This is a genomic window from Streptococcus sp. 27098_8_22 (genome assembly GCF_041432415.1).
GTDB classification, from domain to species: Bacteria; Bacillota; Bacilli; order Lactobacillales; family Streptococcaceae; genus Streptococcus; species Streptococcus pseudopneumoniae_M.
This window is the reverse complement of record NZ_JAPVZP010000005.1, coordinates 1-57,671: the sequence shown is the minus strand read 5'-3', so window position 1 is coordinate 57,671 and position 57,671 is coordinate 1. Positions and strand designations below refer to the sequence as shown.

Here is a 57,671-nt window from a genome sequence, read left to right as displayed (position 1 = left end):
AGGCTTACAAGTTCGTAATCTAACTGTTTACGATCGTGCCTTGAGTCCAGAAGAGGTTCAAAATCGTAGCTACCTCTTTGAAAGATCCGAATTAGAGAAAAAGCTTCCAGAAGGAGCTGAGATAACAGATAAAAAGGATGTCTTTGAAGCTGGTAAAAATGGACAGTCAAATCCAGATGGTATTAATAGTTATCGCATTCCAGCCCTCCTTAAGACTGACAAGGGAACTTTGATTGCTGGAGCTGACGAACGCCGCTTGCACCACTATGACTGGGGCGATATCGGTATGGTCGTCAAACGAAGTGAGGATCAGGGTCAAACATGGGGCGATCGTATCACACTTACGAATCTACGCGACAATCCAAAAGCTACTGATCCATCTGTTGGTTCACCAGTAAATATCGATATGGTTTTAGCCCAAGATACTGAAACCAAACGCATCTTTTCAGTCTATGATATGTTCCCAGAAGGAAAAGGTATCTTTGGGATGTCAGCTGAAAAAGAGGAAGCTTATAAAGAAATTGATGGGAAAACCTACCAAATTCTCTATCGTGAAGGAGAAAATGGGGCCTATACTATTCGTGAAAATGGCCTTGTCTACACACCAGATGGTCAGGCAACGGATTACCGTGTTGTTGTAAATCCAGTCAAGCCGGCTTATAGCGATAAAGGTGATATTTATCAGGGTGAGCAGTTACTAGGAAATATCTATTTTACAAGCAATAAAACTTCTCCATTTAGAATTGCTAAAGACAGCTACCTATGGATGTCTTACAGTGATGATGATGGTAAGACTTGGTCTGCACCACAAGATATTACCCCGATGGTCAAAGCTGATTGGATGAAATTCTTAGGTGTGGGACCTGGAGTGGGAATTACCCTCCAGAATGGACCTCATAAAGGTCGGATTGTCGTTCCTGTCTATACGACGAATAGAACAAACCACCTCAATGGTTCTCAATCATCTCGTATCATCTACTCAGATGACCATGGTAAGACTTGGCATATGGGGGGCGGTGTCAATGATAACCGTACACTTTATGATGGTACAGTAGTTGATTCAAGCAACATGAACAATTACTATGCTCAAAATACGGAGGCTTCAGTTGTTCAGCTGAACAATGGTCAGTTGAAACTCTTTATGCGTGGTTTGACAGGTGATTTGCAGGTTGCGACAAGTTATGATGGTGGTATTACATGGGACAACTATGTAGCGCGCTATGATGTACCTGATGTTTATGTTCAAATGGCAGCGACTCATACGGTTCAAGATGGTAAGGAGTATATCCTTCTAGCAAATGCCAATGGCCCAGGTCGTAAGAATGGTTACATTCGAGTGGCTCGCGTAGAAGAAGATGGCGAGTTGACTTGGTTGCATCATCATTTGATTCAAGAAGGGGAGTATGCCTATAACTCACTTCAACAGATCGGACCAAAAGAATTTGGTCTCTTGTACGAACATCATGAAGCTGGTGGCAATCCTTATACTCTATCCTTCAAGAAATTCAACTGGGATTATCTAACTAAAGAGAGACTTGCTTCAAAAGAAGTGAAAGTTACAACGGCTATGGAAAAATGGCCAGGCATTATTGCTATGGAATTTGATTCAGAAGTCTTGGTAAATCAAGCTCCAACTCTCAAACTAGCTAATGGTAAGACTGCAACCTTCATGACTCAGTATGATACTAAAACTCTCCTATTTACAATAGCTCCTGAAGATATCGGTCAAAAAGTTACAGCTATTGAAGCGGGTGCAATTGAAAGTATGCATAACTTGCCAGTATCAGTGGTAGGTACTAAACTTACGAATGGTTTTAATGGTGACGAACCGGCAATCCATGAAATCCCAGAATTTACAGGTGGTGTCAATGGTGACGAAGCAGCTGTAGCAGAACTTCCTGAGTACATTGAAGCTATTGGAACAGTAGGTGACGAAGCAGCACCAACAGTAGAAGTTCCAGAATTCGAAGGTGGCGTCAATGGTGACGAAGCAGCTGTGGCTGAGCTCCCTGAGTACACTGAACCTAGTGCAACAGTAGGTGATGAAGCACCACCAACAGTAGAAGTCCCTGAGTTTGAAGGTGACGTAAATGGTGAAGCAGCATCTGAATCTGAGCTTCCTGAATACTCTGTTCCTAGCGCAACAGTAGGTGATGAAGTAGCACCAACAGTAGAAGTCCCAGAATTCGAAGGTGGTGTCAATGCGGTCGAAGCAGCAGTTCATGAGCTTCCAGAATTCACAGGCAGTGTGAAGAATGACGTCGCGTCAACAGAAAAACCAGGATTTGTAGGAGACGTCAAGGGTTCAGAAGTAGCGAGTCCTAAAAATCCAGATCACAAAGGTCAACAGTCTATTGTATCTCAAGCTATGGCACAAGATAAGACCTATCAAGCACCTGCAGTTCGTCAAGATGTTCTTCCTAAGACAGGAAGTAAAGATGCCACTACCCTTGCATCAGTAGGGCTTGTGGGGATGCTCCTTGGTATGTTTGCCATGGGCAAGAGAAAAGAAGATTAGTCAAATCGTTGAAAGTGAAGGTTTCTTTAGTGAAACTAGATCTTAGCTAGAAAGGGTCGTAACGGGAATTTGTTACGGCCTTTTTCTTTCATGTTTGCGAGAAAAAAGGGCTGGTTTCAAGATTTAAGAGGTGTTGGGATAGATTTTAGGTCCCTGAAACTACTTTCAGAAGAAGCTGTTGCATAAAATTGTTTTGAAACTCCAATCTATTCTAGCACAAGATATTGAAAGCGCTTTAATAATAAGCTATAATAGTCACATAAACACAAAGGAAAAGAAAAGGAGGAAAGTAGATGCCACAAATTAGTAAAGAAGCCTTGATTGAACAAATCAAAGATGGAATCATCGTTTCTTGTCAGGCACTTCCTCATGAACCGCTCTACACAGAAGCGGGAGGAGTTATCCCCTTGTTGGTGAAAGCAGCTGAACAAGGTGGTGCAGTCGGTATCCGAGCAAACAGTGTTCGAGATATCAAGGAAATTAAAGAGGTCACTAAACTTCCGATTATCGGAATTATTAAACGTGATTATCCACCACAGGAACCATTCATCACAGCGACTATGAGAGAGGTAGATGAACTAGCAGCTCTTGACATCGAAGTCATTGCTCTTGACTGTACCAAGCGTGAACGTCATGATGGCTTGGAGATCCAAGAATTTATCCGTCAGATCAAAGAAAAATATCCAAATCAACTCTTGATGGCTGACACAAGTACCTTTGAGGAAGGTCTAACAGCAGTTGAAGCAGGAATTGACTTTGTCGGAACTACCTTATCAGGTTACACTTCTTACAGTCCAAAAGTGGATGGCCCAGACTTTGAACTGATTAAGAAACTTTGTGATGCAGGAGTCGACGTCATCGCTGAAGGAAAAATTCACACACCAGAACAAGCTAAGCAAATCCTAGGTTACGGAGTGCGAGGTATCGTAGTTGGTGGCGCTATTACTAGACCAAAAGAGATTACGGAACGATTTGTTGCGGGTCTTAAATAACACAATATAAAAAACGAGGAGAGTGGTTGATTAGTAGGAAAAAATGAAAACGTATACAAAGTTGACATTACTCATTATCCGATTCGGATACGCTTATCATCATTTAGGAGAATACAAATGAAATTTAAAAAACTAGCTTGTACAGTACTTGCGGGTGCTGCGGTTCTATCTCTTGCTGCTTGTGGCAAATCAGATGCTAACAAAGATGCTGCTAGCTCTGGTAGTGACAGTGGAAAAACTGAAATCACTTGGTGGGCATTCCCAGTCTTTACTCAAGAAAAAACTGGCGATGGTGTAGGAACTTATGAAAAATCTATCATCGAAGCTTTTGAAAAAGCAAATCCAGATGTTAAAGTTAAACTAGAAACAATTGACTTCAAATCTGGTCCTGAAAAAATCACTACAGCTATCGAAGCTGGAACTGCCCCAGATGTACTTTTCGATGCACCGGGTCGTATCATCAATTACGGTAAAAATGGTAAATTAGCTGAGTTGAACGATCTCTTCACAGACGAATTTGTGAAAGATGTTAACAACGAAAACATCATTCAAGCAAGTAAAGCTGGTGATAAAGCGTACATGTATCCAATCAGTTCAGCACCATTCTACATGGCTATGAACAAGAAAATGTTGGAAGACGCTGGTGTAGCTAACCTTGTTAAAGAAGGTTGGACAACAGATGATTTCGAAAAAGTCTTGAAAGCACTTAAAGATAAAGGATACACTCCAGGTTCATTGTTCAGCTCTGGTCAAGGGGGAGACCAAGGAACACGTGCCTTCATCTCTAACCTTTACGGTGGTTCTGTAACAGACAAAGAAGTTACTAAATACACAACTGACGATCCTAAATTTGTCAAAGGTCTTGAAAAAGCAGCTAGCTGGATCAAAGATGGTTTGTTGAACAATGGTTCACAATTTGACGGTGGAGCAGACATCCAAAACTTTGCAAACGGTCAAACTTCTTACACTATCCTTTGGGCTCCAGCTCAAAACGGTATCCAAGCTAAATTGTTGGAAGCAAGTAAAGTTGAAGTGGTTGAAGTACCATTCCCATCTGACTCAGGCAAACCAGCTCTTGAATACCTTGTAAACGGATTTGCAGTATTTAACAACAAAGATGAAAAGAAAGTTGCTGCAGCTAAGAAATTCATCCAATTCATCGCTGATGATAAAGAGTGGGGTCCTAAAGACGTAGTTCGTACAGGAGCATTCCCAGTTCGTACTTCATTTGGAAAACTTTATGATGATAAACGTATGGAAACTATCAGTGGTTGGACTCAATACTACTCTCCATACTACAACACAATCGACGGATTTGCTGAAATGAGAACTCTATGGTTCCCAATGTTGCAAGCTGTGTCTAATGGTGACCAAGAACCTGCTGCAGCTTTGAAAGCATTCACTGAAAAAGCGAACGAAACAATCAAAAAAGCAGCTAAATAATAAGTCCTAAATAAAAACTGAAATCCCCCCCTTTTCCCTGTGCATATCTGTGTACGAAAAGGGGGGCATTTGTTTAAAAATATAAGCAACTGACAGGTCAAAATTAAAATGAAGTTCTTACATTAGCTAATCTTTAAAAGAATTTCATTTTGATTTTAGATCAATGTCAGATGATAGTCAAAAAACAAAACTATTTGAAAGTGAGGTGCCAATTGTGAAAGTCAATAAAATTCGCATGAGGGAAACAATTATTTCATACGCGTTCCTAGCACCAGTATTAATCTTCTTTACCGTCTTCGTTTTAGCTCCAATGATCATGGGCTTCATCACTAGTTTCTTTAACTACTCGATGACTAGCTTTGAGTTTGTGGGCTTGGACAACTACATTCGTATGTTTAAAGACCCTGTCTTTACAAAATCTTTGATTAATACCGTAATCTTGGTAATCGGATCTGTACCAGTCGTAGTACTCTTCTCACTATTTGTGGCATCGCAAACTTACCAACAAAATGCCGTTGCTAGATCTTTCTACCGTTTCGTTTTCTTCCTTCCTGTAGTCACAGGTAGTGTTGCCGTAACGGTTGTATGGAAATGGATTTATGATCCTCTATCAGGTATTTTGAACTTCGTGCTTAAGTCAAGCCATATCATTAGCCAAAACATTTCTTGGTTGGGTGATAAAAACTGGGCTTTGATGGCGATTATGATTATTCTTTTGACAACATCAGTTGGTCAACCAATCATCCTTTACATCGCTGCAATGGGTAATATTGATAACTCTCTTGTTGAAGCAGCGCGTGTCGACGGAGCAACTGAGTTACAAGTTTTCTGGAAGATTAAATGGCCAAGCCTTCTTCCAACAACTCTTTATATCGCAATTATCACAACCATCAACTCATTCCAATGTTTCGCCTTGATTCAATTGTTGACATCTGGTGGTCCAAACTACTCTACAAGTACTCTTATGTACTACCTATACGAAAAAGCCTTCCAATTGACTGAATACGGCTATGCCAATACTATTGGTGTATTCTTGGCAGTTATGATTGCCATCGTCAGCTTTGTTCAATTTAAAGTACTTGGAAACGACGTAGAATATTAATAGAAAGGAGACAGCTATGCAATCTACACAAAAGAAACCTTTAACAGCCTTCACTGTTATTTCAACCATCTTCTTGCTTTTATTGACTGTACTGTTTATCTTTCCATTCTACTGGATCTTGACAGGTGCATTCAAATCACAACCAGATACCATTATGATTCCACCACAATGGTTCCCTAAAGCTCCAACTATGGAGAACTTCCAACAATTGATGGTGCAAAACCCAGCCTTGCAATGGATGTGGAACTCAGTCTTCATTTCATTGGTAACTATGTTCTTGGTTTGTGCAACCTCTTCACTAGCAGGTTATGTTTTGGCTAAGAAACGTTTCTATGGTCAACGCATTCTCTTTGCAATCTTTATCGCTGCCATGGCTCTTCCAAAACAAGTTGTCCTTGTACCATTGGTACGTATCGTCAACTTCATGGGAATCCATGACACTCTTTGGGCAGTTATCTTGCCTTTAATAGGATGGCCATTCGGGGTCTTCCTTATGAAACAGTTCAGTGAAAACATTCCGACAGAATTGCTCGAATCTGCTAAAATCGATGGATGCGGTGAGATTCGTACCTTCTGGAGCGTAGCCTTCCCTATTGTGAAACCAGGATTTGCAGCTCTTGCAATCTTTACCTTCATCAATACATGGAATGACTACTTCATGCAATTGGTAATGTTGACTTCACGTCAAAACTTGACCATCTCACTCGGGGTTGCGACTATGCAGGCCGAGATGGCAACTAACTATGGTTTGATCATGGCAGGGGCTGCCCTTGCTGCTGTGCCAATCGTAACAGTCTTCCTTGTCTTCCAAAAATCCTTCACTCAAGGGATTACTATGGGAGCTGTCAAAGGATAGTACTCTGCGAAAATTGAATATCGTACAAATTGTTTATCAGTATGCAGCAGTATAGTTGATAGACTAAGAGAATACAGGATATATAAGTGTCTACAAAATGGAGAGGAGTTGGTTACTTCAGGAAGTTTTGTTAGACACTTATAAACTTAATTTTTGACTTTTTAGATACTATTTAGAATAGTTGTTTCCCATCTTAGTGGTATCCAAGATAAGTATGTTGTACTTATCTTGGACGGAATTTTTGAGAGTAAAATAGTTCGGGGAACTATTTTAGCCTGAGCCTAGAAATGAATGAGCGAGGAGCTCAAAAATTAGGTCTTTCATTTCATGGTTTTCTAAAATCATCCACTGGATAATTTTACCTTCCGTCCGCACTATTTAAGGGAAATTATAAAAAGATGAATCAAATTGAAAATAAGTATCAGAAGCGAAGGAAATTACTATGATTTTTGATGATTTAAAAAACATTAGTTTTTACAAAGGAATTCATCCAAATCTCGATAAGGCTATTGATTATCTCTATGAGCATCGTAAAGATAGTTTTGAATTAGGTAAATATGAGATTGATGAGGATAAGGTCTTTCTAGTTGTGCAAGAAAATGTTCTCAACCAAGAAGAAAATGATCGCTATGAGCATCATAAAAAATATGCAGATTTGCATTTGTTGGTTGAAGGACATGAGTACTCTAGCTATGGTTCTCGTGTCAAAGATGAGGCTGTAGCCTTTGATGAAGCTAGTGATATCGGCTTTGTCCATTGTCATAAGCAATACCCACTCTTGTTAGGTTATCACAATTTTGCAGTTTTCTTCCCAGGGGAGCCTCATCAACCTAATGGTTATGCAGGTATGGAAGATAAAGTTCGTAAATATTTATTTAAAATTTTAATCGATTAGTCAGTTAGGAGGAGCAAACAATGGCACATAAAGGATCTGGATTGATAAAAGCGGCATTTGATACGGATAACTTCCTGATGCGTTTTTGCGAGAAAGTTTTAGATATTGTGACGGTTAATCTACTCTTTGTTGTGTCTTGTTTGCCTATTGTGACGATCGGAGTAGCGAAAATCAGTCTCTATCAGACAATCTTTGAAGTTAAGAGTAGTCGACGTGTTCCTGTTTTTAAAACTTATATGAGAGCCTTTAAGCAAAATTTGAAATTAGGTCTCCAGTTAGGTTTGTTGGAACTAGGAATTTTTCTGATTAGCGTTGTTGACTTATCATTATTCTGGGGGCAAACCAGCCTAGGCTTCCAGCTCATTAAAGCCATTTGCTTGGGAATTCTGATATTTTTAACCTTAGTCATGTTGGCTAGCTATCCAATTGCAGCACGCTATGACTTGACTTGGAAAGAAGTTCTTCAAAAGGGCTTGCTTTTGGTCAGCTTTAACTTCGTGTGGTTCTTCTTGATGTTTGCAATTATTTTATTAATCATGATGCTTCTCTATCTATCAGGCTTCACTCTAGTGCTTGGTGGTTCAGCATTTCTACTTTTTGGCTTTGGCCTTCTTGCCTTTTGCCAAGCTGGATTAATGGAAAAATTGTTTGCTAAATATCAAGCAGATTGAAAATGATATGAAACTACTTTCAAACATAAAAAGCTATGGGAGATGAATAGAAATTAAAATCTAAGTGGCTGAGATGTATTGAAAGCGCTTTTCACAAGGTGTATACTAAAATAGTAAAAAATCATCTGCCAAGAGCAGAAAATAAGAAATCTTAGGAGAAATCTATGTCAGATTTAAAAAAATATGAAGGTGTCATTCCTGCCTTCTACGCATGTTATGATGATGCGGGTGAAGTAAGCCCAGAACGTACTCGTGCCTTGGTACAATACTTTATTGATAAAGGTGTTCAAGGGCTTTATGTCAACGGTTCTTCAGGTGAATGTATCTACCAAAGCGTAGAAGACCGCAAATTGATCTTGGAAGAAGTCATGGCTGTTGCTAAAGGCAAATTGACCATCATTGCTCACGTGGCTTGCAACAATACTAAAGACAGTATCGAACTTGCTCGCCATGCTGAAAGCTTGGGAGTAGATGCTATCGCAACAATCCCACCAATTTACTTCCGTTTGCCTGAGTACTCAGTTGCTAAATACTGGAACGATATCAGTGCTGCTGCACCAAACACAGACTATGTCATCTATAACATTCCTCAATTGGCAGGTGTTGCCTTGACTCCAAGTCTTTACACAGAAATGTTGAAAAACCCACGTGTCATTGGTGTTAAAAATTCTTCAATGCCAGTTCAAGATATCCAAACTTTTGTCAGCCTTGGTGGTGATGATCATATCGTCTTTAATGGTCCAGACGAACAATTCCTAGGTGGACGTCTCATGGGAGCAAAAGCTGGTATCGGTGGTACTTATGGTGCTATGCCAGAACTCTTCTTGAAACTCAACCAATTGATTGCAGATAAAGACCTAGAAACAGCGCGTGAATTGCAATACGCTATCAACGCTATCATTGGTAAATTAACTGCAGCTCATGGAAATATGTACGGTGTTATCAAAGAAGTCTTGAAAATCAATGAAGGACTTAATATCGGATCAGTTCGTTCTCCACTTACACCAGTGACCGAAGAAGATCGTCCAGTTGTAGAAGCAGCTGCGGCATTGATTCGTGAAACTAAGGAGCGTTTCCTCTAATCAATAGGAGGCTTTATGACTAATTACGTTGCAATTGATATTGGTGGAACTAATATCAAATATGGTTTAATTGATCAGGATGGACAACTTGTAGAGTCTCACGAAGTAGCGACTGAGGCGCATAAGGGTGGTCCACACATCTTACAAAAGACAAAAGATATCGTCGCTAGCTATCTAGAAAAAGGACCAGTGTCAGGTGTAGCCATTTCCTCTGCGGGAATGGTTGATCCTGATAAGGGTGAGATTTTCTATGCTGGTCCACAAATTCCAAACTATGCAGGAACTCAATTTAAAAAAGAAATTGAAGGAAGCTTTGGAATTCCTTGTGAAATTGAAAATGATGTCAACTGCGCAGGGCTAGCAGAAGCTGTTTCTGGATCTGGAAAAGGTGCAGGAATAACGCTTTGTTTGACCATCGGAACGGGCATCGGCGGTTGTTTAATCATTGATGGCCAGATTTTCCATGGATTTAGTAATTCTGCCTGTGAAGTTGGCTATATGCATATGCAGGATGGGGCTTTCCAAGATCTAGCTTCTACAACTGCCTTGGTTGAGTATGTAGCCAAGGCTCATGATGAGGAAGTGGCTCATTGGAATGGTCGTAGAATTTTCAAAGAAGCTACAGAAGGCAATAAACTCTGTATGGAGGGCATTGACCGTATGGTAGACTATCTTGGGAAAGGTCTTGCTAACATCTGTTATGTTGCCAATCCAGAGGTTGTTATACTAGGTGGTGGTATTATGGGGCAAGAAGCGATTTTGAAACCGAAAATTCGTACAGCTCTGAAAGATGCGCTTGTTCCGAGCTTAGCGGAAAAAACAAGATTAGAATTTGCGCGTCATCAAAATACTGCAGGTATGCTTGGAGCCTACTATCACTTCAAAACAAAACAATCCTAAGTTGGCCTTGCCAATTTAGGATTTTTTAGTCATAAATAGTAAAATAATCATTTAGTAAAAATCTAGTTAAAACTTTGAAAACCCTTGCATTTTTTAATATAACATAGTATATTTATAATAATGCGAAAACTCTAGAAAAATTCTTGCTAATGGAAGCATTATTTTATTTTTTAAAAATGTAAGCGATTTCTACAAAAGGACTTACCAAAAAATAAATAGCTTAGAAGCAGAGTTTTAAGCTAGGGAATCAAACAAAAAATGTCGCCAGCTAAAGCTGGGCTTGGGCAGTAGCTGACTGCTCTAGAAGATTAGGAGTATTTGATGAAACAATATTTTTTAGAAAAAGGGAGAATATTTAGTATTCGTAAACTGACTGTTGGTGTTGCTTCTGTAGCAGTCGGTCTTGCTTTTTTTGCATCTGGTAATGTTGCGGCTAGTGAACTTGTGACAGAACCAAAACTTGAAGTAGATAGTCAAGCAAAAGAAGTGGTAGATGTAGATCATGAAAAAGAAGAAGAAGTTAAGGGAGAAGTAACTGAAAAAACAGAACCTGCTGTCGAGAAAGTGGCAGAGGAAGGGAAAACTGCTGAAGTGGCTGGCGATTTACTCCCTGAAGAAATCCCTGACCGTGCCTATCCTGATACTCCAGTGAAAAAAGTGGATACTGCAGCTATTGTATCAGAAAAAGATAGTCCACAAGTAGAGGCTGAAAGTATCTTAAAAGCGAAGGAAGAAACTCCATCTGAAGCTGGAAAAGAAAATAGAGCCATTATCAATGGTGGACAAGACCTTAAGCGCATCAATTATGAAGGTCAACCAGCAACATCTGCTACTATGGTTTATTCAATCTTTAGCTCACCTTTGGCCAATGGAGGTAGTCAGCGATACCTTAACTCAGGTTCGGGTATCTTTGTTGCTCCTAATGTCATCTTGACAGTGGCCCACAACTTCTTGGTCAAGGATGCGGATACTAATGCTGGTTCTATCCGTGGTGGTGATACGGCTAAGTTCTACTACAATGTAGGTTCAAATACTGCTAAGAATAATTCTTTACCAACTTCAGGGAACACTATTTTGTTCAAGGAAAAGGATATTCATTTCTGGAATAAAGAAAAATTCGGTGAAGGCTATAAGAATGACTTAGCCTTGGTTGTAGCTCCAGTTCCACTTTCAATTGCAAGTCCAAATAAGGCGGCTACCTTTACTCCTCTAGCAGAGCATCGGGAATACAAAGCTGGAGAACCAGTGAGCACAATTGGTTATCCTACAGATTCAACTTCTCCAGAATTGAAGGAACCAATTGTTCCTGGTCAATTGTATAAGGCAGACGGTGTCGTTAGAGATACTGAAAAGTACGATGAAAATGGAGCTGTAGGTGTTACCTATCGTTTGACTTCTGTTTCTGGTCTTTCTGGTGGTGGAATTATCAACGGTGATGGTAAGGTCATTGGGATCCACCAACGTGGTACTGTTGATAATGCGAACATTGCTGAAAAAGATCGCTTTGGAGGAGGGCTTGTCCTCTCACCAGAACAATTGGCATGGGTCAAAGAAATCATTGATAAATACGGTGTTAAAGGCTGGTATCAAGGCGACAACGGCAATCGTTATTACTTTACTCCAGAGGGAGAAATGCTCAGAAATAAGACAGCTGTTATCGGTGAAAACAAATATTCCTTCGATGAAAGTGGTGTAGCGACTCTTCTTGAAGGTGTTGATTATGGACGAGTTGTTGTCGAACATCTAGACCAAAATGATAATCCAGTCAAAGAAAACGATACTTTTGTTGAAAAGACAGAAGTTGGAACTCAGTTCGACTATAACTATAAAACAGAAATTGAAAAGACTGACTTCTTCAAGAAGAATAAAGAAAAATATGAGATTGTATCGATTGATGGCAAAGCTGTCAATAAACAGCTAAAAGACGCCTGGGAAGATGATTATAGTGTTGTGAGCAAGGCTCCTGCAGGAACTCGTGTCATCAAGGTGGTTTATAAGGTCAATAAAGGTTCCTTTGACGTTCATTATCGTTTGAAAGGTACAGACCAAGAATTAGCAACTGCAACTGTGGATAATAACGATGGTAAAGAATATGAAGTTTCCTTTGTTCACAGATTCCAAGCCAAAGACATTGCAGGCTACCGTGCAGTCAATGAAAATCAAGAAGCAACAATTCAACATAAAGGAGTGAACCAAGTTATTTTTGAATACGAAAAAATTGAAGATCCAAAACCAGTAACTCCTGCAACTCCAGTAGTGGATCCAAAAGACGAAGAAACAGAAATTGGAAACTATGGACCACTACCAAGCAAGGCCCAATTGGACTACCACAAGGAAGAATTGGCTGCCTTCATCCACTATGGAATGAATACCTACACCAACTCTGAGTGGGGAAATGGTAGAGAAAATCCTGAGTACTTTAATCCAACAAATCTTGACACAGACCAGTGGATTAAGACTTTGAAGGATGCTGGGTTCAAACGAACAATCATGGTTGTCAAACACCACGACGGTTTTGTGATTTATCCATCTAAATATACAGACCATACGGTGGCTGCAAGTCCATGGAAAGATGGTAAGGGTGACCTTCTCGAAGAAATCTCTAAATCAGCGACTAAGTATGACATGAATATGGGTGTTTACCTATCACCATGGGATGCTAATAACCCTAAATATCATGTTTCAACTGAAAAAGAGTATAACGAATACTATCTCAACCAACTCAAGGAAATCCTTGGAAATCCTAAATACGGAAACAATGGTAAATTTATCGAAGTCTGGATGGACGGTGCGCGTGGTAGTGGAGCTCAAAAAGTAACCTACACCTTTGACGAATGGTTCAAGTACATCAAGGAAGCTGAAGGAGATATCGCTATCTTCTCTGCACAACCGACAAGTGTCCGTTGGATCGGTAATGAACGTGGTATCGCTGGAGATCCGGTTTGGCATAAGGTTAAGAAAGCTAAAATCACTGACGATGTGAAGAATGAATATCTCAACCATGGAGACCCAGAAGGAGATATGTACTCTGTCGGTGAAGCAGACGTTTCTATCCGTTCAGGTTGGTTCTACCATGATAATCAACAACCAAAATCAATCAAAGATTTGATGGATATCTACTTCAAGTCTGTTGGTCGTGGAACGCCGCTTCTTCTCAATATTCCACCAAACAAAGAAGGTAAATTCGCAGATGCAGACGTGGCTCGCTTGCAAGAATTCCGAGCAACCTTGGATCAAATGTATGCAACTGACTTCGCCAAGGGAGCAACTGTAACGGCAAGCTCTACCCGTAAGAATCACTTGTATCAAGCAAGCAACCTAACCGATGGTAAGGATGATACTAGTTGGGCATTGTCAAATGATGCGAAGACAGGTGAATTTACTGTCGATCTCGGTCAAAAGAGACGCTTTGACGTAGTCGAACTCAAAGAAGATATTGCTAAAGGTCAACGTATCTCTGGATTTAAGGTTGAAGTTGAGCTAAATGGTCGCTGGGTTCCATATGGAGAAGGTTCGACTGTTGGTTATCGTCGTCTTGTCCAAGGTCAACCTGTAGAAGCCCAAAAGATTCGTGTGACTATCACGAATTCACAAGCAACTCCTATTTTGACAAACTTCTCTGTTTATAAGACACCAAGTAGTATCGAAAAAACAGATGGCTATCCTCTAGGCTTGGATTACCATTCAAACACAACAGCTGACAAAGCAAATACAACCTGGTATGACGAATCTGAAGGCGTTCGTGGAACATCCATGTGGACCAATCAAAAAGATGCTAGCGTAACCTACCGTTTCAATGGAACTAAGGCTTATGTCGTATCTACAGTGGATCCGAATCACGGTGAAATGTCAGTTTATGTGGATGGTCAAAAGGTTGCAGACGTACAAACGAATAATGCAGCTCGTAAACGTAGCCAGATGGTTTATGAAACAGATGACTTGGCTCCAGGTGAACATACCATCAAACTCGTTAACAAAACTGGAAAAGCTATTGCAACTGAAGGTATCTACACGCTCAATAATGCTGGTAAAGGTATGTTTGAGTTGAAAGAAACAACCTATGAAGTTCAAAAAGGTCAACCAGTTACTGTAACCATTAAACGTGTTGGTGGTAGCAAAGGAGCTGCAACAGTTCATGTCGTGACTGAACCAGGAACAGGGGTTCATGGTAAAGTTTATAAGGATACAACAGCTGATTTGACCTTCCAAGATGGTGAAACAGAAAAAACGTTGACCATTCCGACAATTGACTTTACGGAGCAAGCTGACTCTATCTTTGACTTCAAAGTGAAAATGACGAGTGCTTCAGACGAAGCTTTGCTTGGCTTTGCTTCAGAAGCAACGATTCGAGTGATGAAAGCTGAATTGCTTCAAAAAGATCAAGTAAGTCATGATGATCAGGCAAGTCAACTTGACTATAGTCCAGGTTGGCACCATGAAACCAATTCATCAGGTAAATACCAAAACACTGAGTCTTGGGCATCGTTTGGTCGTTTAACAGAAGAGCAAAAGAAAAATGCTAGCGTAACAGCCTACTTCTACGGAACAGGTCTTGAGATCAAAGGATATGTGGATCCAGGACATGGTATCTACAAAGTAACGTTAGACGGTAGAAAAGTCGAGTATCAAGATGGCCTAGGTAATGCTTCTGAGTACAACGGTAAGAAGTACTTCAGTGGGACAGCTGCCACACGTCAAGGTGATCAGACTCTCGTTCGTCTGACAGGGCTTGAAGAAGGTTGGCATGCTGTAACCTTGCAATTGGATCCAAAACGTAATGATACTACAAGAAACATTGGTATCCAAGTTGACCAGTTTATCACTCATGGAGAAGATAGTGCTCTTTATACCAAAGAAGAGTTGCTTCAAGCTATGAAGAACTGGAAGGATGAATTGGATAAATTTGATCAAACAAGTTTGAAGAACACTCCAGAGGCGCGTCAAGCCTTCAAGTCAAACTTGGACAAATTATCAGAGCAACTTTCAGCAAGTGATGCTAAACCACAAGAAGTTCTGAAAACAGCTACAGTCTTGCAAACGATCCTTGATAAAGAAGAAAACTACGGTGTCGAAGAAACGCCAGCCCAACCAGAAGAGCCTAACTATGATAAGGCTATGGCAAGTCTGGCAGAGGCCATTCAAAACAAGAGCAAGGAACTAGGTGATGATAAGGAAGCTAAGAAGAAACTAGTTGAGTTATCAGAGCAAGCTCTTACTGCTATTGAGGCAGCTAAGACTCAGGATGCGGTAGACAAAGCCTTGCAATCAGCTCTAACTTCTATCAACCAGCTTCAAGCGACTCCAAAAGAAGAACCAAAACCAGAGGAACCAGCTCAACCAGAAGAGTCTAAGATTGACTACGATAAGGCTATGGCAAGCTTGGCAGAGGCTATTCAAAACAAGACCAAAGAACTAGGTGATGATAAGGAAGCTAAGAAGAAACTAGTTGAGTTATCCGAGCAAGCTCTTACTGCTATCGAAGCAGCTAAGACACAGGATGCAGTAGATAAAGCCTTACAAGCAGCTCTAACTTCTATCAACCAGCTTCAAGCGACTCCAAAAGAAGAACCAAAACCAGAGGAACCAGCTCAACCAGAAGAGTCTAAGATTGACTACGATAAGGCTATGGCAAGCTTGGCAGAGGCTATTCAAAACAAGACTAAAGAACTAGGTGATGATAAGGAAGCTAAGAAGAAACTAGTTGAGTTGTCAGAACAGGCTCTTACTGCTATTGAAGCAGCTAAGACTCAGGAGGCAGTCGATAAGGCCTTACAAGCAGCTTTAACTTCTATCAATCAACTCCAAGCGGCTCCGAAAGAGGAAGTAAAACATTCAAATCTTCCAACTGAAGGTGTTAAAGAATTGAGCTTTACTCAACCAAGTCTTGAGGTAGTAGAAGAAGCTATCAACTTCAAGACTGTTAAACGAGAAGATCCAACTCTGCCAGAAGGTGAAACTCGTGTAACTCAGGTAGGTCGCGCAGGCAAGGAACGTATCTTAACAGAAGTAGCACCAGATGGAAGCCGTATTGAAAAACTGCGTGAAGTTGTTGAAGTGGCGCAAGATGAGATTGTGCTAGTCGGAACTAAGAAAGAAGAATCAGGTAAAACAGAGGCAGCTATCCATGAAGTACCAGAGTTTACTGGAGGTGTAAATGGTTTGGAAGCAGCTATCCATGAAGTACCAGAGTTTATTGGTGGTGTAAATGGTTTAGAAGCAGCTATCCATGAAGTACCAGAGTTTACCGGTAGTGTGAATGGCTCTGAAGCAACTGACCACAGAGTTCCAAACTTTGAAGGAGGAGTTCTTGGTGGACAGGCACCTATTCATCAAGTACCTGGATTTGCTGGAGGTGTAAATGGTTCTGAAGCAACTAACCATGAAGTCACTACACACAAGGATGAGCAGTCACATGTGGTTCAAGCTATATCACAAGATAAGACTTATCAAGCACCTGTAAATCGTCAAAATATTCTCCCTGAGACAGGCGCTAAAGAAACGGCTACTCTTGCAAGTTTGGGAGCTGTAGGAGCACTTCTTGGTCTAGCTGCAATAGGAAAGAAAAAAGAAGACGAATAGAGTCTGTCAAACTCAAGAAATACTGTTGAGGAAGTATAGATTTTGTGGAAATTATTGCAGAATATTAAAGAAATTGCTGTAATAACTGTCCAAACTTTAGAGATTGAAACCAATAACTAATCTCAATTATAAAAAGCGAACAAAATGAGTTTTCTGAAAGTCAGAATTTCGTCTTGTTCGCTTTTTTATATCAAGAATCAGGTGTAGAGTTCTATGTGTATAAGTCATCAGTTATAGGACTTGAGCAAACTAATACTCAATGAAAATCAAAGAGCAAACTAGGAAGCTAGCCGCAGGCTGCTCAAAGCACTGCTTTGAGGTTGTAGATAAGACTGACGAAGTCAGTCACATATATAATCCAAGGTGAAGCTGACGTGGTTTGAAGAGATTTTCGAAGAGTATAAAAACCAGCGACTTTAATCGCTGGTTACTCATATGATTATTCACTTGAAAGGGATGAGGGCTTATCTAGACCTTCTATGTCTACGATAGCCATTTAGTTTTTTATTTTCCCAATAACTGTTAAAGATTTTTTCTTTACTTTCACGATCAATTTCTAGGAAATAAGCATAGAGTAGATCGATTGAGATCAACATAGGAAGTTGGGCAGAAATGCGTTGGATATAGGAAGCCTGACTCTGGCTTGCTACCAATACAGTTTCTGTGAAGCCCTGAGTTTCCTTGCTAGGCGTACTAGTAAAAAGAACAGTTCTAGCCCCCATGTCTTGAGCGTCTAGTAGACTGTCAATGATGGATGGAGTTGTTCCTGAAAGGGAGAAACCAAAGACCAAACATTTTTCATCGATGATACTAGTTGTCCAGGCGAAACCATCTGGATCTGTTAAAGCTTCACAAACGACTCCAAGTCTCATGAAACGCAATTTCATCTCACGCGCAACGAGGCCAGAACTTCCAGTCCCAAAAAAATAGACGCGTTCTGATTGATCAATCATTTGGGCAATACGCTCCAGTTGGTCATCATCAATCAATTCTTGTGTCATTTCTCGGATATTTGTATAGCTTCTCAAGACTCTTTGTGTCAAAGGATTCATATCTTGTTGAGGAACGGAAAGGGTATCCTTTTGTTGTTGGTATTTGAAAATAAATTCCCGATAGCCCGTAAAGCCACATTTTTTGGCAAAACGAGTGAGAGCCGCCTGAGAAATATGAAGTTTTTGAGTGACCTGTTGAGAAGACAAGTCATCATGAATGGTATCTGCCTGCAAAAAATAGCGGGCAATCTCTTGCTCTAAATCGGTCATTTCTTCAAAATGAAGATCAATAATCGTAGAGATGTCTGGCTTGTTCATGGGACTCCTTTGTAGTTATTTGTTAAACATTATTTGTCAATAAAACCTAACAAATAAAATAGCGCTTACTTCTATTATACCACAGTTGCTTTGTTTTTGGGATAAAAAGGAAAAGTCTTTTCTTTTTCCATAATTTTCTCTTCAAATTATGGTACAATGAAGAGTAAGATTTTGATTAGAAATGAGACTGATTTGTATGAGAAAATTCAATAGCCATTCGATACCGATTCGGCTTAATTTATTGTTTGCAATCGTTATTTTGCTTTTCATGACCATCATTGGTCGCTTGCTCTATATGCAAGTTTTGAACAAGGATTTTTATGAAGCTAAGCTAGCATCAGCTAGCCAGACTAGGGTAACAACGAGTTCTGCTCGTGGAGAAATCTATGATGCAGCTGGAAAACCCTTGGTAGAAAATACCGTTAAACAAGTAGTTGCTTTCACACGAAGCAATAAGATGACGGCTGCAGATTTAAAGGATATTTCCACTAAACTCTTAACGTATGTAACAGTTACCTCGCCAGATTTGACAGAACGTCAAATGGCTGATTATTATCTAGCAGATCCAGCTGTCTATAAAAAAACGGTAGAGGCTCTTCCTAAGGATAAGCGTTTTGATTCTGATGGAAATCAGTTGTCTGAGGCTCAACTTTATAACAATGCTGCTGAGAGTATCACTTCTGATCAACTGAACTATTCAGAGGATGAAAAGAAGGTTATCTACCTCTTTAACCAGCTCAATGCAGTTGGTAATTTTGCGACAGGGAATATCCAAACCGATCCCTTAAGTGACACACAGGTGGCCATCATTGCTTCAGCTTCCAAGGAATTACCTAGTATTAGCATTTCAACTTCGTGGGATAGAAAAGTTTTAGAAACCTCTCTTTCATCTATCGTTGGAAGTGTCTCTAGTGAGAAATCAGGTCTTCCGGCTGAGGATGTGGATGCTTATTTGCAAAAAGGCTATTCACTTAATGACCGTGTTGGAACTTCTTATCTAGAGAAACAATACGAAGAAGTTTTACAAGGGAAGCGCACTGTAAAAGAAATCCATCTCGACAAATATGGTGATATGGAGAGTGTGGAAAATGTCGAAGAAGGTAGCAAGGGCAAAAACATTAAGTTGACCATTGATTTGACCTTCCAAGACAGTGTGGATAATCTTCTGAAAAGCTACTTCGATTCAGAACTATCAAATGGTGGAGCAAAATATTCAGAAGGTGTCTATGCAGTAGCCCTCAATCCTAAGACGGGTGCTGTGTTAGCTATGTCAGGGATTAAACATAATCTGGAAACGGGTGAATTGACCTCAGACTCGCTGGGGACTGTGACCAATGTCTTTGTACCAGGTTCTGTCGTTAAAGCGGCTACCATCAGCTCAGGCTGGGAAAATGGTGTTCTTAAGGGGAACCAGACCTTGACAGACCAACCAATCGTGTTCCAAGGATCCCCAGCTATCAATTCTTGGTATACTCCTTATTATGGTTCTTTCCCGATTACAGCAGTCGAGGCTTTGGAATACTCTTCTAATGCCTATATGATTCAAACAGCTTTGGGAATGATGGGTCAAACCTATCAACCAGATATGACAGTCAAGACAGACCGACTAGAGTCTGCAATGGGAAAACTACGCGCGACTTTTAGTGAGTATGGTTTGGGTGCTTCTACAGGGATTGACTTGCCAGATGAATCGACAGGATTTATCCCCCAAAAATTTGACTTGGCTAATTATTTAACTAATGCTTTTGGCCAGTTTGATAACTACACACCGATGCAATTAGCCCAGTACGTTGCAACTATTGCTAACAATGGTGTTCGTCTAGCTCCACATATTGTCGAGGGAATATACGACAACAATGATAAGGGTGGCCTTGGGGAATTAATCCAAGCAATAGATACCAAGGAAATCAACAAGGTCAATATTTCTGAATCAGATATGGCAATCTTGCACCAAGGATTTTACCAAGTATCGCATGGAACTAGTCCCCTTACGACAGGACGGGCGTTTTCAGATGGCGCCACTGTTTCTATCAGTGGTAAGACCGGTACAGCTGAAAGCTATGTAGCTGGTGGTCAAGAAGCTAATAATACCAATGCCGTGGCCTATGCTCCAACAGAAAATCCTCAAATTGCAGTTGCAGTAGTCTTTCCTCATAATACCAATTTAACCAAAAATGTTGGGCCAGCAATTGCTCGCGACATTATCAATTTATATAACCAACACCATCCAATGAACTAGAAAGGAAGCCATGCTTTACCCAACACCTATTGCTAAGTTGATTGACAGCTATTCTAAACTTCCAGGTATCGGGATTAAGACAGCAACCCGACTGGCCTTTTATACCATTGGGATGTCTGATGACGACGTCAATGAATTTGCTAAAAATCTCCTTGCAGCTAAACGAGAATTGACCTATTGTTCAATCTGCGGACGTTTGACGGATGATGATCCTTGTTCCATCTGTACCGATCCTAGTCGAGATCAGTCAACGATTCTGGTTCTGGAGGATAGCCGCGATGTCGCTGCTATGGAAAATATCCAAGAATACCACGGACTATATCATGTCTTGCACGGTTTGATTTCCCCTATGAATGGGATTAGCCCAGATGACATCAATCTTAAAAGTCTCATGACGCGCCTCATGGATAGCGAGGTTTCAGAGGTTATCGTAGCCACCAATGCAACTGCTGATGGTGAGGCGACTTCCATGTATATCTCTCGACTTCTCAAACCCGCAGGGATTAAGGTTACTCGTCTAGCGCGAGGTCTAGCAGTTGGAGCTGATATCGAATATGCGGACGAAGTAACGCTCTTAAGAGCTATCGAAAATCGTACAGAACTCTAGTCTGTAAGGTTAAGGATAGATGCAATGAACTAGCAGATAATCATTTAAAAGTATAAAGAGACTGAATCTCATTTTGATTTGGTCTCTTTTCTTGTTTTTTGCTGTACAAGTTTAAAAAAAAGGACAAATGTGATATACTAAAGGACGAGTATTCTATTAGAATTGGAACAAATCATATGAAACAAACAATTATTCTATTATATGGTGGACGCAGTGCAGAACGTGAAGTGTCTGTCTTGTCAGCTGAGAGTGTCATGCGTGCGGTCAACTATGATCGTTTCGCAGTCAAAACCTTCTTTATCAGCCAGTCCGGTGATTTCATCAAAACACAAGAATTTACCCAAACTCCTGGACAAGATGAACGTCTCATGACCAATGAAACGATTGATTGGGATAAGAAAATTGCTCCAAGTGCTATCTACGAAGAAGGAGCGGTTGTTTTTCCAGTTCTTCATGGACCTATGGGAGAAGATGGTTCCGTTCAAGGTTTCTTAGAAGTCTTGAAAATGCCTTATGTCGGTTGTAACATCCTATCTTCAAGTCTTGCCATGGATAAAATCACAACTAAGCGTGTCTTGGAATCTGCTGGGATTGCCCAAGTTCCTTACGTAGCCATTGTTGAAGGGGATGACTTGGCTTCTAAGATTGCTGAAGTTGAAGAAAAATTAACCTACCCAGTCTTTACTAAACCATCAAATATGGGATCTAGTGTCGGTATTTCTAAGTCTGAAAATAAAGAAGAACTCCATCAAGCTCTAGAGCTTGCCTTCAAGTATGATAGCCGTGTCTTGGTAGAACAAGGAGTTAATGCGCGTGAAATCGAAGTTGGCCTCTTAGGAAACTACGATGTCAAGAGCACGCTACCTGGTGAAGTTGTCAAAGACGTAGCCTTTTACGACTATGAAGCCAAATATATCGATAACAAGATTACTATGGATATTCCAGCTAAGATTAGTGACGATGTGGTAGCAGTCATGCGTAAAAATGCAGAAACTGCCTTCCGTGCTATTGGTGGACTTGGCTTATCACGCTGCGATTTCTTCTATACAGATAAGGGAGAAGTTTTCCTAAACGAGCTTAACACTATGCCAGGGTTTACCCAATGGTCTATGTATCCATTACTTTGGGACAATATGGGGATTAGCTATCCAGAACTAATCGAGCGTTTGGTTGATCTTGCTAAAGAAAGCTTTAATAAACGTGAAGCGCACCTATTGTAAAGACAGACATAAGGGCGGGGAAGGACTCCTTGCCCCTTTTTAAAGGAGTAAACATGAAACTTACGATTCACGAAGTTGCGCGTGTCGTCGGTGCAAAAAATGATGTGACTAGCTATGTGGATAGTCCACTAGTTAAGGCAGAGTTTGATAGTCGATTGATTTCTGAGGGGGATTTGTTTATTCCTCTCAAGGGAGCGCGTGATGGTCATGACTTTATCGAGACAGCTTTTGAAAATGGCGCTCTTGTAACCTTGTCCGAGAAGGAAGTCGAAGGGCAACCCTACATCTTAGTAGAGGATGTTTTGACAGCTTTTCAAGATCTTGCAGCCTATTGCCTTCAAAAGACCGGTGTAGATGTCTTTGCCGTTACAGGTTCAAATGGGAAGACCACTACCAAGGATATGTTGGCCCATTTACTTGCTACGACTTTTAAAACATATAAAACGCAAGGAAATTACAATAACGAGATTGGACTGCCTTATACAGTTCTCCATATGCCAGATGACACTGAGAAATTGGTCTTGGAGATGGGTCAGGATCACTTGGGAGATATCCATCTTTTGTCTGAATTGGCTCATCCAAAGACAGCTATTGTGACCTTGGTTGGAGAAGCTCATTTGGCCTTCTTTAAGGACCGTTCAGAGATTGCCAAAGGGAAATTGCAAATCGCTGATGGTATGGAGAAAGGGGGGGTGCTTTTAGCGCCAGTTGATCCCATTGTAGAGGATTATCTACCTACTGACAAAAAAGTGGTTCGCTTTGGCCCAGGTGCAGAACTAGAAATTACAGAATTAACTGAGCGTAAGGATAGCTTAACCTTCAAGGTTAATTTCTTGGAGCAGGCTCTTGACTTGCCAGTAACAGGTAAGTACAATGCGACTAATGCTATGATTGCTTCTTATGTTGCCCTGCAAGAAGGAGTGACTGAGGAGCAAATCCGTCAAGCCTTCCAAAATCTTGAATTGACCCGTAATCGTACCGAGTGGAAAAAAGCAGCCAACGGTGCGGATATCCTATCAGATGTCTACAATGCCAATCCAACTGCTATGAAGTTGATTTTAGAAACTTTCTCTGCTATTCCAGCTAATGAAGGTGGTAAGAAAATCGCGGTTCTGGCGGACATGAAAGAACTTGGAGACCAGTCTGTTCAACTCCATAATCAGATGATTTTGAGCATTACACCCGATGTCCTTGATACCGTTATTTTCTATGGCGAAGACATCGCTGACTTGGCTCAATTAGCTAGTCAAATGTTCCCAATCGGTCATGTTTACTACTTCAAGAAAACAGCTGAGGAAGACCAGTTTGAAGCCATGGTTAAGCAGGTCAAGGAAAGTCTTGGCGCACATGACCAGATTCTGCTTAAAGGTTCCAACTCTATGAATCTAGCCAAGCTAGTAGAAAGCCTAGAAAATGAGCACAACTGATTTCGCCAAAGCTATTCAGAGAATGTTAGCTATCACTGATACTGGGTTGACCTATTCCAAGGATCCTTATGACCGTGAACGTTATGAGGATTTACGTCAGATTTTATGGAGTGTCTTGCAGGATCAAACAGAGCTTGATCAAGAGGAATTGACTGCAATTTTAAAACCAACAGGTAGCTATGCAACTCCCTTGATGGATGTAAGGGCATGGATTGTTCAAAATCAGAAGATTTGCCTGGTTAGAGGGCAAGGAGAGGATACTTGGGCATTACCTGGTGGTTTTGGCGAGGTAGGATATTCTCCCAAGGAAAATATCCGAAAAGAAGTTCAGGAAGAAACAGGATTTACGGCAGAAGTAGGCTCTTTATTGGCAGTTTTTGATACCAACTGCTTTCAACTTCAGAACAAACAGTATGCCAAGTTCGTCTTTGACTGTCAGTTATTGGATGGTCAATTTCAAGAAAATCAAGAAATTGCAGAACTTGAATTTTTTGATATCAAGAATCTCCCACCCCTATCTGAAAAACGAATAACCAAAGAACAAATGGAAATTCTATGGCAGGTCTATCAGGGTGAGCGGGAACAGTATGTCGATTAGAAGCTTTGTTTTATATTAAGATCGACAGTTTCTTTTACACAAAAATATAAGAAATAAATGTAAGCTAGGCTCTATAAAAATCAGTAAGAGATTGGCTTATATGAAAATGAGGAAAGTTACATGAATGTTTGGGATGCTTTATTTAGCACGCAGCCGACGGAGCCACCCCAATTTGACCTTCTTTGGTATGGCAGTCTATTTACCTTATTGGCATTGACTGTATTTCTTGCCTACCGTTATGGTGAGAAAAAAGTCTGTCAGCGATTTTTCCAGATTTTACAGGCGGTACAGCTAATCCTGCTCTACGGATGGTATTTAGTAAATCAGATGCCTCTAACTGAAAGTCTTCCCTTTTATCATTGCCGTTTAGCAATGTTTGTAGTGCTTTTGCTTCCTGGTGTTTCTAGAGTCAAACAGTATTTTGCTGTGCTAGGAACCTTTGGGCCTTTGGCGGCCTTTGTTTATCCAGTGCCAGATCCCTATCCCTTCCCCCACATCGCCATTTTGTCCTTTATTTTCGGACACTTAGCCCTCCTTGGAAATTCCTTGATTTATCTTTTGAAGGACTACGATGCTAGCTTATTGGACTTCAAACGAACCCTAATCATCACATCTTCGCTTAATGCGGTGATATTTGTGGTTAATCTAATGACGGGTGGAGATTATGGCTTTTTGACAAGACCACCATTGGTTGGAGATCACGGTCGTCTGATCAATTATCTAGTGGTAACGCTATTCCTGACTTGCGCCATTTATTTAGTCTCTAAAATTTTTCAGACAATCCTTCAGGAGCAGGAAGAAAAAAGGTTGAGAATCTGGCAGAAATAAAAAAATATTTTCCCAATCTCTTGACTTTTATCTGAGAATTTTGATACAATAGTAGACGGTATTGTTTACCCCATTTGTAAGGCCCCGGAACCTTTCAAATAACTTGCGGACCGGAACATCCGCCCTGTAAACAAAAACGATATTCATATAGGAGAAATCATGAACAAAACTACATTCATGGCTAAACCAGGCCAAGTAGAACGCAAATGGTACGTTGTTGACGCAACTGATGTACCTCTTGGACGCCTTTCAGCAGTTGTTGCTAGCGTACTTCGCGGAAAAAACAAACCAACATTCACACCACACACTGATACAGGTGACTTCGTAATCGTTATCAATGCTGAAAAAGTTAAATTGACTGGTAAAAAAGCATCTGATAAGATCTACTACACTCACTCAAACCACCCAGGTGGATTGAAATCAATCTCTGCTGGTGAACTTCGTTCTAAAAATGCAGTACGTTTGATCGAGAAATCAGTTAAAGGTATGCTTCCACACAATACTCTTGGCCGCGCTCAAGGTATGAAATTGAAAGTATTCGTTGGAGCTGAGCACACTCACGCTGCACAACAACCAGAAGTTCTTGATATTTCAGGACTTATCTAAGGAAAGGAACAATAAAGTATGTCACAAGCACAATATGCAGGTACTGGACGTCGTAAAAACGCTGTTGCACGCGTTCGCCTTGTTCCAGGAACTGGTAAAATCACTGTTAACAAAAAAGATGTTGAAGAGTACATCCCACACGCTGACCTTCGTTTGGTCATCAACCAACCATTCGCAGTTACTTCAACTGTAGGTTCATACGACGTTTTCGTTAACGTTGTAGGTGGTGGATACGCTGGTCAATCAGGAGCTATCCGTCACGGTATCGCTCGTGCCCTTCTTCAAGTAGACCCAGACTTCCGCGATTCATTGAAACGCGCAGGACTTCTTACACGTGATTCACGTAAAGTTGAACGTAAGAAACCAGGTCTTAAGAAAGCTCGTAAAGCATCACAATTCTCAAAACGTTAATCAATACGATTATATCAACGTTTCGAAACACTTCATGGTTCACACCATGGAGTGTTTTTTTGATGATTTTTAGTAAAATTCACACCACTTTTCACACCAAATTCACACCATTACTTTTTAAGATTACGAAAGGCAATTTCTCCAACAGCCATTGGAATTACGTTTGAAGTGTTGACATAAGTCTTAGTTGTAATCGTATCACTATGAGTGAGTGCTTCAGAAATAGCTTCCATAGAGGTTCCAGCCTGTTTAGCGAGTGTAGCTCCTGTATGTCGTAATTTATGAGGGGTTGCATGTGCGAGTTCTGGATGACGACGCTTAACAGATTTCATCTTGTTGTTAAGATAATCAGCATGGAGACAACTGTTTACATTTCCCTTTGTATCAATATACGTAAAAACATACTGTTCAGAAGTTTGCATGATGTTAAATGAAGCCAGTTCAGATTTTTGTTGCTTCTTCCAAGAATTTAACAAGTCGGTAAGTTCTTGTGGAATCGAAAAAATCGTCTTTTTATTCCCTTTAGTTGATTTTTGATTTTTATATCTATCTAAGGCTTGAACCAATTGAATTTGTTGATTTTTGAAATCAATATGTTTCCATTGCAAAGCGTAGCTCTCTGACTTTCTATCTCCTAAAAAGAAGGTAGTATAGAACAAAACATAGTCTTTGAATAGAATTTTTTCAGTCTCTAAATCCTTTTCAAAAGCTGTAAACCATGCTTGAAGTTCTTCTTGAGATAGATATAAATCTTCATCTTTTTTAGATTCCTGTAGCTTGATTTTCTTAGTTGCTTTGATACGGCTTATAGTTTTTGATAAGCGATTAGTTTCGATATACTCTAATTCTTCTGCCCAGTCAAAGATAGAGTTAACGTAGCTCCTGATAACTTTGAAATTTGCATATTCTTCAGCCTTTTGAGTCAATAAATTTAGTACAACTTGCTTATTTTGATTAAGAAAGTCTATTGAATAATTCCCAAGTAAGGGTAAGATGTGTTTTCTAAAAGCAATTTCTGTTCCAACTATAGTTGCTTGAGAAGGTGGTTTAGCAGTAGAAGTAGTCTGACCTGCTTTGTAGGATTCCCACCAAATGTTTTGATAGAAATCTGAAAAAAGGATAGAACCACTATTTTCTAATGAGACTGAATCTCCACTATGAATTTTATCAATCTTATTTTGAAGTTCTAGTTCATATTTTTTTGCTTCAATCCTTGTTTTGAATCGTTTTTCAATCACTTTCTTATCAACACCTAGTGAAGACTTCACATCCTCAGGAATATAGACACGTAAGCGATAGGTTCCGTTTTTAGTTTTTGTAATAGACATAGTATTCTCCTTTTGAATTGAGCTAGAAAATACCATGGTTACATTATAACAAACGACCATAGAATTTCTACTGCTTTTGTAACCAGCGATTGATTTCAGATTTGCTAAAGCGAACAGTTTTTCCAACCTTAATGCAAGGTAAGCCTTGCTTAATCCAGTTGTCTAAAGTATTGTTGGTTATATTCAAATATTCACAAGTTTGCTTTTTATTTAAAAATTGATTGGTATTTTCATTAATATCTAAAAATTTATCCAGTTCTTTCTTAACAGTATCTGATATTAGTAATTGAAATTGCCGAATCATTTCGTCTGGAATAAATAAATTCATAAATAGTTCCGTTTATTTCTTTCTATTAATATTTTTATAGGAGCATTAGTAAGTAACTATTATCAAGTACATTCTCTGTTTTCTGTTTATAGAATGTATAGATTGCTTCCCTACTATAAAAACTGGTATATAATCCTCTTGAAATTTCTAAATTTTATTGCGATAATAGTAGTAAGTAATAGGTATTATTACTGAAATATTTTGAGTTTGTTTCTGACACCGACCAAAGTTTGGAAACAAGCTCTTTTTTATTTTTACTTAAAGTAACTTTCATATCCTTATCCTTTTAAAAATATTCGAATAGCAGTCACGGTACATATTTATACATGCTCCTTGATATATCAACGTTTTTTGACATTGAAGAATAAATTTGCTATTAAAATAGCTGCTAAATTTTTATTCCATCTCTTAATCTTTTTAAGATCAGTTTTAACATTTTATCTTCAAGTTTTTCTTTTGTATTTTTTTTAATTGTGTTATTGAAGATCTTATTTCGTTCTTCTAAAGAGTATGTTTTTAGTGGAAAAGTTTTATAAGAAGTTGTGGAAGGGTTTATACGAGTACCTAAACCATATTTTTTTGCTTCTTCCAGTGAATGGAACATTACTCTTATTATTTCTAAAACATGCCAACTAGTCATTTTTCCTAATGCATGTTTTGTTTCCGTATTTACTTCGTGGGATTGGAGCCTTTCTAGGATTCTTCTTTTAGTTGTACCCCTATTTGTTTTTAAAAATTCTAATGGAAGAAATGTAATGATTTCTTCATCAATTAAATCAGATACTGTAGTATTTGATAACTGATCAATAACAAAGAGTAAAAATACCGTCATATAATCTTGAGGTTTACATTCCTTATAAATCTTATCTAACATCTTTTCGCACGAATTAATTGATTTCTCAAGAATTTCTTCGTATTTAAAGATAGCTAAAGACAATACAGATTCTAAATATTGAATAATCTTTTCATCAGTTAATTCTGTTAAGAAATGGGAATCTAATTTATTAGCTATATTACTATCCGTTAATTCGATTTCATATCTAAAGATTTCTAGATTATTTAATGATGAATTTATTTTACGGATTTGTCTGTTCTTTTTTGCTTTCTCAATTTTATTATAAAAAGTGTGTATTTCTTTTTGATTAATTTTGCTCGTTATCATTGAAAAACCATCTGCATTTTTACTTGTTCTATGGTTTTTTAAATCTGCTTTCTTTTCTTTTGCAAGTGACCTTATTAATAATTGACGAGTTTGTAAAGATGGCAATTTATCAAAAGCAATTGTGAATGCTAATTCAATCTTCTTAAACCTAACATAATCCGGATTATATTTGATTTTAATCTTATAATCTCTTTCTAACTTATGTAATACCTCTAGTAATCTTAATTTAATCCCATTAATGCCTGTAGTTTGAAAATTGGGAGAAGGACCGTTAAGTTGGATTGCAGTAAATTTTTTTTTGTAATCTTCTTCTTTAAGACTAATTGTTACTTTTCCTAAATCTTCTGATTGAATAGTGATCTTATCTAATTCTCCTTCTGAATTATAATTTAGAGAAACTGTTTCTTTAAAGATTTGTTCATCAAAAACGTTAGGATCATAAGTTACTTCTGGGCTAAGAATTGAGACTGTACAGTTATCAATACCCCAATAAGATGGGGTAACTGAGAAACAAGATTTTATATTATTTTCATTTTTTTGCTGTAGTTCTAGTAATTTTCTCTGTCTGAGTTCTCTATTTTTCTTATGCTTTTCCTTTTTTCTTCTTTCTGCAGGGGTTAAATGACGTTTCTTAGCCGCTTCTCTTTCTCGTTTACTTTTTTTATATCTTCTTACCATGTATATTCCTCCTTGTTTCTAAATCTGTAATGAAGATGTACTTCTAAAATGTAATTTTCTTTAAAATTAAACCTCCTTTTTTATTTCATTAATTAGTATGCCATTAATTTCACTAAAAATTATGTTTTTTTTATTTTTTAGTGAAAAAAATTTTTTAAAATAAAAAAACACTCAATTAAGAGTGCTTTAAAAACGCGTCGTGACAAGGTTTTGAAGGAAAAAGTAAGTTTTTATCTACTTTTATCTATTTTAAAAAAATTTTTTTATTCTTCATTTAATTTTAGAATGTTGAGAAAAAGATCAATAATTTCAGTACGATTTTTATTTAGTTGAATTTTTTCGATTAAAAGTTGAAGATTATCATCTGAAGTTTCAGAAAGTGGTCTAAAAAAATCAGAAGGATTTATATCCATGGCAGATAAAATTTTTAGTAGAGTATCGACAGACAAGTTTCTTCTATTATTTTCAATTAGATTAATAAAAGGTAAGCTAAGATCACTTTTTTCAGCAAGCTCTTGTTGTGTTAACTTTTTACTTAGTCGATATTCCCTGACTAATTCTCCAATCTTCATTTACAAATTCTCCTTTTAATTATTGTATATATTTTTTGTTGATATTTATATAAACAATAGTGTTTAAAATATACGTTTTTATTTACAATAGTAAATAAAAATGATATAATGAGAGCGTTTGTAATATTATAAGAAGGGCTTGGATTTGGGGCAGATGCACTTCAAATTTTGTGTGGGTAAAAATGAAATCAAGAAAAAGCAAAAAGAATAAAAAAATAACTCTTGCTTTAGCGGCAGGAGTTGCATTAACAAGTTTCTCAACGTTATCTGTAAAAGCAGATGAACAAGTTGATGTGAAATCGACAGACAATACAGTAGCTGAAGAAAAACACGTACAAACTTCACCTACAACAGCCATCACTCAAGTTGAGGGTGTTGAGGTTTCAAATGGAACTGCTCTTGTAACTAAAGCTCCAACGGAAACCATTGTCCAAGAAGCAAAAGGAATTAAAGACCAAGCTGACCAAGCTGTTGAAGCTCAAACTCCTGTTGTTGAAGATGCTAAGAAGCATGAAACTACAACTGGTGAGGCAGAGGCTAGTGCTAAACAAACACTTGACCAAGCTGAACAAAAGAAAGCTTCCGCAACTCCTGAAGCAATCGAAGGAACAAAAAGTGCAATTGACACTTCTAAGAAAGAAGTGGCAACACACACAGAAAAAATTGATTCTTTGAAAGAACAACAAAAACAAGTGCAAGGAAAGAAAGATGCACAAGAAGCTGTTGTTAAAGATGCTACGGAAGCTACAAACAAGCAAGCTGAAAAAGTTGATAGTGCTAAGAAGAAAGTTCAAAACGCTCAGGATGTTTTAAATGGAACTGGCGCTGATAAGGTTATCAAAGAAGAAAATGATGCCAAGAAAGACCTAAAAGCTAAAAAAGCTATCGTGAAAGATGCGAAAAAAGCTCTTGAACAATCACAAGATGCGGATGCGAAAAAAGCTCGTAAATTGAGTGATGCAAAAAAGCTTGAAGCAGGACAAAAGAATACTTTTGACCAAGCCACTGATGCTCTTTCAAACGCAACGCAAGCTCACAATGAAGCTACATCTAAACGCAATGTTGCTAAACAAAACAAGGACAACGCTCAAGCCGTTCTTGACGGAACTGGTACAACAGCTATCCTAGATGAGCGTAAACATGCACAAAACAACTTAACTACTAAAAAATCAGAATTTGAAGATGCTTCTAAAAAGCTGGATGATGCCAAACGTGCAGATGCTAAAAAAGCAGGGGATATTGCTAAGTTGGAAGGCGAAAAAGCAGATGCCGAAGCTACAAGTGCTTCTACTGCAAAAACACTTCAAGATGCAACTGAAAAAGCAAATGGAACTGCTTCAGCCCTAACTGTTGCCCAACAAAACAAAGATAATGCACAAACTGTTCTTGACGGAACTAGCACAAAAGCCATCTTTGATGAGCATGATGATGCCGAGTCTGACTTAGCAACTAAAAAATCAACATTTGAAGATGCTACTACAAACTTGGATAATGCCAAACGTGCGGATGCTAAAAAAGCAGAACAAGTTACTGGTGCGACAACTAACCTGAAAGAAACAACTGCGACACTGAAGCAAGCAGAAGATGCCTTCAATGAAGCTCAAAATGCTGCAAATCAAGCTTCTGACGAATTGAAGAATAAGAAAAAAGCTGAAAAGAAAGCTCAAGAAACTTTGGATGCTTCTAAAGGGAAAGTAGCTGGTGTTACAAATGAACGTGACAATGCCAAGTCTGATTTAAAAACCAAAGAAGATGTTCTTGCAGATGCTACTACAAAATTGGAACAAGCAAAAGGCAAAGATGCTGAAAAAGCTGAACAACTTCGTTTGTTGGATGAAGCTAAAACTCAGGCTGAAGATGAAGAAGCTACAACTAAAAAAGCTAAAACAAAAGCTCAAGGTGGCGCAAACCTTGCTTCCACTAAACTTCAAGAAACTACCGCAGATGAAAAAAATGCAAAAGATAGCCTTACTTCATCTGAAAATCGTTTGCCAGGTGTTACAGAAGAGCGTGACAATGCCAAAGCTGACTTAGCTACTAAACAATCTGAAAAAGATAATGCAGAACGTAAACTGGATGAAGCTAAAAACACAGATGCTCAAAAACGTTCTGACATCCAAGAACTACGAACTCTCAAAGGTGAACAAGAAGCTGCTGTTCGCGAAGCAACTCAAGAACTAACTAACGCAACAACTGCCGCTGAAAACGCTGAAAATGCGAAGAATGAAGCGGATAAAACTGTTGATACTCTTGAAAAACAAATCGCTGCCATTAAGAATCTGACTATTCCTCAATTGCCACAAAATGTCATTGCAGCTTACAAGACTTACTTGAATGATGCTAGTGAAGCAAATAAGCACGCTTTGAACAACGCCATTCAAGCATGGTATAAAGGTGGTAAATATGATTTTGGAAAACCGCAATTTGTTTGGAATCCAAAAACTAAGAAAAATGTCTTTACTGGTTGGGACAACAAAAACATTGTTCTTCCAATTGATGACACTCTAGTTGATTTGGATAACATCACTGATGAACAAATCAAAGCTTTGAGCCACTATTACGCTCTTTTGGCGAATAATCTCCAAGACCAAGTTTGGGGAACGCACAACTTTATCGTTACCAAAGAGTCTATCCAAGGAATTAAAAATATTGCCAAAAACTATGCGAACGAAAATAAACCCTACAATAGTGGGCATAGCCATACAGCACTTAATAATGATGGTGTTGATGAGGTAAAATGGAATGGCGAAGTTATGAATCGCACAAACACATTAAGCAGCACTTCACCTTTAGAAAAAGCCATTGACACTGAAAAAACTCATAAAGCTACTATGTCTCAACTTTATCGTGAAGTTTATGACTCAGTTATTGCCTTTATGACTAATGACATCCATGCCAACTTTGGACACATGAAAGGGATGGTAGGACGTGTTAAACCAACCTATCCAAGCGCAGTTGGAGGAAACATTAGTTATACTGCTGATAACATTGGACGCATGCACTTTGTTCAATTTGCTGGTAAAAACGCCCATACAGAAACAACTCTTAACCCTGCAACTGGGGATCGTACTTCTGTTTACATTGACGATTACTACGATAAAGGTATCGCAAAACCACTCCCAACTCCATTTGATACTAGCAAGATGGAAAAAGAATTAGCACAAGCTAAGGAAACGCAGATTTCTGCCCTTGCCACTCACAACAACGCTCAACGTCGTTTAAGTGCTGCTAAACGTGCAGATGACACTGCAAAATCTGAACTTGCAACTACTACAACTCGTCTTAACACCTTGCTTAACACGCAAGACTTGACACCTGATGCAGAACGTGTTCTTAATGCTGCTAAGTCAGAATTAAGTAAAGCACAATTGCGCAATACAAACGCAAGCACTGCTTATGCAGATCTTATTCAAGAGATTAAGGATAAGCGTGCTACTCACCAAGAAACAGAAAAAGCCTTGTCTAAAGCAACTGTCGCAAATAAAGTTGCACAAGAAACTCTTGAAAAAGCAACTACTGAACACGATAATGCTCTTGATAAACTAAACAGTATTAAAGATGCTATCAAACGTACAACAGCGATTAAGGATTTAACTCCTGATGCTCAAGCTAAGTTCGATACTGCTAAAGCAGAACATCAAACCGCTAAAACACGACTTGAAAATGCTGAAAAAGCCTTGACTGACCTCAATAATGAGATCACTACAAATAGTGATAATCTTGAAACAGCCAAGACAGAGTTAAAAGAAGCTGAAAAAGCTGATAAGACTGCACAGGCTAATCTTACGCAAGCAACTTCTACTAAAGACAATGCTTCTAAAGCGCTTGATGCCGCAAAAGATGCTCTTTATAAAGCAAATGCGATTAAAGAGATGACACCTGAAACTCAAGCTGCATTTGACCAAGCAGAACTAGCTTACAATACAGCTAAAACTCGTTTGGAAAATGCAGAAACAGCCGTCAACAACCTAAACGCTGACCTTGCAGTGAAACGCCAAGCTTTGGCTGATGCTATCAAAGCACTTGAAGAAGCTGAGAAAGCTAACACTACTGCTCAAACTAAGAAAGCTAATGCAGAAACAGCACATGCTAAAGCGACAAGCACCCTTACAAACATCCAAAAAACTCTTGCTTCACTCCTTGCCATTAAGGACTTGACTCCTGATGCAGAAGCTAAATTTGACCATGCAACAGTAGAATACAAGGCTGCTCAAACTCGCTTGGAAAACGCAGAAACAGCCGTTACTAACCTAAACGCAGGATTGAAAGAAAAACGCAAAGCTTTGTCAGATGCCGTTCAAGCACTTAAAGAAGCTGAAACTCTTGCGAAAGCGACACAAGCTGAACTGGAAGTTGCACAAGCTACTTATCAAAAAGCTGATGATGAGCTTACAGCTACTCGTAAAGTGATTGCAGAATTGGAATCAATCAAGGACTTAACTCCTGATGCCCAAGATGCTTATGACCAAGCTCTTAAAGCTGAAGCTCTTGCAGAAAAACGCTTGTCAGATGCTAAATTGGCAGTTGAAAATCTAACTGCTGATGTCAAGACTAAACAAGAAGCTTTGGATAATGCGCAAGCTGAACTTGCACAAGAAGAGAAAGCTCTTGAAGAACTCAAGGCAAAACAAGCCCAAGAGGAAAAAGTTCTAGCAACCATTCAAGCCCAACTAGACGACTTGAAAGCTCAAGAAAAAGCTATTCGTGCAGAAATTGCTAAAATCGAAGACAGCATCAAAGAGATGGAAGTTCTTCTTAATAGCCTCCTCCACGCTTCTGAGAACTACGAAGTCGCAAAAGAAGCCTACGAAAAAGCTCTTGAGGCTCACCGTCAAGCTCTTCAAACTCTTGAAGTAGAACAAGCCAAACTAAATGCTCTCCTCCAAAACCAATTGGATGCCAAAGCGCAGTACGAGGCTGTTCTACTTGCATATCAGAGGGCATATAATAAACCTCAAGAATCATTGAACCATAGACATGATTCTAAGGTAGAGAAACTAGAGCATAAAGTAGAAAATATAGAGCATAAACTGGTAACAGATAAACTTAGAACTGCTTTAAGTAATCCAGCTTATATCTATGTTGGAAACGAACCTAAATATGGTGTCAATACGACTTTACCAAATACAGGTTCAAGTGAAAATATGTTGATGGTAGTTCTAGGAACTATACTTAGTGGAATTGGTCTAGCATTACCACTTAGAAGACGTGATTAACTAGAATCTACGAAGTTAGAGTTTTGTTAACATAATTTGTTATTTATAAGGGCATAACGAATACAACATGAAATTTTTAGTATTTTAATTTCTATAAAAAAGATTTTAAATTTTTATTCAATACATTTTAGTATTTTAGGAGGAAAAATAATGAAAAAAATTATTGCGATAGTAGCTTCTGTACTTGTAGCACTTTTAGTGGCGGGTGGAGCGTTCTTTTACCTAAATCAAAAATCTGATCCAGCAAGCCAGTTCGTTGGCTCATGGTATGATAAAGAGCATGATGTTATGATAGTATTTAAAAAAGATAAAAGCCTTGAAGTGACTAATGATAAAGATGAAACTAAAGAAGGAACATGGAAAGTAGCTGGTAAATATATCAAACTGACTATCGATGGTGCATCTAGTGCAAAAGCAGAACTGCCTGAAGAAGATGCTAAAGAAGTGAAAAAACTTGATTTTAAGTTTGATACACTTAAAACATTACAAAGTAAGTTTCGTATAATTGATGGAACATTTGAAAAGCAAAAATAACTAAATAGTCTTAAAAAAAGGTAGCTCAATCATTTGAACTACCTTTTTTATTTTAAGGAGAGATATATCATTATTTTTTAGAAGTGCTGATTAGTTTGCTTGTGCGATTAACTTATATGCATAGGACTTTTGAAACTCTTCTGGTCGATTGTGTCCGAGAGCACGCGATACAATTGAACAAGCCTTTCGATCAAGGACAACACCTTTTAATTCGCCTCGTAGATAAATTTTTTCTTTTTTATCTTTGATATGTTTGGGATCCCGTGCGACAAGAAGATAAAGACGTTTTGCGTATTCTGCACGATATTTATGAGGTTTTAAAGCAGTTGGAACTTGAAATACACGCTTTTTACCAGCTAGTTTAAATTCTTCAACAAACCTTTCTAATTCCTCTTTGTCTCGCGTAATAATCGGAACCCATCGGTCTCGTGCTCCTTTTGATTTATGTTTTTTACCAATAATTTTAAGATAATATTGACCATCCTCACGTTGGTAGAGGGAGTCTCCAGTAATAGCTTTTAATTCATTTTTTCGTAGTCCAGTGGCAGATACGATTGAGAACCAGCGATTATTTGTTTCTTCAGACATCCTGTCGTCATTAGACTTCAAACGATTATTCTTTTTGTCGGCTCGATATCGAATATCCGTTGCAATAAAAGCGGTAGAAGGTACTCCTAAAACTTTGGCTAATGCTGCTTTATAGGTTGACTGGGTTGGAGCAGAAAGCCCTAATTTCTTACAATGTTCTAAGTATTGATTTACTAAGTCAATCCATCCTTCTATATCGTTAGATTTACCAAGAGCTTCTAACTCTTCGGCAGTAGTTATTGAGGCAACAAAGGAAGCGAATCTGCTCCAGGAACCAGCGTAGTTATGAAGAGTTCGGTCTGTATGGATTAAATGAATGTCTTCTCCCGTTTTTTTGGATTCATTTCGCTTGATACCTTTTCCTTTTTTAAAGCGCGTGACTAGATTAGTCAATCCTTTTGATTGGACGAATTGTTTACGGCCTTCGAAAGTAGTTAGAGAATCCATCTGTTGTTTCTTAGCTTTCTCTTTAGCTTTTCGTCGATCAGCACGACTACGTCTCTTCTTTGCCATAGTTCTTTCCTTTCTATAGTAGATAATGTGCTTTTAAAGAAGATCTTAAGAAAAATCTTAAGGTCTCTTTTATTCAAGTTGAAGTAGTGCAGTGACTTAAGCTTATATTCACTGATGTAGTATCTTCCCTTTGCTTAGGGCGCTTCTTAATTGATGGCTAAGAAGATAACCAAGTCATTTTACAACATGACAAGTTGACTCAATTCAAATAAGATGTAGAGTTCCATCTTGCAGATAAAGATCTGTTGTTTTTTCTTGTTAGTCTTTTTCAGGTTTAAATGCTCTGAATTTAGCGACTGAGCTAAGCTAGTTTTTGTATTTGATTTTTAGACTTTTGTTATTTACTTTAGTTTTTATACTTTGATTTTTTACTTTGATATGATCAAAAAATTTTTTTAAACTGCTGTTGACATTACTTTTATTATCTATACATTTATTTTTTATTGGTAAATGAAATACAAAAATTGGTTCCTGTTATTTACTTTCGTTTTTTACTTTTATTCTTTACTTTGTTACGATCAAAAAATTTTTTTTAAACTGCTATTGACATCTTTTTTATTATCTATACATTTATTTTTTTTAGTTAATGAAATACAAAACTGGTTCTTTCCTAACCCAGCTTAAACCTACTGTTTCCACGATAGCTACCTCCTTTCAAACATAAAAAACGTAGCTATATTAGTTACGTCTCTACTCAATCAATTATCTTGATATTATTAGTATGCCATAAATTTTAAAATAAAAAAATTAGGATAAGATTTTTTTACGTTATTCACTTTTACCTAGTACTGTGTGTTTAGCGTGACTTACACATACGTTTCTGTCAACGCTAAACACACAGAAAAATTAGAATTGCAAAATATATGAGGGATGAGAGAAAGAGGAAAAACTACAAAAAATTCAATAAGTGAAACAATATCTTTATCGTTTTTTCTTAATTATTTTTTTTATAAATTGGGATTTGTGGCATACTATAACTGTAAAAACATTTTAGGAGGAAACAACTATGTTTCTAAAATATTATTCACTCATTAACTATATTCTCTATAAAAATCGCAGAGAATTCGAAAACTCATTTGATTGCTACCCCAAAAAGACAGTGTATGAGTTCTATATTAGGGAGTCTACAGGAGGAATGAAAATTAGACAAAAAGAACATAATGCAATTCATGTTAGCCTATTTTCTAATAGTGGAAGTTATATTACACTTTACTTAAGGAATTTTACGCCAGATGATTTGGTGGCTGTGATGAACTCATTAATCAAGCAGAAGAAAGAACTTGGATATGAGCGGTTGATTTGCATGTTATCAGAGCTCAAAAATGATGAACGCTTAAGTTTATTGATGAAGTTATCCAAAATGAAATAAATATACTGGGACCAAGCAAACTGCACCCCAAAAGTTAGACAGAAAAAAACTAACTTTTGGGGTGTAGTTCAGTCCCTCTTCCTTTAAAAATCCGAATCATCATTTTTATTTCAAATAAGGTAGTGATTCGGTTGATTTATATTGCAATGTAGTGAAATTTAGAATTTCAAAAATCGCTTTGAATCAAGGTCTATACCGTCTAGTGACGTGTAGTGAATCCCTATTTTACTTCTATAAATAACAAACAGGGCAGAGCATTGTATCATATAGAAATTTCAATGTTCTTAAGAGGTGGAACTAGTCAGTCCGCTAAGTATAATAAGAAAAGTAGAAAATCCTATAAGGATATTGACGATCTAGTCGATTTTGATAGACCTGTTCACATAGTTCCCCATATGTTCCGACATAGTTTTGTTTCAGTCATGGCTGATAAGATTGTAAGCCTAAACGTTATTCGAGAGTTTGTAGGACATTCAGAAGATAGTAGAGATATAGAAAAAATCTATCTTCATGTCATGCAAAAAGGAAAACATAAAATTGAACAAGCCATGATAGATTTAGCTAAAATATAAAATGAGTAATAGTTGTGGTTATTGATTCAGTTTCATTAAAAAAATGATATGATAGTGATATAAAGTATCAATTAGGTGTAGGTATGATAAATAGACAAGCTAAGAAGTTTTTTGATTATTATTTAAAAATAGTTGCAACAGAAGAATATCAATCTTATTATCAAAGACATGAGCAGGAAGGATTAGAATTTCATAAAAAGTTCATTGAAGAAAAACATCCCGAATGGAGGACACGGACAGACTATTTTGATGAATTCTCAATTGGCGAGTTTATTATTTTAGATACACTTTCAAATGAGGGTGTTAATAAATTAACGAAGCGTTTATATTCGTTGCCAAAGTCGAAATTTAAAGTGAAAAATTATTATAAAAAACCTACTATATTTAAAAAATACGACTATGTCCATTTAGAATATTTAAGGCATGGAGTCGGAATTTTTGCTGAAATTGAGATAATTGGAGATAATTTTTTCAGCAGTATTGAAATAAGTTGGGCGACGGTAAATAATTATTATGCTATTTTTCAATATAGATTTCATTTAAAACAAGTATTGACAGAGTCTAATCTTCAATTATTTATTTCTGATAATATCAAAAACTTGAGTAAAAAAGATTACATTAATTGGTATATTCTGGATGATGAGGACGATAAGCTTAATTATCTATCTATTGATCAGATGACAAATGAACTTCCTTCTTTGATATGTCAACATTACATAACTACGTTTTTATATAGCGAAAATGGGAAAATGAACAAATTAATTAATCTAACAGTTGCTTTTCGAAAAGACAAAGTTGATATAGATAAAATATACTTCGGGGATATTAGTTATAGTCTATATAATAAAAAAGGCAATTACTATATTTCAAATAGTTTTAATGATAGTGATTATGTTCTATACTCAGGAAATAATTTCATTCCTAGATTTAGTATTTTAGGGTCTATATCACAATATGGGAACGAGCTCTATTACTTATTATTTGGAGAGCGAGAGCTTCACATTTTTGAAAGAGATTTTTCGAAATATGTATCAGGAAGAAAGAACATAATGTTTAATAAGAATTTTTTAAACCTTTTGAAAAAGATACAAAGCCTATCGGAGTCAGAAAACAGAATAGATATTTCTAATTTTAAAAAAGACTTTGAAGATTCTTGGACTATATTTGTATCAAATGACGAAGTTCAGCTAGAAAATTTATTTCATAAAAATTTGTCATATTATCGAAATGTAATTAAAGAAAATTATTCCTATTTGAATATGCTTACTGAGATAAATTATACAAAGACAAATACCATAAGTTCTATCGTTGCTACGATAGTCTCCATCATTGCTACCATTATATCTGTTATTGCTCTCCTAAAGTGATATAATCAGTTAAAATTCAGTTGTTTTGCTAAAATTAAAAGAAAAAAGCCTTTGAAATGCTGATTTCATAGGCTTTTAATATATCTAATCACTTCACTTCTGTAAAAAGATTAAATAATTTCTATTTTAGCTGTTAGAAACGTTGGTACATCAATGTTTTTAGAATGCTACAAAATAAAAGGTAGAGTGAATGGTAGAGTAGTAAAAATAGTTGTTATACTAGTTGATTAAAAAAATCTCTGATTTCCTCATCTTTTATAAAATAATATATAATTTTCCCCTCTCTTCTAGTATCCAAGATGTTTTGATTGGCTAGTTTACGAAGATGGTGGGAGGCAGATGCCATACTGAGATTTAGTAAACAGGCTATATCGCAGACACAGAGTTCTTCAACAGCAAGGAGATAAAAGATGATATTTATCTGTTTATTATCGGTAAACTTTGATAAAATACGAAGTGATTTTTGGACTTTTTCCTTTTCAAGGTAGTTCGTTGCGGTTGTAACATTTTGTTGATTTATAATATTCACTTGGCATATACTATCTTTTTTCATAATTTTTTCTCCTAGCCGAACACAGTCCTTAGCATGTCAAAGCTGTTGTTTTCAATCAGGATATACATCCCCAACCCTAAATAAACAACGGCAATAAACCATCTGCTATATTTTTCCAAAGTTTCTCCAACAGAAGGGACTTGTGCCAATTTTTGGGCAGAAAAAACCAAGAGATAAATCATGACTAGAAAAGTAAGTAAAGCCACTATCAAATTCGTTAAATTTAAGGTAATAAAATATGGGACAAAAACACCAATATTGTCAGCACCACAACTTGCAAAAGTAATCATAGCGACTAGAAAAATCAGGTTTTTATCATCTTTGCGCAAACCATCTTTTGCAATAGCTTCCCCATCAGAATCTCCTAAAAGCAAAACTTTGAGTCCTAGGAAAATTGGAATCAAACCGAGCAAACCTAAAATCTCTTTACTAGGAATATAATTTAAGACAAATGCAAAAAGTAAACTTAGCAATATTAGACTAACAGAGCCTAGAAATTGTCCTAAATAGATGTTAATGATGTCTTTTCTGCTTTTTCTTTTGGCAAAAAATAACATTAGGATAATAAGTAAGTCTACGGCTGTCCCAGAATACAGGATTATTGAAGTAACAACATTTTGAACCATAAAACACCTCGTTCAAATATATTTTTGAATGTATTTTAACATTAAACTTTGTAGATGTCAACTTCAGCTCCATCAAAATATAGATAAGAAGGTAGTGTACCAAACATTAAAAAGCCCTGCCATCGAAATGATAGCAGGGCTTAACTTCAATATCCAGATGATATATTTATCTAAAAAAGGTAGAGAAAAAGGTAGAGTTTGGACTGAAATATAGTGAAATGTATTGAAATTGAAAAAAGAAAAAACGCTTGAAATCAGCGTTTTTCTTATGTATTGATTCGTATTGAATGCTTACTTCACTTCTGTAATTATCAAGTATTACAATCTATATTTCTTTTAATATTTTAGCAAATAATTCTTCTAACTTCCCTAAGTCTCCATAGACAGTTCCGTCCATATAAAGGTTGTAAACTTCATCATCTTGTTCTACTCGTATTTGTGCAGAATACCCTTTTAATAGTGCTAAGGAACGAATAACTTCTCGTTGAGTTCGTCCATTTCCTTCTCGAAAGGGATGGAAATAATTAAGATTATCAAGAATTTTTGCTAAATGTTTAATGATTTCATCTTTTGAGTTGGCAGTTTGATGATAGGAATGAATGAGATGATTTATATAAGTTTCTGCAGCATTAAACGACTGTATCGACATAAAAGGATTACCACTTTTAGAGATATTCACCTTGCGATATTGTCCTGACCAGGCATAAACGTCTTGAAACAAATAGTTATGAATGGCTAAAATATTACTCATGGAATAGACTTCAATGGCTTTCAAGCGCAAGTCTGCAAGTCTTTTAGTAACGAATAAGTGTTCATTTCGGTAGGCTTCTTCAATATTTGTAACATTTTGTTTGTTGATTAAGACTGTGGAATTTGGATAGGTATATTGGTGATTAGGGTCAATATACTTATAGCCTTCGTATTGATTTTTAACCAATATTCAATTCCTTTCGTCTATTGACAACATAAGTTTTTAAATCAATCACATCTTGAACAGTAGGTTCATAATTTTCAATCATTGATGATCCAATAGCATACCAGACGGTATCGAAATCTGAAAAATTATCAAAGGGAATCCCTAAAATTGTTAATTCTTCTTTATTTACATCAAGAGTCATGGCACACCTCCTTATATAACGTTACCTTTATTATACCATAAAATCGGTATTTTTACCTAAAGGGATAGAGACTAAAAAACATATTATGTTTAATGTAGATTTATGATAAAATAGTTTTATTATAAAAAGAAATAACAGAGGTATAGCATGGAGCCATATATTACAGAAGCTTTAGTAAAAGCAGGGATTGAATTGGGAACTCTAACATTTAAGGGAACAACAACACTAGTGAATAGTAAAATTCAATCATTAAAGGAAGAACGTAACGCCGATAAATTACGAAATACTTATGATGAAATTGTAAATGAGTTACTTTCGGAACGAGAACAGGCAATTAGAATTGCTCAGGCATATAAAGAAGAATATGAAAAAGTACATATTGATGATAAAGATATTGAGTATTTGCACAACACTTTAGAACGGGTTATTTCTCTTCTATCTTCATTTACTAATGTTGAAGATGGGAAAGAAGATTCAATGAAACAATTGGTTGCTCTACTTAATAAGGATACTTTAAAGACTATGCAACTATTAGGATTTAATTACAAGGAGGCAATAGGAGAACCTTTGACGGAGGTTTGCTCAAATGCTATAAGAAATACATTAGGAGGTCTATCATCTAAGAAAAACGTACGTAACAAAAAATAATTGAATCAATGGTGTGAACTTTTTGGTAAAATCTAGCTCAATTTGTGTATTTTTAGGGTAAAATTCACACCATTCAAATGAAATTTATTCAAATTAGATGAAATTCTGTTTTCTGTAAATGTGGGAAAACATTGATTTTAAGCGGATGTTGACACTTATTCAAATAAAAGTGTTTCCAACCAGGTCTTAAGAAAGCTCGTAAAGCATCACAATTTAGTAAACGTTAATTCGAAAGAATTACTATACTTACAAAGAGCACCTTTCGGGGTGTTCTTTTTTTGACTTTATACGTTTTCCTAAAATACAGAACATGTTATTTCTTATTTATTATGATTGTACAATGCAAAGAGAAATCATAGTTGTTATAATCAAAAGTGTGATAGTATTAGCAAACCTATTTGGTAGCAATAGGAAGTTATTTTTTTATATTCTGTGTTATGTTTGTAGCTTGTTCACTCAATTTGGAGTTAAAGTCAGATGGTGAAGATTTTGATAGGTTAATGATCCGCATTCTCTAAATCGTATGTAAAAATAAAAGGTAGAACAAAAGTAGAAAATTCTTAATGATTTTTTGAAGAAATTTTTTAAAATAAGCAAGACTGTAAAATAAAACCCAACCAAAATTTATTTTGACTGGGTTTATTTGATATTCTTTACAATTTCATTAAATGAAGATATAATTTTTCCTTGCTTATCTTTGGGTAACTTTGTTAAGTTTTCAAAAAGTACTTCTGGAGAATCTTCTCGATCTGATTCAAATGATTGTAGATTGAAGAACTCCTCGACCGTTAGATTTAGGGCTTTGATTACGGATTCAAGAGTTTTTATCTTAAAATCATACTTCATGTTTTCTATATTTTGAATCGCTTTAACACCTAGCCCAGCAATTTCAGATAATTTTTCTTGACTTAATCCCTGTGCTTTTCTACACTCACGTATGCGAAATGCGATATGCTTTTGTAATTTATTATATTCCATACTATATACCATTTTACTATCTGTTTTCTCTAAAAATAAGTATAATAAACTATCCAAAAACAAGAAAAGTATGGTAAAATAGTACTATAGTCTAATAAAATGCATAGGGCATTGTACAAAAGGAGTTTATAAATGTCAAAAACTACGGAAAATAGGCATAGTGCTGCTAAAAAATTGTATACGGGTGCGGTTATTTCTGCCATTGCAGCAACTGGTTTTGTCGGAACAATCGGAACTACTCACGCAGATACAGTAGAGCTTCCATTACCTACAACTGCTAAAAACGAACCAGCTTTGGTAGAGAAAGGAGCACCAAAAAACGAAGAGAAAGTTCCTACTAAGGAAGTCACAAAAGGTCAAGTTGACGAAGCCAAGGACAAACTTGACAAATCTACCCAAGCAGCAGCAGACGCACAAGCCAAAAAAGACCAAGCGCAGACTGAAAAAGACAAGGCACAAACCGAAAAGGATAATGCTCAGTCTGAAGTAGATAAGGCGCAAGCAGTTAAGGATAAAGCAACACCAGAAAACATTGAAAAGCAAAAGCAAGAAGTTGCCAATGCTGAAACTGGTAAGACTAATGCTGAAAAGCAAGAAGAAAATGCTAAAAATGACCTTGAAAAAGCTAATCAAGTAGCTAAAGACCAAGAAAAAGTGGTTAAGAAGTCTGAGGATAAGGTAGCAAGTGCTGAAAAAGAAGTCAAAGACGCACAGACTAATGTAGATAGCGCACAAGCTATCCTTGACGGTACAGGCCAAGCGAAAGTTGTCGAAGAAAAGGAAAACGCTGAGACTTTCCAAAAGCAAGCACAGGAACAGTTGACGAGTGCAGAGAAGGCCTTGGAACTAGCTAAGTCAGACGACAAGAATCTTGCAGATGCAATTTCAAGCGTCCAAAACGAGTTGACAGAAGCTAGTAAGGTAGTAGCAAGCACAGAGTCTACATTGACTGATGCTACTAGCAAAGCTGACCAGACACAAACTGCTCTTGACCAAGCACAGGACACATTTACTAGGGCTGAAAGTAGTTATAAATCAATTAACACTTTCCAAGTTACTGATGAATATGTTAACGCTTTGAAATCCTATGTAAATAATCCTTATAACATTTTGGATGACCGTGCTAAGTGGAGAGAACATAGAGAAAAAGTAGAGTCTATCTTAAAGTCGGTTAACCAAGAAAATTTGAATTTGAATAAATTCAAAGGAAATGCAAATGATAAAGCTATCAGTGTTGATGCTAATAACTTGACAACCGAACAAATGACAGAACTTTCTCTATTTGCAAGTGATCTACTTAACCAAATCCGTGAGCGTTTTGGAACACCTAAAACTGTTGTAACAAAAGGCATGGTTCAAGTTGCTGACGAAGTGACTGACGGTTACGTAGCTGATGATTGGGGATTCGGAAAAGGTCACGATAACAAAGCAATAAATAACGTAGCTCGTAAGTATGGATTGCCTACTTATGAGGATGATACTCAAAATTACCTTGAAAATCTCAACAGTGTCAATAGTGGTGATGAAATTCATACCATGTATGATGCTAAAAAATGGGTTTATGAAAGTATTTCTGACTTGCTATTTAATGGTTGGGAGTGGATGCACGCTCAAAACATAACAGGTGTATCTTCTGTTCGAGGTGCTACTAAAGAATATTTTGCTTTAGATATTTCTAAGCGTCTAGGACGTACAAGCGCACACTTCATATCAGTTTTTGATAATCAAGTTACTGGAAACAAGTTGGATAAGACTGAAGTACCTAACAATAATACAGCAGAAAGCATTGTAAAAGCCTATAACAATGCAAAAGCTACCCTATTAAATGCTCAGACTGTAAACTATCAGGCACAACGTGAAAAAACAAGTGCTTCGCTTGCGAATATCAAGGCTAAAGGGGAGCAGGAAACAATTCAAAAACGATTGGATGCTCTTAAAGCTACACCACTTAAAACACCGACTGCTGAACGTAATCTTGTAAATGCAAAAGACACGCTCGCTAGTGCGAATGAGCGCTTGAAAAATGCTAAAAAAGCACTAGAAGCCTTGACTGCTGACGTTAAAATCAAGCAACAAAACCTTGACAAAGCGAAACAAGAACTTGCCAATAAAGAGGCTACCCTTACTAACGCTAAAAACAACCTAGCAAATGAAAAAGCTAAGTTGGAAGAGTTGAAATCTCTAATCAAGATCGCTGAAAAAAATCTCGCGCTATCTAAAGAGAAAGTAGCACAAGCAACTAAAACTCTTGAACAAGCCAAGGCTGACCTTGAAAACTTGCTCAATGCAGAGCCTAACTTAGTTAAAGCTAAGAAAGTTCTTGCTCAAAAAGAAGCTACTCTTAAAGAGAAAGCGATTGCTTTGAAAGAAGCACAAGCTGTCCTTGATAAGTTGTTGCAAGAGCAAAAAATCGACCAAGAAGCCTATGACAAACTCTTTGCGTTATATAGTGAACAAGTAGAAGCTAAACGTTTAGCTGACCTTACCGAAGCAAAACGTAAAGAGCTTGAAAAAGCAGGTTACAAACCAGTACTAGTTGTAGATGGTAAAGGGAATGTGGTTGATTACAAAGCAGAGAAAGTAACGGTAGGAACTAAAGACGACAAAACTTATCAAGCGCCTGCACAAGCTACCAATGCTAAGAAACAACTTCCAAATACTGGAACGAAAGAATCAAGTCTCCTAGCGGTGATTGGGGCAAGTCTTGGACTACTCGCTTTAGTAGGAAAACGAAAATATAATAGATAAAAAGAAAGAGAGCGTTGGCTCTCTTTTCTAGTAAAATAAAACAAGTTAACATATCTGTAAAAATTTTATATAAGGGAAACTTTTAATATTCTGGTTCGATTTTTGCTTATTTTTTATGAAAGTTTCCCTTATTTCAATGAAACTGATTGAAATTAGTTGAAATTTCATTTTTTGAAAACTTATGAAAATGTTGATTTTAAAGCACTTTGAAATAAGTGATGCCCCAACCAAATCTTAAGAAAGCTCGTAAAGCTAGCCAGTTCTCTAAACGTTAAGAACCAGCTACAATACAGCATTTACAACACTTCATGGTTCACACCATGGGGTGTTTTTTTGATGAATTTTAGCAAACCATACAACTTTACTCGAAAGAATGCTATAATAGCTTAGAATAACTGATTTTCTGTTGAAATATATTTATGGGGGATTACGATGCTACTTGTCTTAAAGGTTGGTTTGTTCTATTAGACAATTGGATTTTGAATTCCTTTTTTCAACTGTCTTTATACACCTTGAAAATTCAAATTGGGGTAGTTGTTATCCAATCCTTATGAACGAGTTGTATCAGGGGAGAGTTTCAGTATATTATTTAAAGAATTGTCTACTCTAACTACAGAGTATTAGCATAGAGTTTAGCACATTATCGTCTTATAATAATATTTTGGGCTTTGAACATGCAAGTTCTATGGAAAAAGTGTTGAGATCTCTACTTGGTAGGTTTCCTTGATTGCTTCATCATGCGAGGAAGATTTATTTAAAATGACTATTGAAGTTTGAGAATTTGGATGTTTATATCTATGGTGCTTTTAAAGTGACAAAAATTTTAAGACTTATAAGTATTTTTGAAGATAGGATTCAGATCAAACTGAAATCAATCAGAATGCAAACGGTCAAAGACTAGAGTACGACTTTGATAGGGCAAAAAACTGCTGCAGTATAATCGGCATGATAGTTGTTACTGTAATAAGCGAAGGAAATAGACATGAGAGAATTTGAAATAAGGGAGAAGCAGGATAAGATAAATCAGACTGACTATTGGGATTGTCGGATTCTAGATTTACAAATATTATATTTTGGCGATGAAGTCCATATATACATAGAAAGTTATAACGAGAATAAAGTAGATTTAGAGGAATGTTGGAAAGTCAGTTTCCTTGCTTGTGCATCACTGAATTATGAGACAGATGCACAAAATCGCAAAAAATTTAAAGTAAAAGATTTTACACAAAATCACTTGTATACCTGTCAAGAGATATCTCTTGAATATTACGATGGCAGTTTTTTTCAAACCAGGATAGTTTTAGAAGGATTAGTCAAGTTCAATATCATTTCTAGGGATGTTACTGTGGAAAGAATCAAACTATCAGAACATGATTTTTTCTGGAAGAGCACTTTTTAAATTTTTAATATAGGAAACATTAAGTACGTGTGTAAACATACTAAAAATAAGGCATAAGAAGGCTCCTAAGGATGATGTGGTGACGACGAAGCTTACGGGTGGACGTATACCAATGACAGTAGAGAATCTCCAAATGTTTGCGGAGAAGCCTAAGGCTTATTCTAATAGTCGTCCAAATTATGCAAAAAGACAGATAGAGGAAGTGTTTGAGAATGCCAAGAAAAAAATGGAAGTAAAGTGATTGATCCAACAGGTAAAGAAATTACTTGGGATAAAACAAGAAAAAGAGCTGGCCAATGGGATATGGGACATATTCCAGGTGAAAAATATTCTGAGAAACATCGACAATATATGAGTGGAGAAATTAGTAAATCTGAGTTTTTAGAATGGTATAGATTTCCATTTAATTATAGGCCAGAATTACCTAGTACAAATATAGGTCATAAATATGAGTAAAATAGGAATGGGATTAGGTGCTTCAATAGTGTCTAATAATATTTTAAAAAATAAGGCGAATATAAAATGGATATTCCGAGAGGATTCCGTTGATGAACTAGATAATGGATGGCGTTTTTTTCCAAAATAGATACTGAAAAGTATCTATCACATTCAGAAAATATGTCAGTATGTGACTGGAGTACAATTGTTGAAATAGAACCTGCAGTATTACCAATTTTTAACATGCCTATTGGAACAGAACTCATACTTATTTACGAAGGTGAGAAGAAGTATTTCTTAGATTCAAATACTGGCGAAAAAATTTTTTAATATAATTGGTATAGATTTAAGGATATTGAAAAATTAATATAAATTTCTTATTGAAAATCTAGTTTATTAAAACACTTTCTAATAATTAAAATCTTACTTAAGAATGTGATAAATTTTAAATAACCTATCCAGCTGTAATAGAACCATAGATAAAACTCTCGAGGATGGATTTCTTCGAGAGTTTTATGTTCACACTCTGAAAAGCAAGATGGGCAAGTGCTCTATACCTATGATGCGGACGGCCGTCGGGTGTCTATGAGTGATCTGACAGGAACTAGTCAGTACGCGACCAACGAAGAAGGCGAGATCACGGGCGTTCGTCAGGGAGATGGTAGCCTGATCCAGTACGAGTATGATGCTTATGGCAATATCTCGAAGATGATTTACCCAGATGGTAGCACAGTTTCTTATACTTACGATGAACTGGATCGTCTCACTTCCGTGACAGATGTCAAAGGACAAAAGACCAGCTATAGCTACAACACCGCAGGGGATCTGACGGAAGTTAATCGAGGAGATGGGACCAAGAGCTTCTTGACCTATGACAAGGCTCACCGTCTCACCGAACTCCGTCACATGGACAAGCAAGACAAGCTCATCTCCAGCTACGGCTATGAGTATGATGATGGTGGCTATATCGCTAAGGAAACCATCAAGCAAGATGGTGAAACCCTAGTCCATACCTACACCTACGATACTTTGGGTCAAGTGGAAAACATGATCGTATCGGATGCATCTGGTAAGGAACTTTCCAAGCTCTCCTACACCTATGACCTAGCCGGCAATAAGCTGACTAGCACCGAGACAGTTGATGGTAAGGAGAGCCAGACACGCTTTACCTATGATGACCATAACCACTTGACCAAACTAGAAGGTCCAGATGGCACCATCACCTATACCTACGACAAGAATGGCAATCGCATCGCTTCTGAGAAGAATTCAGAGAAGCTAGACTACATCTACGACACAGAGAACCGCCTGCTTGCGATCAAGGACAAGAAGGGCCTTCTCATGGCTGCGCTTTACGATGGGGATGATAACCGTGTCTTCACTGCTAGTCGCAAGGAAGGCAAGAACACTTATCAACTCTTCCAACGCAAACCTAAGGAAGATCAATCTGGTGATCAGGTATCGCATGCAGGTAGAGGCAAGTCAGGACGTAAGTCGCCATACACAGCCCCAAGTGGGGAAGAAAACTCCCTCTTCTGGTATGGCTTTAGTCAGAATGTCCTCCAAGCCCTATCCACCCTACCACAGACAGTAGGAAGCATCTGGCACAGCATCTTTGACGATGTGTCGAGAGCCTATCACCAGAAAGTGGCTAAGGATCGAGCGACCAAGGAAGGAATCGTGGTCAACCCACCAGAACTCGGGAACTTACCTGGACAGGGAGAAGTGACCTATGCCAGTCAGGTTCAGGATGTCCTGATCCCTTATACCACACGAGAGGATACCTACAACTACTACGAGGAACGCAACTATGTCAACGATGTCAATCGTGAACATACAGAAGTCCTCGAAACCTATGACCATGATGGCAAGGCACGTGAGACCTATAGCTATGGCAAGGGTCGAGCTAGCTACCTCAACAACCAAACAGGTGACAGCTACAACTACTTGACTAACCAGTCAGGCTCTGTGACAGGTTTGACCAAGGATGGACAAGCCGTCGCATCCAGTCGCTATAACCTCTATGGGGCAAGAAAGACAAGCACAGATACAACAGGGAATCCCTTTGCCTATAACGGTGAAGCTCGTGACGATACTGGACTTGACTATTTACGAGCAAGATATTATGATAGTCAGGGAGGTACGTTCTTAACAGAGGATAGCTACCCAGGTGAGGACACAGATCCTCTCAGCCAGAACCTCTACAGCTATGTGCAGAACAACCCGGTTAACTATACAGACCCGAGTGGGCATAGAATGGTCTGGATGGGTGGTGAAGGCGAACCAAGTCGCCCTCGTAGTATCAATACGCGCCTTCAACGTTTCTACCAACGGAGTATTGTTGAACAAGATGCTTTAGGTCGTGCAGTGTCACTACGTGAATACACAGATCGTCGTATTCAAACCGATCGAAACTTCCGAGCACCAGCAAGTTATTATCAAGCTTTTGGTCCCAATGTGGCAACATATCAGGGTGGAAGTTACGGAGGACAAAGTTCTTATGCATATGCCCAACAACAAGCAGCGCGCGCAAGAGCCCAAGCAGAACAGCGCCGTCGCCAACAGATTCGCTATGAATATGGTTTAGCAACAGGCATTAAGTCATCTCCAACCATCCGGGAAGGATTAAATTTACTTCGTAATTGGAACACGGCATTACAGAACACCTTGAAGCATGTATGTAATCCAAAAACGACTAAGGGTCAAGATGATGCTAGCAAGAAAAAACTGACAGCTAGTGAGTTACGACAACTTGTCAAAAAAGCAAATTCTGGCGATATGTCTGCGGTTGCAGCCTTGTCGAGAAGCTATGATGGTAAATCAGGTATAGGGACGGGCATACGCACAAAAGAGGAAATTGAAGCTGGTAACAAACTGGTTTGGGAGAATACAGTAGATGGCTTAAAGAAAATACCTTATATAATCGGAGAGTTTTTCTCTGTCAACGATACATACCGTCTAACTACAGGGAAAGATCCTGAAACAGGTGAGAATGCCAGTCGCATAGAAGCAGCTGGATGGCTACTAGCTGATATCGTAACATTAAAAACTAGTAAAGTTGCCAAGGGAGCTAAAGCCGCTAGTAAAGGCTTAAAAGCACTGGATAAGGTTAATGATGCATCAAAAGCTGCGAAGGCAGCTGATAGAGCTAAAGATGCTTCGAAAGCTGCAAAGGCTGTGGACAAGGCATCAGATGCTGCTCGTGTGGCGGATAAAGTAGATGATGTTAACAAAGGTTTGAGGGGTAGTAAGAAACTAGATGAATTTCCTCAGCATGTACAAGACGCTTATAATGGTTATTCACGTAATAATTGGACAGGAACATATAAAGGACAAAGTACTGGTACCAAGGCTGGAGGACGATTTAAAAATAATAAAAATTACTTACCAAATGTTGATGCAAATGGAAATACAATTATGTATAGAGAGTTTGATATAAATTCAAAAATTGTTGATAGTACGAGAGATGCAGAGCGTTTTGTTAAAGGAAGTGATGGTAGTTTGTATTATACAGATAAGCATTACGAGCAATTTATAAGGGTGAAATAAGGTGAATGTATATAAACGAATAACAAAATTAGAGAAAATATACTTAATGTTCAAATTCTCTGGTTATTTTAATCTAAATATTGATGGAAAAACAGTACAGAGTGAAAAAGATGCTGTACAGATATTAGCGGAAGATTTTAATATTGATGATCTCCAAGATGGCAATTGGGATGCACTAGCTGATCGTCTTGAGCGTCCTGACTATATAATCCCAGATAGCATTAATATTTTTATAAATAATGCAAAGTATCTTTTTATCAATGATGAAATTTCTAAAAATATTTTTTTAGAGATTTTATCTGACACTGTTTTGTGGTGGGATGGAGGCGTTGAGAGATACATAGTTGATGGTAAGAGAAAAAAATTTAATGTTTATATCATTGAATAATGCCATTTCATCGAGATCTAAACAAATAAAAGTATATTGCTGAATGTGGTACACCCCAAAATTTAGATAGAAAGTCTAATTCTTTGGGGTGTTTTGCTATGAAATCATCAAAAGATTAAATTTTTAGTCTCACCGAACTCCGCCATGTAGATAAGCAGAATAAGCTCATCTCTAGCTATGGTCAGGGTCGAGCAAGCTACCTCAACAACCAAACAGGTGACAGCTACAACTACTTGACTAACCAGTCAGGCTCTGTGACAGGATTGACCAAGGATGGGCAAGCCGTCGCATCAAGCAGCTATAACCTCTATGGGGCAAGAAAGACAAGCACCGACACAACAGGGAATCCATTTGCCTATAACGGCGAAGCTCGTGACGATACTGGGCTTGACTATTTACGAGCAAGATATTATGATAGTCAGGGAGGTACGTTCTTAACAGAGGATAGCTACCCAGGTGAGGCGACGGACCCTCTCAGCCAGAACCTCTACAGCTATGTGCAGAACAACCCGGTTAACTATACAGACCCGAGTGGGCATTTCTGGAACAGTATCAAAAAAGGCTGGAACTATGTTAAAAAGACAGCCTCTAATGCTTGGAATGGTGTTAAACGAGTCGCATCTAATACCTGGAATACTGTGAAAAGAGTGGCCTCAAACACCTGGAATAGTGTGAAGAGCTTCGCCTCCAAGGCTTGGAATGCGACTAAGAGTGCTTTCAACCACGCGACTAACTGGGTCAACACTCAATACAATCGTGCATCGAATTGGGTTGGCAGACAGTGGAATAAGGTTCAAACGGCCTACAATAGTGCCAGTGACTATGTACAAACGAAATACCAGCAAACAGTAGCTCAGATAGAAGCCAAGCGCCAACAAGTGGTTCGGTCTGCCTATGCCTTGGCAACAGGCTTGAGCTCTTCCCCAACCATCCGAGAAGGTATGAATCTCCTCCGAAACTGGGGAACAGCCTTGCAGAATACCTTAAAACATGTCTGTACAACAGCTGAACGAGTTAAGAATCAAGTCGTTGATTTCGTGAAAAATGTCGACTGGAAGAAGGTTGCCGTAACTGCGGCAGCTATCGGTGTCGGTATTGCTCTTACCGTAGCGACTGGAGGTCTTGGAGCCCCCGTAGCGATGGCTATCGGTGGTGCAGCCTCTGGAGCAATCATCTCAGGATATGATGCCTATAGTTCTGGCCAACGTGGTTGGGAATTGGTTGGTTCGATTGCCAAAGGAGCAGGAACAGGTGCTATCTCAGGTCTTATTGGTGGTCAATTGATGGGAGCAGGAGCTAGTCTAGCAACCAATGTGACCCAAAATATTGGCAATCAAGCAGTTCGACAAGTTGCCAAAGATTGGAGTGGAATCTGCGGTTGAGACTGCGATTGACACAGGTATTGATTTGGCCACAGGAAATAAGATTACTGGTCAAACAGTCGCCATGAACTTTGCCTTTAACACCTTTACCAACGGAGCAGGTAGTGTGTCTCCTAAGAAGGCTCCTAAGGCTGATGTGGTGACTACGAAGCCTACGGGTGGACGTATACCAATGACAGTAGATAATCTCCAAATGTTTGCGGAGAAGTCTGGTGCTTCAGTATCTAAAGCACGATATGGGAAAAGTAAATTATCTGCTGCAGAATATAAAAAATTAAGAGATAATACTCCAACACCCGATCTTCGGATGAGAGTAAATGAAGGGATTAGTCTGCCGATGAATGATTTTGCAATACCAGGAAATGTTATTACCAAGAAATTAGAAGTTGATCATATAGTCCCAATGAAAAAAATTGTTACTATGGAGGGATTTGATAAGTTATCATCGGAGCAACAACTTTCTGTGTTGAATTTTGAAGAGAATTTTATAGGATTAAGTAAATCAGCAAATACTTCAAAAGGAGCAAAATCTTATAGCGATTGGACGATGTATAAAAAAACTAATACACCGATAAATCCAATTTTTAGGGAAGAAATGATAAGAAAAGAAGCAATCTTAGAAGGGGAACTTCAGAGTATGATAGATAATTTTATCTATGATAAATAAATTGGAGGTAGTTTATGAATGAAAAATTAAATTTTTTAAAGAAATATGTACCAGCTGGAGAGATGGTCGAGATTTTATCTAATTTTGAAAATCTGTCCAATCATACTATTCCACAATATTGGCGCGATGCATTTCAAACATCAGATTTTTCTAAAAGAAAACAAATAATTTTTGAGGAATGGAAAAAATATTTAGGAGTTGAACTCAGCAATACAATCTCATATCTAGAGGAATTTTCAGAAGATATAGATCTTATCAAAATTGGAAGCAATTATTCATTGCTTTATTCCATTAGAACGTATCAAAGCAATAGCTTGGTTTTTTATGAGGGGAAAATGCCGATTTTGGAGCAACATTTTATTGATCATTTTAAGCAGTCAGATATAGAATTAGATGAGAGTATTATTCAGTTTTATACAAAAGTTCATGCAGGTTTTAATGACTATACGAGTAAAAGTATGGGATTAGACGATTTAGATATGATTGAACCAATAGCCGATTATGATTGGGAATTTGAGGATCAGTTAACAGATGATATTTCCTGTTATTACAATTTTTTTAGTAATGGTATGGGAAAGTATCTCGTTTTAGATTTGTCTAAACCAATAGATGAAGGAGGTATATTTTGGTCAAAGGATGAATTGCCAGAATATCCGATCCCTTTTTGGGATTATGTTGATGAATGGATAATCATCGGTTTAGATTTTTGATGACGTAGGATTATGAGTTAAATTAATCTAAAATCTCTTGAAGAATTTCTTCAGGAGATTTTACTTATGGCTTACTATAAAGTTTACTTCTAGCTGACTATATTGATACCAGCATCGCTTCTGAGAAGAACTCAGAGAAGCTAGACTATATCTACGACACCGAGAACCGCTTGCTTGCGATCAAGGACAAGAAGGGCCTTCTCATGGCTGCGCTTTACGATGGGGATGATAACCGTGTCTTCACTGCTAGTCGCAAGGAAGGCAAGAACACTTATCAACTCTTCCAACGCAAACCTAAGGAAGATCAATCTGGTGATCAGGTATCGCATGCAGGTAGAGGCAAGTCAGGTCGTAAGTCACCATATACAGCCCCAAGTGGGGAAGAAAACTCTCTCTTCTGGTATGGCTTTAGTCAGAATGTCCTCCAAGCCCTATCCACGCTACCGCAAACGATAGGAAGCATCTGGCATAGCATCTTTGACGATGTGTCGAGAGCCTATCACCAGAAAGTGGCTAAGGATCGAGCGACCAAGGAAGGAATCGTGGTCAACCCACCAGAACTCGGTAACTTACCGGGACAGGGAGAAGTAACCTATGCCAGTCAGGTCCAGGATGTTCTGATCCCTTATACCACACGAGAGGATACCTACAACTACTACGAGGAACGCAACTATGTCAACGATATCAATCGTGAACATACAGAAGTCCTTGAAACCTATGATCATGATGGCAAGGCTCGTGAGACCTATGGCTATGGTCAGGGTCGAGCTAGCTACCTCAACAACCAAACAGGTGACAGCTACAACTACTTGACTAACCAGTCAGGCTCTGTGACAGGCTTGACCAAGGATGGACAAGCCGTCGCATCAAGCAGCTATAACCTCTATGGCGCAAGAAAGACAAGCACCGACACAACAGGCAATCCATTTGCCTATAATGGCGAAGCTCGTGACGATACTGGACTTAATTATTCAGGATAGGGCTACCTCCATGAAGGTAGCCCTATTTTTTTGATTGTGAATGAATCGAAGCGATGGGATTACACAGAGTTAGAATTTCTTTTTGCTTTGACTGAGATACATGAGTATAGATTTGTGTGACTGAGATAGAACTATGTCCAAGAAATTGTTGAATGTATCGAATATCTACATCACTATCTAGAAGCATCGTTGCGAAACTATGTCTAAACATATGGGGAGTAATAGGTGTAGTTAAGTTATGTTGTTTAACAAGGGTATTTAGAATTAAACGTACACTTTGCTCTGACAATGGTTTGATAGAATATTTTCCAGGGAATAGGTAGTCACTGGGTTGAAAGCAGTAGTTATTTATATATGTTTCTAGTAAGCTAAATGTTATTTGATCTCCTAAAAATAGGATACGTTCTTTCTTACCTTTTCCCATAATATGGAGAGTCCTATTTGAAAGATTAATATTTTTAAGATGAATATGACAAAGTTCGGAAATCCTAATACCAGTTGAAAGCAATAGGGAAATGATTAGCAAATTTCTTTCAGCTTTTTGTTTTTGATATTTAGTTTTTGAATAGGCAACTTTCTGTTCTAGATGTGAAAAAATACTTTTCAAAATATCATAAGGAATTGTTTTAGGTAATATTTTTTCCGTTCTAAATTGAAAACGTAATTGATTAAAAGGATTCTCATCAACTAAATTCTGATATTTTAAGTAGCTGTAAAACACCTTCAAACTAGCAATTTTGCGACGTAATGTATTAGATTTAATATTGGATTTCGTCAAATGTTCAACATAGGTTTCCACACTGCTGTAATTTGAATTGTAAAATTGCAAAAGATCATTTTTGTAAGCTCGAATCGTATGTGAACTTAAGCGTCTATGAGTTTCGCAGTAGTCTAAGAAAGTAGAAATATGTTTATAATCCATGAATAACTCCTTTATCAATAATCATGCTATTATAAACTTATTTGGATGCTTTGT

48 protein-coding genes and 1 pseudogene (1 of these 49 running past the window's edge) are annotated in these 57,671 nt (G+C 37.7%); 37 read left to right on the top strand and 12 right to left on the bottom strand.

All coding sequences use genetic code 11. The features are described from left to right. From O3633_RS06885 to O3633_RS06840, 10 genes are all read left to right on the top strand, one after another. Positions 1 to 2,518: the 3' portion of an SIALI-17 repeat-containing surface protein gene (locus O3633_RS06885; RefSeq protein WP_371620811.1), read on the top strand. 875 nt of this gene lie to the left of the window's left edge; the window shows 2,518 of its 3,393 coding nt (coding positions 876–3,393); its start codon lies beyond the left edge, outside the window; the stop codon is at positions 2,516 to 2,518. Positions 2,519 to 2,811: 293 nt separating this feature from the next. Continuing rightward, complete coding sequence (locus tag O3633_RS06880) at positions 2,812 to 3,510, top strand: N-acetylmannosamine-6-phosphate 2-epimerase (protein ID WP_001135656.1); 699 nt, start codon at positions 2,812 to 2,814, stop codon at positions 3,508 to 3,510. Positions 3,511 to 3,627: 117 nt separating this feature from the next. Beyond that, the gene (locus O3633_RS06875; protein ID WP_371620810.1) at positions 3,628 to 4,953 is read left to right on the top strand and encodes an ABC transporter substrate-binding protein; all 1,326 of its coding nucleotides are present in this window, start codon (positions 3,628 to 3,630) and stop codon (positions 4,951 to 4,953) included. Between the two features lie 235 nt (positions 4,954 to 5,188). After that, positions 5,189 to 6,055: a carbohydrate ABC transporter permease gene (locus O3633_RS06870; RefSeq protein WP_223338818.1), complete on the top strand. Its 867-nt coding sequence runs from the start codon at positions 5,189 to 5,191 to the stop codon at positions 6,053 to 6,055. 16 nt (positions 6,056 to 6,071) lie between these two features. Beyond that, positions 6,072 to 6,911, top strand: a complete 840-nt coding sequence (locus tag O3633_RS06865) for a carbohydrate ABC transporter permease (protein ID WP_006153157.1) — start codon at positions 6,072 to 6,074, stop codon at positions 6,909 to 6,911. Positions 6,912 to 7,353: 442 nt separating this feature from the next. Further along, on the top strand, positions 7,354 to 7,806 hold the full coding sequence (locus O3633_RS06860) for a NanQ anomerase/TabA/YiaL family protein (protein ID WP_371620809.1): 453 nt from the start codon (positions 7,354 to 7,356) through the stop codon (positions 7,804 to 7,806). Between the two features lie 20 nt (positions 7,807 to 7,826). Then, positions 7,827 to 8,477 (top strand): DUF624 domain-containing protein, encoded by a 651-nt coding sequence (locus O3633_RS06855; RefSeq protein ID WP_070460764.1) that lies wholly within the window; start codon positions 7,827 to 7,829, stop codon positions 8,475 to 8,477. Positions 8,478 to 8,641: 164 nt separating this feature from the next. Next, positions 8,642 to 9,559 carry a dihydrodipicolinate synthase family protein gene (locus O3633_RS06850; protein ID WP_049529758.1) on the top strand — a complete coding sequence of 306 codons (918 nt, stop codon included), beginning with the start codon at positions 8,642 to 8,644 and terminating at the stop codon, positions 9,557 to 9,559. A 15-nt stretch (positions 9,560 to 9,574) separates the two neighbouring features. Further along, complete coding sequence (locus tag O3633_RS06845) at positions 9,575 to 10,459, top strand: ROK family protein (protein WP_223140169.1); 885 nt, start codon at positions 9,575 to 9,577, stop codon at positions 10,457 to 10,459. A 321-nt stretch (positions 10,460 to 10,780) separates the two neighbouring features. After that, positions 10,781 to 17,038 carry an SIALI-17 repeat-containing surface protein gene (locus O3633_RS06840; RefSeq protein ID WP_371620808.1) on the top strand — a complete coding sequence of 2,086 codons (6,258 nt, stop codon included), beginning with the start codon at positions 10,781 to 10,783 and terminating at the stop codon, positions 17,036 to 17,038. Positions 17,039 to 17,502: 464 nt separating this feature from the next. On the opposite strand, the gene O3633_RS06835 is transcribed toward O3633_RS06840, so the two are convergent. After that, positions 17,503 to 18,348 carry a MurR/RpiR family transcriptional regulator gene (locus O3633_RS06835; RefSeq protein ID WP_371620807.1) on the bottom strand — a complete coding sequence of 282 codons (846 nt, stop codon included), beginning with the start codon at positions 18,346 to 18,348 and terminating at the stop codon, positions 17,503 to 17,505. A 196-nt stretch (positions 18,349 to 18,544) separates the two neighbouring features. Between O3633_RS06835 and pbp2b the strand changes: the two genes are divergently transcribed. From pbp2b to rpsI, 8 genes are all read left to right on the top strand, one after another. Continuing rightward, entirely contained in the window at positions 18,545 to 20,587 is a 2,043-nt protein-coding gene (pbp2b, locus tag O3633_RS06830; RefSeq protein WP_371620806.1) for a penicillin-binding protein PBP2B, read from the top strand. A gap of 10 nt (positions 20,588 to 20,597) precedes the next feature. Next, a complete protein-coding gene (gene recR, locus O3633_RS06825; RefSeq protein WP_000966747.1) occupies positions 20,598 to 21,194 on the top strand; it encodes a recombination mediator RecR in 597 nt (198 codons plus the stop codon). A gap of 176 nt (positions 21,195 to 21,370) precedes the next feature. After that, positions 21,371 to 22,414, top strand: a complete 1,044-nt coding sequence (locus O3633_RS06820; protein WP_371620805.1) for a D-alanine--D-alanine ligase — start codon at positions 21,371 to 21,373, stop codon at positions 22,412 to 22,414. 53 nt (positions 22,415 to 22,467) lie between these two features. Beyond that, on the top strand, positions 22,468 to 23,841 hold the full coding sequence (locus O3633_RS06815; RefSeq protein WP_371620804.1) for a UDP-N-acetylmuramoyl-tripeptide--D-alanyl-D-alanine ligase: 1,374 nt from the start codon (positions 22,468 to 22,470) through the stop codon (positions 23,839 to 23,841). Then, positions 23,828 to 24,439 (top strand): NUDIX hydrolase, encoded by a 612-nt coding sequence (locus O3633_RS06810; RefSeq protein ID WP_371620803.1) that lies wholly within the window; start codon positions 23,828 to 23,830, stop codon positions 24,437 to 24,439. Before O3633_RS06815 ends, O3633_RS06810 begins: the two co-directional genes overlap by 14 nt. Before the next feature lie 120 nt (positions 24,440 to 24,559). Beyond that, complete coding sequence (locus O3633_RS06805; protein ID WP_371620802.1) at positions 24,560 to 25,267, top strand: YwaF family protein; 708 nt, start codon at positions 24,560 to 24,562, stop codon at positions 25,265 to 25,267. 159 nt (positions 25,268 to 25,426) lie between these two features. Further along, complete coding sequence (gene rplM, locus O3633_RS06800) at positions 25,427 to 25,873, top strand: 50S ribosomal protein L13 (RefSeq protein ID WP_001044622.1); 447 nt, start codon at positions 25,427 to 25,429, stop codon at positions 25,871 to 25,873. Positions 25,874 to 25,891: 18 nt separating this feature from the next. Further along, positions 25,892 to 26,284, top strand: coding sequence for a 30S ribosomal protein S9 (rpsI, locus tag O3633_RS06795; protein WP_000075973.1), 393 nt, complete (start codon positions 25,892 to 25,894; stop codon positions 26,282 to 26,284). A 110-nt stretch (positions 26,285 to 26,394) separates the two neighbouring features. On the opposite strand, the gene O3633_RS06790 is transcribed toward rpsI, so the two are convergent. From O3633_RS06790 to relB (O3633_RS06775), 4 genes are all read right to left on the bottom strand, one after another. Beyond that, on the bottom strand, positions 26,395 to 27,612 hold the full coding sequence (locus O3633_RS06790; RefSeq protein ID WP_214255262.1) for a site-specific integrase: 1,218 nt from the start codon (positions 27,610 to 27,612) through the stop codon (positions 26,395 to 26,397). Positions 27,613 to 27,679: 67 nt separating this feature from the next. After that, positions 27,680 to 27,940, bottom strand: coding sequence for a helix-turn-helix domain-containing protein (locus tag O3633_RS06785; RefSeq protein WP_214255263.1), 261 nt, complete (start codon positions 27,938 to 27,940; stop codon positions 27,680 to 27,682). 388 nt (positions 27,941 to 28,328) lie between these two features. Next, entirely contained in the window at positions 28,329 to 29,780 is a 1,452-nt protein-coding gene (locus tag O3633_RS06780) for a hypothetical protein (protein ID WP_371620801.1), read from the bottom strand. Between the two features lie 263 nt (positions 29,781 to 30,043). Further along, complete coding sequence (gene relB, locus O3633_RS06775; protein WP_000689631.1) at positions 30,044 to 30,352, bottom strand: type II toxin-antitoxin system RelB family anti-toxin; 309 nt, start codon at positions 30,350 to 30,352, stop codon at positions 30,044 to 30,046. A gap of 182 nt (positions 30,353 to 30,534) precedes the next feature. Between relB (O3633_RS06775) and O3633_RS06770 the strand changes: the two genes are divergently transcribed. After that, positions 30,535 to 35,568: an SEC10/PgrA surface exclusion domain-containing protein gene (locus O3633_RS06770; RefSeq protein WP_371620800.1), complete on the top strand. Its 5,034-nt coding sequence runs from the start codon at positions 30,535 to 30,537 to the stop codon at positions 35,566 to 35,568. Positions 35,569 to 35,718: 150 nt separating this feature from the next. Then, complete coding sequence (locus O3633_RS06765; protein WP_000719880.1) at positions 35,719 to 36,102, top strand: hypothetical protein; 384 nt, start codon at positions 35,719 to 35,721, stop codon at positions 36,100 to 36,102. 90 nt (positions 36,103 to 36,192) lie between these two features. Here O3633_RS06765 and O3633_RS06760 read toward each other — a convergent pair whose 3' ends face one another. Further along, positions 36,193 to 37,203 (bottom strand): site-specific integrase, encoded by a 1,011-nt coding sequence (locus O3633_RS06760; RefSeq protein WP_080982606.1) that lies wholly within the window; start codon positions 37,201 to 37,203, stop codon positions 36,193 to 36,195. Positions 37,204 to 38,338: 1,135 nt separating this feature from the next. Between O3633_RS06760 and O3633_RS06755 the strand changes: the two genes are divergently transcribed. The 3 genes from O3633_RS06755 to O3633_RS06745 all read left to right on the top strand — a co-directional run bounded on the left by O3633_RS06755 (position 38,339) and on the right by O3633_RS06745 (position 40,511). Next, the gene (locus O3633_RS06755; RefSeq protein ID WP_231069238.1) at positions 38,339 to 38,572 is read left to right on the top strand and encodes a hypothetical protein; all 234 of its coding nucleotides are present in this window, start codon (positions 38,339 to 38,341) and stop codon (positions 38,570 to 38,572) included. Positions 38,573 to 38,850: 278 nt separating this feature from the next. Beyond that, on the top strand, positions 38,851 to 39,144 hold the full coding sequence (locus O3633_RS06750) for a tyrosine-type recombinase/integrase (RefSeq protein WP_000479747.1): 294 nt from the start codon (positions 38,851 to 38,853) through the stop codon (positions 39,142 to 39,144). Between the two features lie 83 nt (positions 39,145 to 39,227). Continuing rightward, a complete protein-coding gene (locus O3633_RS06745) occupies positions 39,228 to 40,511 on the top strand; it encodes a hypothetical protein (RefSeq protein ID WP_049529773.1) in 1,284 nt (427 codons plus the stop codon). A 214-nt stretch (positions 40,512 to 40,725) separates the two neighbouring features. On the opposite strand, the gene cadX is transcribed toward O3633_RS06745, so the two are convergent. Both cadX and O3633_RS06735 read right to left on the bottom strand, forming a co-directional pair. After that, positions 40,726 to 41,064 (bottom strand): Cd(II)/Zn(II)-sensing metalloregulatory transcriptional regulator CadX, encoded by a 339-nt coding sequence (gene cadX / locus O3633_RS06740; protein ID WP_000711086.1) that lies wholly within the window; start codon positions 41,062 to 41,064, stop codon positions 40,726 to 40,728. An 11-nt stretch (positions 41,065 to 41,075) separates the two neighbouring features. Further along, positions 41,076 to 41,690: a CadD family cadmium resistance transporter gene (locus O3633_RS06735; protein WP_049529775.1), complete on the bottom strand. Its 615-nt coding sequence runs from the start codon at positions 41,688 to 41,690 to the stop codon at positions 41,076 to 41,078. Between the two features lie 28 nt (positions 41,691 to 41,718). On the opposite strand from O3633_RS06735, the gene O3633_RS06730 reads away from it, so the two are divergent. Then, positions 41,719 to 41,904, top strand: coding sequence for a FanG protein (locus O3633_RS06730; protein WP_080566886.1), 186 nt, complete (start codon positions 41,719 to 41,721; stop codon positions 41,902 to 41,904). 111 nt (positions 41,905 to 42,015) lie between these two features. On the opposite strand, the gene O3633_RS06725 is transcribed toward O3633_RS06730, so the two are convergent. Together O3633_RS06725 and O3633_RS06720 are read right to left on the bottom strand one after the other, a co-directional pair. Further along, a complete protein-coding gene (locus tag O3633_RS06725; RefSeq protein ID WP_049529776.1) occupies positions 42,016 to 42,627 on the bottom strand; it encodes a Fic/DOC family protein in 612 nt (203 codons plus the stop codon). Beyond that, positions 42,620 to 42,808, bottom strand: coding sequence for a hypothetical protein (locus O3633_RS06720; RefSeq protein ID WP_000171300.1), 189 nt, complete (start codon positions 42,806 to 42,808; stop codon positions 42,620 to 42,622). The genes O3633_RS06725 and O3633_RS06720 overlap by 8 nt, the downstream gene beginning before the upstream one ends. A 147-nt stretch (positions 42,809 to 42,955) precedes the next feature. Between O3633_RS06720 and O3633_RS06715 the strand changes: the two genes are divergently transcribed. Continuing rightward, entirely contained in the window at positions 42,956 to 43,456 is a 501-nt protein-coding gene (locus tag O3633_RS06715; RefSeq protein WP_049529777.1) for a hypothetical protein, read from the top strand. Between the two features lie 639 nt (positions 43,457 to 44,095). On the opposite strand, the gene relB (O3633_RS06710) is transcribed toward O3633_RS06715, so the two are convergent. Then, complete coding sequence (relB, locus tag O3633_RS06710) at positions 44,096 to 44,434, bottom strand: type II toxin-antitoxin system RelB family anti-toxin (RefSeq protein ID WP_049529783.1); 339 nt, start codon at positions 44,432 to 44,434, stop codon at positions 44,096 to 44,098. A gap of 132 nt (positions 44,435 to 44,566) precedes the next feature. On the opposite strand from relB (O3633_RS06710), the gene O3633_RS06705 reads away from it, so the two are divergent. The 12 genes and pseudogenes from O3633_RS06705 (at position 44,567) to O3633_RS06650 (ending at position 56,695) form a co-directional block, all read left to right on the top strand. Continuing rightward, positions 44,567 to 47,182, top strand: coding sequence for an SEC10/PgrA surface exclusion domain-containing protein (locus tag O3633_RS06705; RefSeq protein ID WP_371620799.1), 2,616 nt, complete (start codon positions 44,567 to 44,569; stop codon positions 47,180 to 47,182). A 451-nt stretch (positions 47,183 to 47,633) separates the two neighbouring features. After that, positions 47,634 to 47,792 (top strand): Imm70 family immunity protein, encoded by a 159-nt coding sequence (locus O3633_RS06700; protein ID WP_080982607.1) that lies wholly within the window; start codon positions 47,634 to 47,636, stop codon positions 47,790 to 47,792. Between the two features lie 372 nt (positions 47,793 to 48,164). Beyond that, complete coding sequence (locus O3633_RS06695) at positions 48,165 to 48,581, top strand: PIM7 family immunity protein (protein WP_049529779.1); 417 nt, start codon at positions 48,165 to 48,167, stop codon at positions 48,579 to 48,581. A gap of 79 nt (positions 48,582 to 48,660) precedes the next feature. Further along, on the top strand, positions 48,661 to 48,822 hold the full coding sequence (locus O3633_RS06690) for a hypothetical protein (RefSeq protein ID WP_204373579.1): 162 nt from the start codon (positions 48,661 to 48,663) through the stop codon (positions 48,820 to 48,822). Continuing rightward, complete coding sequence (locus O3633_RS06685) at positions 48,819 to 49,037, top strand: HNH/ENDO VII family nuclease (RefSeq protein ID WP_049529780.1); 219 nt, start codon at positions 48,819 to 48,821, stop codon at positions 49,035 to 49,037. Before O3633_RS06690 ends, O3633_RS06685 begins: the two co-directional genes overlap by 4 nt. Next, positions 49,030 to 49,349, top strand: a pseudogene (locus tag O3633_RS06680) (immunity protein Imm33 domain-containing protein). The gene O3633_RS06685 and the pseudogene O3633_RS06680 overlap by 8 nt, the downstream one beginning before the upstream one ends. A gap of 216 nt (positions 49,350 to 49,565) precedes the next feature. Next, positions 49,566 to 52,568, top strand: a complete 3,003-nt coding sequence (locus O3633_RS06675; protein ID WP_371620798.1) for an RHS repeat-associated core domain-containing protein — start codon at positions 49,566 to 49,568, stop codon at positions 52,566 to 52,568. Position 52,569: 1 nt separating this feature from the next. Next, on the top strand, positions 52,570 to 52,956 hold the full coding sequence (locus O3633_RS06670) for a barstar family protein (protein ID WP_371620797.1): 387 nt from the start codon (positions 52,570 to 52,572) through the stop codon (positions 52,954 to 52,956). A gap of 233 nt (positions 52,957 to 53,189) precedes the next feature. Then, on the top strand, positions 53,190 to 54,338 hold the full coding sequence (locus O3633_RS06665; RefSeq protein WP_371620796.1) for an RHS repeat-associated core domain-containing protein: 1,149 nt from the start codon (positions 53,190 to 53,192) through the stop codon (positions 54,336 to 54,338). After that, complete coding sequence (locus tag O3633_RS06660) at positions 54,307 to 55,005, top strand: hypothetical protein (protein ID WP_371620795.1); 699 nt, start codon at positions 54,307 to 54,309, stop codon at positions 55,003 to 55,005. Before O3633_RS06665 ends, O3633_RS06660 begins: the two co-directional genes overlap by 32 nt. A 14-nt stretch (positions 55,006 to 55,019) precedes the next feature. Continuing rightward, entirely contained in the window at positions 55,020 to 55,715 is a 696-nt protein-coding gene (locus O3633_RS06655; protein WP_049530714.1) for a hypothetical protein, read from the top strand. Positions 55,716 to 55,918: 203 nt separating this feature from the next. After that, positions 55,919 to 56,695 carry a hypothetical protein gene (locus tag O3633_RS06650; protein WP_049530597.1) on the top strand — a complete coding sequence of 259 codons (777 nt, stop codon included), beginning with the start codon at positions 55,919 to 55,921 and terminating at the stop codon, positions 56,693 to 56,695. Positions 56,696 to 56,717: 22 nt separating this feature from the next. Here O3633_RS06650 and O3633_RS06645 read toward each other — a convergent pair whose 3' ends face one another. Then, entirely contained in the window at positions 56,718 to 57,617 is a 900-nt protein-coding gene (locus O3633_RS06645) for a tyrosine-type recombinase/integrase (RefSeq protein WP_049530596.1), read from the bottom strand. Positions 57,618 to 57,671: the final 54 nt, after the last annotated feature.

What these genes read in the sequence shown, in the direction of transcription:
- pbp2b (WP_371620806.1), top strand. Translation starts at nt 18,545, where the DNA reads ATGAGAAAATTCAATAGCCATTCGATACCGATTCGGCTTAATTTATTG.
- recR (WP_000966747.1), top strand. Translation starts at nt 20,598, where the DNA reads ATGCTTTACCCAACACCTATTGCTAAGTTGATTGACAGCTATTCTAAA.
- rplM (WP_001044622.1), top strand. Translation starts at nt 25,427, where the DNA reads ATGAACAAAACTACATTCATGGCTAAACCAGGCCAAGTAGAACGCAAA.
- relB (WP_049529783.1), bottom strand. Translation starts at nt 44,434, where the DNA reads ATGGAATATAATAAATTACAAAAGCATATCGCATTTCGCATACGTGAG.
- O3633_RS06765 (WP_000719880.1), top strand. Translation starts at nt 35,719, where the DNA reads ATGAAAAAAATTATTGCGATAGTAGCTTCTGTACTTGTAGCACTTTTA.
- O3633_RS06715 (WP_049529777.1), top strand. Translation starts at nt 42,956, where the DNA reads ATGGAGCCATATATTACAGAAGCTTTAGTAAAAGCAGGGATTGAATTG.
- O3633_RS06780 (WP_371620801.1), bottom strand. Translation starts at nt 29,780, where the DNA reads ATGGTAAGAAGATATAAAAAAAGTAAACGAGAAAGAGAAGCGGCTAAG.
- O3633_RS06870 (WP_223338818.1), top strand. Translation starts at nt 5,189, where the DNA reads ATGAGGGAAACAATTATTTCATACGCGTTCCTAGCACCAGTATTAATC.
- O3633_RS06785 (WP_214255263.1), bottom strand. Translation starts at nt 27,940, where the DNA reads ATGAATTTATTTATTCCAGACGAAATGATTCGGCAATTTCAATTACTA.
- O3633_RS06805 (WP_371620802.1), top strand. Translation starts at nt 24,560, where the DNA reads ATGAATGTTTGGGATGCTTTATTTAGCACGCAGCCGACGGAGCCACCC.
- O3633_RS06860 (WP_371620809.1), top strand. Translation starts at nt 7,354, where the DNA reads ATGATTTTTGATGATTTAAAAAACATTAGTTTTTACAAAGGAATTCAT.
- O3633_RS06840 (WP_371620808.1), top strand. Translation starts at nt 10,781, where the DNA reads ATGAAACAATATTTTTTAGAAAAAGGGAGAATATTTAGTATTCGTAAA.
- O3633_RS06835 (WP_371620807.1), bottom strand. Translation starts at nt 18,348, where the DNA reads ATGAACAAGCCAGACATCTCTACGATTATTGATCTTCATTTTGAAGAA.
- O3633_RS06850 (WP_049529758.1), top strand. Translation starts at nt 8,642, where the DNA reads ATGTCAGATTTAAAAAAATATGAAGGTGTCATTCCTGCCTTCTACGCA.
- O3633_RS06730 (WP_080566886.1), top strand. Translation starts at nt 41,719, where the DNA reads ATGTATTTTAACATTAAACTTTGTAGATGTCAACTTCAGCTCCATCAA.
- O3633_RS06820 (WP_371620805.1), top strand. Translation starts at nt 21,371, where the DNA reads ATGAAACAAACAATTATTCTATTATATGGTGGACGCAGTGCAGAACGT.
- relB (WP_000689631.1), bottom strand. Translation starts at nt 30,352, where the DNA reads ATGAAGATTGGAGAATTAGTCAGGGAATATCGACTAAGTAAAAAGTTA.
- O3633_RS06790 (WP_214255262.1), bottom strand. Translation starts at nt 27,612, where the DNA reads ATGTCTATTACAAAAACTAAAAACGGAACCTATCGCTTACGTGTCTAT.
- O3633_RS06865 (WP_006153157.1), top strand. Translation starts at nt 6,072, where the DNA reads ATGCAATCTACACAAAAGAAACCTTTAACAGCCTTCACTGTTATTTCA.
- cadX (WP_000711086.1), bottom strand. Translation starts at nt 41,064, where the DNA reads ATGAAAAAAGATAGTATATGCCAAGTGAATATTATAAATCAACAAAAT.
- O3633_RS06750 (WP_000479747.1), top strand. Translation starts at nt 38,851, where the DNA reads ATGTTCTTAAGAGGTGGAACTAGTCAGTCCGCTAAGTATAATAAGAAA.
- O3633_RS06695 (WP_049529779.1), top strand. Translation starts at nt 48,165, where the DNA reads ATGAGAGAATTTGAAATAAGGGAGAAGCAGGATAAGATAAATCAGACT.
- O3633_RS06645 (WP_049530596.1), bottom strand. Translation starts at nt 57,617, where the DNA reads ATGGATTATAAACATATTTCTACTTTCTTAGACTACTGCGAAACTCAT.
- O3633_RS06880 (WP_001135656.1), top strand. Translation starts at nt 2,812, where the DNA reads ATGCCACAAATTAGTAAAGAAGCCTTGATTGAACAAATCAAAGATGGA.
- O3633_RS06705 (WP_371620799.1), top strand. Translation starts at nt 44,567, where the DNA reads ATGTCAAAAACTACGGAAAATAGGCATAGTGCTGCTAAAAAATTGTAT.
- O3633_RS06735 (WP_049529775.1), bottom strand. Translation starts at nt 41,690, where the DNA reads ATGGTTCAAAATGTTGTTACTTCAATAATCCTGTATTCTGGGACAGCC.
- O3633_RS06650 (WP_049530597.1), top strand. Translation starts at nt 55,919, where the DNA reads ATGGCTGCGCTTTACGATGGGGATGATAACCGTGTCTTCACTGCTAGT.
- O3633_RS06770 (WP_371620800.1), top strand. Translation starts at nt 30,535, where the DNA reads ATGAAATCAAGAAAAAGCAAAAAGAATAAAAAAATAACTCTTGCTTTA.
- O3633_RS06855 (WP_070460764.1), top strand. Translation starts at nt 7,827, where the DNA reads ATGGCACATAAAGGATCTGGATTGATAAAAGCGGCATTTGATACGGAT.
- O3633_RS06755 (WP_231069238.1), top strand. Translation starts at nt 38,339, where the DNA reads ATGAAAATTAGACAAAAAGAACATAATGCAATTCATGTTAGCCTATTT.
- O3633_RS06745 (WP_049529773.1), top strand. Translation starts at nt 39,228, where the DNA reads ATGATAAATAGACAAGCTAAGAAGTTTTTTGATTATTATTTAAAAATA.
- rpsI (WP_000075973.1), top strand. Translation starts at nt 25,892, where the DNA reads ATGTCACAAGCACAATATGCAGGTACTGGACGTCGTAAAAACGCTGTT.
- O3633_RS06875 (WP_371620810.1), top strand. Translation starts at nt 3,628, where the DNA reads ATGAAATTTAAAAAACTAGCTTGTACAGTACTTGCGGGTGCTGCGGTT.
- O3633_RS06720 (WP_000171300.1), bottom strand. Translation starts at nt 42,808, where the DNA reads ATGACTCTTGATGTAAATAAAGAAGAATTAACAATTTTAGGGATTCCC.
- O3633_RS06655 (WP_049530714.1), top strand. Translation starts at nt 55,020, where the DNA reads ATGAATGAAAAATTAAATTTTTTAAAGAAATATGTACCAGCTGGAGAG.
- O3633_RS06760 (WP_080982606.1), bottom strand. Translation starts at nt 37,203, where the DNA reads ATGGCAAAGAAGAGACGTAGTCGTGCTGATCGACGAAAAGCTAAAGAG.
- O3633_RS06845 (WP_223140169.1), top strand. Translation starts at nt 9,575, where the DNA reads ATGACTAATTACGTTGCAATTGATATTGGTGGAACTAATATCAAATAT.
- O3633_RS06810 (WP_371620803.1), top strand. Translation starts at nt 23,828, where the DNA reads ATGAGCACAACTGATTTCGCCAAAGCTATTCAGAGAATGTTAGCTATC.
- O3633_RS06815 (WP_371620804.1), top strand. Translation starts at nt 22,468, where the DNA reads ATGAAACTTACGATTCACGAAGTTGCGCGTGTCGTCGGTGCAAAAAAT.